The following is a 57,236-nucleotide window of genomic DNA, read 5'->3' on the forward strand; positions in this document are numbered from 1 at the left end:
CCAATCAAGAATTACTGAGAACTTCTCAACAATTTGTTCAGAGGATGTGTCTGATTTAATGCTATACGCATAAATTCCAATGGCGTCTCCATTATTGGAATCTTTGTATATATTTATCATGTTTTGAATACATTCTCTTGCCGCTGTGACATTACCTTCGATAAGTTTTCTGATCTTATCGTGCACATTGCTGAATGAACCAACGTAAACTCTTATTGCTCTTACTAAATCTGTTTTTTCTTCTATTTCTTTAAAGACAGACTTTTTAAATTTTTCATTTTCTTTAAGCTTATCTTTCAAAGAAAATAATCTTATGGTATTAATCATTTGCTTTCCATCACCCTCACCGATCCACCGACTAGGCAATGATAAAGAATGTACAGCGAGCCCATAGTGTTGAACATGATTTCTTAAAGCCTCCATGAAACGATATTCTTGGTGATTATCATACTCTTCACTCAAGTAATACTTAGCCAGGTTTCCCGATGACTCGCAGCCATGCTGACAGGTACGAACATGCTTTTCAATTTGATCGTAATACAGCTTTGTAGATGTGAGAAGGTTAATTACTCTTCGGTTAAAAATACTGATGATATCGTGGCTTTCATTATATGAGTTTTGAGAGAAAACCATCTGCTGAGCAACTTGAGTCAATAATTCTTTCTCTAGCTCTAGAAAATTGGAGACCAATAAATCATATTTTTCTTCTATTGCCATTGCAGAGGAAAGAATGTTTTGTGATATTTTTAGTGTTTCAAATTGAACCTCATCAAGAGGCAGAGCAATTGTCTTACCAAGAATCATTTGCTTTATAAAATACTTCATAAATATTCCTATACAGTATTGTTCATTCAGCTCAGCTCAATTCAACCTATCAGTTCAATATCCCGTCATCTCCAGATAGCCGACCCCCTTGGCATCTCCCTCCACCGTTACTGCACCCTCCCAGTAGTCAAAGCGACCTGTCATGGCCTGATTAGGCTGACGGGCTTTGATGGTGAGGCTCATACCGGCGGCGTTTAGCTGCCACTCGACGGGGTAATTCTGCCCCTTGGGGCCGCGCCAGGTGTTGCCCGGCGTAAGGCGAATCGCGTCGGGGGCGAGCACCCGGCTGCTGCCGTTCCGCTCAATCAACATGCCGTAGCGGTTCTCAGGCTCGGCGCGGCCCGGCTTGGTGCGCAGGCGAAACAGCATCAGTTCGCGGCCATCGGCCAGTTGCAGCGAAAACCAGTCCCAGCCCGATTGCCACTCGGCCAATACCGAGCTGCTCCACTCGTGATCAAACCAGCCTTGTCCGCTGACGGTGCGGGTCTCGCCATCGCGAGTCATGGTGCCGCTCAAATGAAGGCGTGGGTAGGAGTAGTAAAAGGAGGCGTTGCCCGGGCTCTTCTCGCTGTAACCGGCCTTGCCTTGCAGCACCAGCGGCTTGGCGGCAGTGACGGTGAGGTTCAGCTCGCCAATCTTGCTCTGCACCTTGAGGGTGGCGGGGAAGAGCGCCGCCCCTTGCGAGGCAAGCCGCCACTCCCTGAGCCAATATTGGCCGCCGTTGGCCCCCGCCAGCCCCGGCCCCTGCCGACTGGCCCGTTCATCTTGCTGGTGAGTGCCACGGTCGAGATCCGTGATGGCAAACTGGGCCAGCCAGAGCTGGGGGGTAAGCCAGGGGTTGCTGGTGCGAAGTGCTTGCTCGATACCCTGACGAAACAGAGTCCACTGCATGCCATATTCGCGCCCCTGCTCATCCTTGAGATTGCCGGTGAGATACCACCACTCGGAGCGGTAATCGGGGTGGGCGGCGTGATCCTCGGGCAGTTTGATGGTTTGCCCCGGCAGCACCTTTTTGAAGCTGTCGTTGCCGCCGCCGAGCAGGACGCCCAGATCGCTGGCCTGCGCGCTGCCAATCATGGCAATCAGCGGGAGCAAGAGGGTGGCGAGCCACAGGGGCCGTAAGGAGGACAAGATCCCCCTCACCCTGGCCCTCTCCCGAAGGGAGAGGGGATGGTTCAATGCCGCACTGTGCTCTTCTTTACGCTGAAGAAGGGGCGGAGAGAGGGAAGTGGTCGATGGGAGCTTCAAGCCATGGCTGAGCCAGTGCGCTAACCGATATTTCATACCACTCTCCTTGCTGCATACCAGGAGGCCAATGCGCCACAGACCGGTGCCAGCAACAGGGCGGTGACCGCATGAAGGGGGGCGGCCTCGAAGGCGAGGCGCCAGCCAAAGGCGCGGGGGTTGACCACCTCGATCAGCACCCAGGCGAGGCCATATCCCACCGGCAGGGCCAGCAGGGCGGTGAGCAGCCCCAATCCAGCCCCTTGCCACACCAGCAGCTGGCGGCAGTGGCGGGGGCTCAAACCCAGACTCTGCAAGGTCTGCAGCTCGCCACGGCGCGCCAGCCCAAGCACCATAAAGGCCGAGCCGATCCCGACAAAGGCGATGCCGAGGATCAGCAGTTTCAATAACTCGGTCACTACAAAGGTCTGGTCAAACACCTTGAGGGCCGCGCTGTGAATGGCGGGGGCGGAGAGCAGATTGAGCTGCTCCCCAAAACGCTCGCGCAGGCGGTCGGCCAGCTGCTCGGGGTCGTTACTGAAGAGGGCGAGGGATTGCACCGCCCCTGCCTCGAAGGCGTGCAGAATTTGCCCCTTATCGCTGCCGTAGTCCTGATAGACGCCGGTGACGGTGAGCTGCCTTGGCCCCAGCTCGCCGCTGATCGCCAACCTCTGGCCCACCTTGACCCCGAGGCGCACCGTCAGCGGTTCGCTTGCCAGCACCTCATCGGGGCGGGTGGGCCAGCGCCCGGTCAGCAGCGGATAGGCCGCTTTGAGCTGGGGGATAAAGTCCATCTGCGCCCACTCGACGGGGTGCCCCTGCCAGCGGGTGGGGTGCACCGAGCGGCGCGAGGCGGCGCTCACCAGCGGATTGGCGAGCAGGGTTTCGAGGGTTGTGTCGCTCAAGGTGCCCTTGCTACCCGCCACCCCCTTGGGGGCGGTGACATAAAGATCGGCGGCCAGACGCTGGCCGAGCCAGATCTCCACGCTGGAGCGAAAACTCGACACCATGACCCCGATGCCGATGGCCGCCGCGATGGCCAGCTGCAACGCCATCACTGCGATGGCGGTGCGATCGAGGTGGTAGAGGGTCTCGGCCACCCCGAGCCGGGCGGTGAGGGGGCCGCCTGCGCGCCGTCGCAGCCAGCCAAGCAGGCCGCGCAGGGCATCGGGCAGCCAGAGCGCCATGGCCAGCAGCCAGCCGCCGGCGATAAACAGGGCGCCGGTCAGACCGGTTTGCGGCAGCCACAGGCACAGAGCGCACAGCAGCAAGATGGCGATGGCCAGCACGCGCCGTCGCCACGGGTGTGCGGGGGGGCAGCTGCTTCCGGCTCGCAGTTCGAGCGGGGATTGGCGCAGCAGTTGCCACCAGCCGGGCAGGTTGCCGGCCAGCGTGCCGAGCAGCCCGATCAGCAGCGCCTTGAGCAGGCTCACAGGGGAGAGGCGCAACAGGTCGATGGGGTTGGGGCCATAGAGATCGGCCAGCGCCTGGGTCAGTTGCCCCATCAGCGTCAGCGCCAACAGGCTGCCGAGCAGCACCCCGAGCAGGGTGCCGACGGTGGCGAGAATAACGAGCTCCAGGATGAGCCAGCGGAGCACCCGGCTTGGTCCCATCCCCAGAATGATCAGCTGGGCCAGCTGGGGGCGGCGCACGCTCTGGACAAATCGCTGGGCGTTGAACACCAAAAACAATCCCACCGCCATGGCGAGCAATGACAGCGCCGTCAGGTTGAGGGCCAGCGCATCGCCAAGCTGGCTGGCATCGAGCGCCGGGCTGATGGGCTCAAGCCATAAGGGCTGGTTCGGGTAATCGGTTTGCAGGGTGGCCTGCAGGGTGCGAGCCTCGGCTTCGCTTAGCTTGAAGACGATGCGATCGAGCCGACCCGCTTTGCCCAGCAGCGGCTGGGCAAGGCCAATATCGGTTATCAGCAGCCGTTCCATGGGCACGGCGCCGGGTTCAAAAGTGCCTGCCAGCGTCAGGGTCAGGGTTCGGGCGTTGGCGCCATCGCTGCCGCCCAATACAAAGCGGCGGCTCTGGCCCGCTTGCCAGTCAAGGCGCTCCGCTTCGGGGGCCGCCAGCCAGATACTGTCGGCACGGTTTAAGGAGAAGGCGGGTTCACTCGCGGGTCGGGCGCCAAACAGCTGGCGCAGGGGGCCGGGGTTGAAGAGATCCATCCCCAGCAGTTGAAAGCTGCGCCCCTCTTCATCCTTGAGCCAGCCATGGAGCTGGGGAATGGCATCGAGGGCGGGCTGGCTTCGTACCAGCTTCACATAGAGCTGTTCATCCAGCCCGCTAGCGGGGGCCAGCCGGTAGTTGGCTTCTCCTGCCAGCTGACTGCGGGCGGCGACAAAATTGGTGCGGGCACTGTGATTGAGCAGCTCAATGGCCACCACCAGCGACACCCCCAATACCAGCCCGGCTAGACTCATCAGCAGCAACCAGGGGTGGCTGCGATAGAGGCGCAGCAGCGCTTTGAGTGGCAGCATCAGCGTGCCTCCGGCAGGCGCAATCGCTGTTTAGTCATGACGGGGCCCCTTGAGTTCGATAAGTTGCCCCCCTTCGAGGCGCAGCACCCTGTCGGCCAAGGCGGCATAGGCGGGGTTGTGGCTCACCAGCAGCAAGCCTGCGCCGGTGCCCCGCACCGCCGCCACCATCAACGCCATCACCTGTTCAGCATTGTGCTCATCGAGGCTGCCGGTGGGTTCGTCGGCCAGCAGCCAACTGGGCTGATGGATGAGGGCGCGGGCCAGCGCCACCCGCTGTCGCTGACCGCCGGAGAGCTGCTCCGGCCAGGCATGGCGCTTGTGGCTCATATCGAGCCGTTGCAGCAACTGGTCAATTCTGCTTTCATCCGGTGGCAGCCCGTTGATGGCCAGCGGCAGGGCCAGATTCTCGGCCACGTTCAGGGTCGGCAGCAGGTTGAAATCCTGATAGACGATGCCGAAATGGCGACCCCGCAGGCGTGCACGCTCGTCGGGTGAGCGGGTGTCGATACGGGTCTCCCCCAGCCAGATCTCCCCTTCATCCGGTGCAATCAGCCCGGCGATCAGATTGAGCAGGGTGGACTTGCCGCAGCCGCTTTGGCCCAGCAGCAGGGTGATCTCGCCAGCGGGGAGGGCGAGATCGAGATGGTGGAACAGCGGCAGTCGTTCACTGCCGTTATCGAAGCTCTTGCAGAGGTTGCGCAGGGTCAGCATGGGATAACCGTTTGATGGTCAATGGCTTTCATCATGCTTGGTACGCTAGCACGGCCAACAATGATCAACACGCCTTACGGTTGATCAAGAGTGCCAGTTAGTGATCAAGTCGGCAAAAGAGCAGTGGATCCTCGCTGGATCCCGCTTGCCCGAGGTGGTTAGAATAGGGGCTTCCATGGGTCACAGGATGAGCAAGGATGTTACACAAGCAAGTCAGTTTTATCATCGATAGCAAGGGGAACAAGCAGGCGGCCGTCGTCCCCATCGAGATCTACAACGAGCTGATGACCCTGCAAAAGGCGCTCTCCGACAATCGGCCGGGGGAGCGCGAGCTCTACCACTTCAATGGCAAAGGGGCCGAAGCTCACGGTTATCCGGTGGGCAAGCGGCAAAATCCGGGCTTTATGGTGCTGGCCGGTTCCACTGCCAATGGCGAGGATGCCGCTTCCCTGCGCGAGGCGGTGATCGAGCTGCGGCTGGAGCTGCTGGAAAAGGGCATTCTGGTGCCCCGCAGCGAAGGGGGCTTTCTCTTTACCGCCGATCAGCTGTTCAACAGCCCGAGCCTGGCCGCGAGCCTGGTAGCAGGCAACAACCGAAGCGGTCTGGATGCCTGGCAAAACAGTGCGGGCTATACCCTGAAACAGTCCGGTTTTGGCAAGAAGTGACGCATATCGGAGGGGATTGAGGCGCACCTGTTGTGACATCTCTCCCAAAAAAAGAGCGCCCCCTGTCGCAAGAGAGGGGGCGCTCTTTTTATATCCAGCAGAGGGGTCAGTGTGCCTTGTGGCCGGTGAGCAGCCAGTAGCTGAGCGCTGAACCGACCCCGCAGCAGGCAATGGCAATGGCCATCGGCAGCGGCGAGTGGGGCGGATTGAGGTTGACCAGAATGCCGACCAGCGCGCCGATGCCAAAGCGCAGGGTGCCCGCCAGTGCCGAGGCGGTGCCCGCAGATTGCGGGAAGTGGCCCATCAGGCCGGTCATGGCGTTGGCGCCCACCAGACTGATATGACCGACAAACAGTACCACCGGAATGACGATGCCCCACAGGCCGCCGGTTTCGCTCCAGGCGTTGTAGACCAGCAGGGCGCCCGCGCAGGGCAGTACCAGCAGGCCGTATTGCAGCATCCGCTCGGCGCCCACCCCCTTCACCAGCCGGCTGTTGACGAAAGTGACCACCATCATCAGCAGGATATTGAGGCCAAACAGCCAGCCGTAGTGCTCGGTCGGCACCTTGAAATACTCGATATAGACGTAGGGTGAGCCGCTTAAGAAGGCGAACATGCCGGAGCTTGAGAGGGAGCCGCACAGCACATAACCCATGGCACCGCGATGGGAGAGCACACCCCAGTAGTTCTTGAGGATCTGGCCGATCTTGAGCGGCTGACGGTGCTCGGGTTTCAGGGTCTCCTCGATTTTCCACTGCATTACCAGACAGATCAGCAGGCTGATCCCCACCAGCAGCCAGAAGATCACCCGCCAGTCGGCGTGGGCACTGATATAGCCGCCCACCACGGGTGCCACCAGCGGTGCCAGGGTCATCACCAGAATGACGAACGACATGGCGCGGGAAAAGGCATCCTTCTCGAACAGGTCGCGCAGCAGAGCATTGACCACTACCGACCCCGCGGCGCCGCCCGCCGCCTGCAGCATCCGATAGGCCAGCAATTCGGGCAGGGAGTCCGCCATGGCACACCCCACAGAGGCGATGGCAAACATGATGAGCCCCGCGAGGATCACCGGTTTGCGGCCATAGCTGTCGGCGAGCGGGCCGTAGAAGAGCTGGCCGATGGCAAAGCCGCCCAGAAAGGCGCTGATGGTGAGCTGGGCACCGTCGATGCTGGTAGCCAGATCCCGGGCGATGGCCGGAATAGCCGGCAGATACATATCTACCGCGAGCGGGGTCAGGCCCGCCAGCGCACCCAGCAGGATAAAGAGAAAACGGGGGGAGAGGGCGGAGGCCCGGGTCGGAGCGGTTTGGGGCATAGGGTATCCAGTTGTGGGATGGATGGAAAAAAGGGCGAAAAGGCAGTCTATCAGTTTTGTGCCAGCGGGGGATCCGGTATGGCGAGCCAGAGGCCCGGTTCGGCGTGAAATCGGGGGGCAAACCAGATCTGTCTGCTACCAGCCTGCATTCCGGTCGGCTCAATGGCCCGGCGACTCAGGCGGCAGGCTCCCTGAGAGAGCGCCAGCGCCGCATCCCCCTGGTACCAGCCGTCCGTTACCGGCAGTGCCGTGGTCTCCCGCAGCAGCCGCACTCCCCATTGGGTCACCAGCGCCGGGCACGTTTTTTCTGCCAGCCTGGCTGCCTGCACCATGGCGGGAGGACGGGGCAGGGTAAAGGTTGCGCCGAGCAGCAGCAATCCGGCCACCGTTACCAGCTTCTCGCCCCGACGCGGCAGCCAGCCTGCCAGCAGCACGATACCGAGCAGGGTGATGGGGGCCAGATGGCGAGGATTGTCGGGATTCTGGCCAAAAAGGGTCCAGAGCAGCAGGACGAGCCAGTAGAGCGTCCAGAGCGGGGAGAGGGCGGCAGTGTGGCCTTTTGAGCGCTGCCAGAGCGGCAACACCAGCAGCCCTCCGACAGCCAAGGGCCAAAGCGGAGTGAGCTGATCGTTGAAGGTGCGCGCCCAGCTTAGCAGCCGATCGCCGTGGGCCGCCGCCGTGTTGCCCCAGAGGGTAAAGTGGCCGTCGGTAAAGCGCCGCCCCTCGCTGAAATAGGCCCAGCCATCGGCTTGCCAGACAAACAGCAGGCTGATAAGCCCCACCAGCACGATGGGGAGCACAAACCTGACGCGCGTGCCCTGCTGCGCCATCCCAAGCCAGAGCGGCAGCAGCGCCAGCACAAAATAGGAGGGGCGAAGCGCCAGCAGCAAGCCCAGCATGAGGCCAGCCAGCGCAATTCTGCGTTGCTGCAAGGCTAGCAGTGTCCCCAGCCAGGCGGCGAGCGCGGGCCCGTCCGAAAGGCCGGAGAGCGCCAGCGTCGGGGTGAGCGGTAGGGCCTGCACCAGCAGCCAGACCGGCGCCAGCAGGATTGGCCGTTGCCATAGTTTCACCGCCAGCAAGGCGGCGAGTGGCGCCAGCAAACTGCTCCCCAACAGGCTTGCCCACTGCACCGCGCGGGCCGGATCGTCCACCACCAGATTGATCAGCCGCGCCAGCCAGATAAAGGCGGGATAGCCCGGAAAGTGGGGGGAGAACTCCAGCACGCTAAAGCGCATCACCCCGTGGGCGAAATTGAGGGCATCATCGGAATCGAGGGCCACCGGGAAGGTCAGTAGCCAGCCAAGCCAGGCCAGTTGCAGCATGATCAGCAAGTAGGGTCGATTAGCGAAACGTAATCGGCCGTGGTGACGCCCCCCTTCTCCCCTTGCGGGAGAAGGGTTGGGGATGAGGGGGGCTGTCATCATCGATGAGAGGTCATCACAGCGGCGCCAGCACGGCCATCAGCGCTTTTTCCGCTGCGGCAAAGGCGGCGGCATCGGCGGGTTTGGCACCCACTCCGAATACCCCAGGGTTGCCGATGGCATCGAGCACCTTGGCCAGCGCCTGCTCGGCGGCCTTGCGATCCCCTTCACTGAGGGAGGGGAGGATCAAATCGAGGAAGCGCTTGCTCTTGACCACCAGCACCTTGGCGGTCTGGTAGTCGCCAAGATTCTGGCTGGCCCCTTCGAGGCGGCGCTCGATCTCCGCCTTGTAGGCGCGGTTGAGCAGGGCGGCGGTGGCGGCGGCATCTTGGGCCTTGATGGCGGCGGCCAGCGGCGCTTGCAGTTCGACCTTGTGGTGCTGTTCCAGATAGGTCAGCTCGTCGGCAATCTCGCTCAAGGTGGCGCTGGCATCCTTGCCGTCAGTGGCGGCGCCCAGCAGTGCCTCGCGGGCATCGATCAGTGGCTCCTTGCCGGCGGCGGCGTAGGAGTAAGCCTGCGCCTGCCCGCTCAGGGTCAGCAGCAGGGTGAGGGCAAGTAAACCCGGGCGGATGGTCATCCTGTTCTCCTTACTTATGCCAAGAGGTTATGCCAATAGCGCGGCACTCAGGCCACGCTCTGGGTTTCAATCACGGTATTTTCGTTGCGATGGTTAAAGATGGCGTGACGTCTGTCCACCCCGTCGATCACCATGTCGGCAGCCATCATCCCCATCTCCATGGCGGTGTCGGTGAAGATGTAGCGGAATGTCCCCTGACGGCCGGTCATGATGAGGTTGTTGATCGGCATCAGCGCCTTGATGGCTTCGTTGCGGCGGGCCTGATAGCCAAGATCCATCAGCGGATAGGCGTACTCGCTGCGGGCCTCGAAGGTTTCATCGCCAAGCTTGGCGGTATCGACGCCGAGGCTCGCCAGATCAGCGGTGACCCGACCACGCAGATCGGCCAGCGGTGCCTGCCAGGTGGCATCTCCCGGGTTGCAGGGGATCTCCAGCATCACCGAGGTCTGGCCTTGGGGTGCCATAAAGGGGCTGCGGCGGCGCGGCTCCTGCAGACGGGTGGCCAGAATATGGGGGTCGGAGAGGTACTGCCAGGTGTTGTCCGACAGGTTCTCCTGTTTGAGCGGCATATTGACGAAGCGAAGCGACCGGTAGTGCAGATCGCACGGCAAGCCCAGATGCTGGCAGGTGAGCGGTAGCGGCAGGGTGGAGATCACCTGATCAAAGCGCTCGCTCTGCTCAACGTCATCTTGTTTCCAATATACCCGTTCAATACGGCCATCAGCCTGCTCGAGACGGGTGATGGTGGCGCCGGTTTTCAGCTCAACCCCTTCGGCAACCAACCGCTCGCCCAGGGTGGTGAAGATCTGGCCGAATCCGTACTTGGGGTAGCGATACTTGCGGGCATAGGTGCGCACCGAGATACTCCCGTTGCGTCTTGGCAGCAGGCGGCGCGCCACGTCTTTGAGATCGATGAGGCTGATGCGCTGGCCTGCCCAGTCGGCGGAGAGCTTGTCCGGGTTGATGCCCCAGAGCTTACCGGTGTAGCCCTCGAAGAACTGGCGATAGAGGGTGCGGCCGAAGTGACTCTGGATCCACTCGGCAAAGCTCGCCTTGGCAAAATCATCCGGCTTCTTGCTAAAGGGCAACAGCAGCAAGTCTTTCACCGCACCGGCCATCAGGGCCAGCGGCGCCGTCTTGAGCAGATTGGGCAGGTTCAAGGGATAGTCATAGGTGCGCCCACCAAAGCGGATCACGCTCTTGCGCTCGGCGTGGAGCAGGTCGTCCCCCATCAGCTCGTCGATAAAGGCCAGCAGCTCGGGGTTCTTGGTGATAAAGCGGTGACCGCCGTAGTCGAAGCGATACTCCCCATCGCGCCCCTTGAAGGTCTGGGTGGCGCACATGCCGCCGACCACCGGCTCCTGCTCGAACAGGGTGACTGCAAATCCGGCGCGGCGCAGGCGCCAGGCAGCCATCAAACCGGCTGGGCCGGCGCCCAGCACTGCAATGCTTTTCTTGTTGTTATCGCTCATGACGTTTTCCGAAACTGCTTGATAGATAAGGGAGCCGCGCCAGGGCACGGCTCCCGAATGGTGTTGTTACCCCGTGGCCTTGTTGCCACAGGGCGTGCGGGCTCAGCCCTTGCCAGTCGCGGCGCTCACCTGAGGGCGATAGCTGCGCTGCCAGAGGGTAACGAAGATCGCCAGATAGAGGGCCCAGGTCAGCAACTGCAAGCCAGCGGGTGAGGCATTGTAGCCAAACAGGGCGCGCAGGAAGGTGCCAAATACCCCCTGATCGTCGAGAATGTGGCTGATATCGAACACCGGCGTGGTCCAGAAGGTGATGATGTTTGCCGCTTGCAACATGTTGACGGCGGACGACAGCAGACCTGCGGCGATGATGATGATAAGCAGACCGGTCCAGCGGAAGAAGGGGGCCAGCGCCACCTTGTGGGTGGAGCGCAGCAGCCCCCACACCAGCGCGATGGAGACCAGCAGCCCCGCCAACGCGCCCATCAGGCCGGATTGCAGATCCACCCCTTGCCCGGAGTAGAGCAGGGCGGAGAAGAAGAGCACGGTTTCAAACCCTTCGCGCATCACCGCGAGGAAGGCGAGCAGCACCAGCCCAAACAGGTTGCCGCCGTCGATGGCCGCATCGATGCGCGCTGTCATGGCCCCCACCTGGGATTTGGCCTGCTTTTGCATCCAGATCGCCATATAGGTGAGCACCAAGGTGGCGAAGATCAGGATCCCCGCCATCAAAAGGTGGTTGTAGCGCTCGCTCTCGAACTGGCTTACCACCACCTGGAACAGGAAGGCGACGACAAGAGAGGCCACAAGGCCGAGCCCCACCCCCAGATAGATGAACTTGTTGTAGCGGCTCGCCCCCAGCTTGGCGAGGTAGGAGAGGCAGATGCCGACCAGCAGGAAGGCTTCCAGCCCCTCGCGCAGGGTAATGAGAAAACTTGCAAACATCAGGATTGAGGCTCCGTAGCGGGCGTGATGGAGAGAGGCTGCAGGGTCAGCTGCAGCCGATTGAGTAGCACTATGGGTGGCTCCGGCAAGCTGGGCTCGGCGGCGCGCACCGCATCATTGACCCACTTGGGGTAGGTGCGGAAATTGAGTTTGATATCGGCCTTGAAGGGCCCCCGGGCTTCTGCGGGCAGCGGCCAGGCTTCATCGCGCCAGCCATCGGCCGGAATGCGGGTATCTTCCAGCAGTTTGGCGTAGCGCCAGAACTTGAGCCCCACCGGCTTGCCCTCGGCATCACCGAATACTTTTCTGAACAGTCGCGCATCGTCGGGCACTGCGCCATCCACCGGCTGGCCGCTGGCAAGCACTACCTTGCCGCTGGCGTCGGTGACGGTCAGCTCCAGCCAGAGTTCACGGAAATCGGCCACTCCGGTGGGCAGGGCATGGCCTGCACCGGTATTGGCGACCCGCACCACCAGCTGCTGACTATCGGCTGCTTGGTCGATACGGGCCAAAAGGGGTTCGATCCGGGCAGAGAGAGTAGCGCTGGAGCGCAAGAGCGCCAGACTCTCCTGTTCAAGGTCGGGGTTGCGCAGCCCCACCAGCTGGTGCTGGGCGCCGGTAAAGTTGTGGCGATAGAGCCGCGCTTTCATGGTGCCGTTTTCGGTGGACTGGCCCGCCACCGGTGCGCCGCCATTGCCTGGCTCCGGGTTCATATGGCAGTCGATGCAGGTGCGCCGCTTGGCAGGATCCTCCGCGTTCGCAAAGCTGGATTTTTCCCACTCGTCCCAGGTGTTGACGATATTGGCGCCGGTGCCCGGGGCAAACTCGTTGTGGCACGACTTGCACAGGGCCGCGTCGCGGTAGAAATCCTTCTGATAGGAGGCTTTGTGGGCCGCCGGACGGGCGTTGATCTGCCGCTCGGCCAGCCAGTGCTGGAGGCTGCCGCCCGCGGCATCCTCGAACACATAGCTCTCGCGGTCTTTCAAATTCACGGTAAAGGCGCTGTTGCCGCCCGCATCTTCCACTTTGGTGATGCGATGGCAGAGCACGCAGCCGGTCCCTTCTTCAACGACCGGTTCGCCAGCCTTGTGGGCGGCAATCAGCGAGGCGCCGCCCTGCTCGAACATGTGGGAGCCCTTGGGCAGATCCATCTGGCCTGTCATCACCTGCTGGGGCATGTGGCAGCCCTGGCACCACTGACCGAACGCTTCCCCTTCGGTTTCGCGGGCCAGCGCCTGCACCACCTTGTAGTAGGGGTGGGAGTTGCCCATCAGCCGGTGGTTGCTCTCGCTCCAGTCCTTGAACGCTTGGCTGTGGCAGTTCTGGCAGGAGGCGGAGTTGAGCCACTCTTTCGGGTGGGTTGTAGGCGCCTTGGCGGGATCCGTGCGCGGGGCATCGAGTCGCAGCCAGTTGGCAAGATAGGGGAGGTTGCCATCGGCGGTGACGAAGGCGTGTAAGTCCTCCATCATCGCTTTCACTTCCGGTTGGGGCCTCGCGGGGTCAACTGCCTCGGCCCCATCGCGGGTGTCGTGGCCCATGCCGCCCTGGGTCTGCTGGGTCATGCGCAGGTATTCGCCGACAAAATCCCCCGCCACCATGTTGGTGAGGTTGGCGTGGCCGTTGATGGTGTTGTCGCCGCTCTTCTGGCGATGGGCTGCCATCAGATAGCGATTGGTGAAGTTGAACCCGTCCAGATGGCAGGAGTTGCAGCTCATCCAGTTGTCTCCCGCCATGGGGAAGCGTGAGTTGGACGCTGTGTTACCAAGGTTGAACAGCCGCTCGCCGCGCTGAAGCGATTTGGGACGGGGATCTGTCTCTACCAGTTTGGCAAAGTGGGGCACATCGACGGTGACCCGGGCAAACGGGCCGCTGCCGCCGCTATTGAGGCGGGTGAGATCCTGCCCCATGGCGTTGTGCACCAGAATGTGGTCGCCATCGATCAGCAGATCCCGCGGATTCTGGCCCGGCAGGTGACGCAAGAGCTGAGTCGCCTTGGCGCCCCCCTGAAACTTCTTGCGGCGGTGACGGTTGCTGTTCTGCTTGCCGCTGCGCGACAGGTCAAACACCAACAAGTCTTCCGAGCCCGCCAGGGTCAGGTAGATCCGTTTGCCATCGGCGGCGAAGCGCGCCGCAAAAGGATTGGAGACGATCTGGCTGCGGTTGCCGACGCTTGGCAGATTGATCTGTAAAAAGAGCTGCTTTCTTTCATCTACACGCTCTTTCTCCTCATCGAGATCGATGATGGAGACCGCCGGAAAGACGGTGCTCTGAAACTGGAAGGGGTGATCGAAGCTCCACAGCACATGTGGCAACCAGGCCTCGCTGCCATCGGGGGAGAGGGTGATGCCATCGAGCAGGCGCGGTAATCCCTGCGAGTCGCTCGGCGTGTCGCTGTGGGTCTCGGCCAGGGTGATGAGCTTGGGCTTGGGAAGCGAAGCTCCCTTGGCGCCATGGCCAAGCTTGGCAAGATCATAGATGGCGAGCTGGCCCGTCATGGCGTGGGTCAGCAGCAGGCGATCATCGTTGGTCAATGCCAGTCCACGCGGAGTCTCGGCGGTTTCTGCATCCAGCTGGAGGTTGCCGGCGCTGTCGTAAGCCTGCAGACGAGCTGATTCGAACAGCGTGACCCAGAACCACTGCCGCTTGGCATCGAAGATGACCCCATAGGGTCTATGACCGGTGGGGATCGCCTTTTCCAGGGTGAGATCATCACCCAGCAGCAGCAGGCGATCGCCGCTGTAGTCAGTGACCAGCAGGGTGCCGTCATCGGCGCGGGCAAGCTGGCGCAGATCGCCCCCCAATTGCACCTCTTTCAGCCGCTTGCCGCTATCGCGCTCAAGCAGGGTGACCGAGCCTGCGTTTAGGTTGGCGGTGACGAGGCGTGGGCTTTGCCCCTCCTCATAGGCGATCATCCCGGCACCCATCTGCTGGGCAGTGGCAAAAGGGCTGGCCAGCAGCAGGATGAGGGCCAGCAGGGGTGACAAATATGCAGAGAACGATGACTTCAACATGGGATCAGGAGCGCCATTTCAAGATGGTCCAGCGCCAGGCATGGCGCAGCACCAGAGGAGTTAACGCCAACGCGCTCAGCCAGTGGGCCCAGCTGGCGAGGCTGCCCATGCTATCGCCCGGCGTGCCGTGCAGCACCAGCAGCAGGCCGCTGGCCAGACAGACCAGCAGCAGGGCTTCGATAATCCGCCCCGTGGTGCGCAAAAAGGGTTTGTTGCTGCGGTTCAACAAGCTGCGATGGGAGAGCCAGAAGGCGCCAAACAGCAGCGGAAACAGGGTGAGCGAGAGCATCACATGGAAAAACAGATTCCAGCGTGCCAGCGACCAGAGCGGGGTCAGCGGTTCCCACAGCAGCAGGCCGGAGAAGAACATCAGATAGAGGGTGCCCTCGGCGGCCTGATGGTGATAGGCCAGCCACTGCCAGAATTGTCGGGGGGCGAGGGAAAGGGTTGTCATAACTGCTCCAACACCCGGGCAATCGGCCCGGGGGGAGCAAGTCTATAACGCAGTAAGGGTAATGAAAAGAGTTATCAATTGTATTGCTGATGAATATAAGCTGAATCGCGCCAGTTAAGATCCACCGCTATTTGTGTTCGGCCATGCGCTCGGTGATCGCATAAATCAGCGCCGCCATCGAGAAGGCGAGAAACACCACCACGGACCACTTCATCTCCACTTCGTTGGTAATGCCATCTTCGAGGAAGGCTTTGAGAACCTCCACCCCGGCAATGGTGACCAGCGAGTTGATGACAATGAGCTTGAGAGAGGCAAAGTTGATCTTGCTGAGCCAGTTGTTGCCCAGCGCCTCGCGCTGCTCCTGGGTCTGGATGAACTGCACGTAGCCGCAGACCGCCACCAGGATCAGCATCTGGGCCACCAGCACAAAGTCGACCAGCGTCAGCACGCCGGTGATGAGGTCCATGTAGGGGATCTCGATGATATTGACGCAGAGCGCATAGAGCTGCATGAAGAACTTGACCATCAGCAGGGCAACGCAGAGCAGGATGCAGACGTAGAAGGGGTACATCATCATCTTGCTGCCATTGAGCATGAGATTGAACTGGCGCATAAAAACTCCAAGATAAGGAAACAGGGTGATTATGACGTGAACTTCATCCGAAGACAGCGCTCTGTGTTGATGACGGCTGCTTTTATCTGCTTGATTCGATAATGACAGTGTTGAGGGCAGCGCAGCTTGTCATGCTCTCCTCTCTATAAAAGAGGCAGAAAGGATTTCCGAGATCCACGCATATAGTTCGGAAAAAGCAGCTTTGCTGACAAAGCCAAAGTCTGCAAGAGAGATACGAAAAAGCCCAGCCATAAGGCTGGGCTTTAGAATGCTTTTTCACCGGTTGGCCTCTGGCTATCACTCTGTCGCCTTACTCAGGATCCAGCTCCTGCGGGATCACCTCGCGCTTTTTCAGGGTGGAGAGATAGACCAGCAGGGCAATGGCGGCCAATAAGGCTGCCGAGGCGGAGTATCTGCTGAGCTCCAGTCCGCCTTTGCCAAGCGGCTTGTCGAGAAAATCCCCCACCACAGCACCTAGCGGGCGAGTGATGATGAAAGCCGCCCAGAAGAGCAGGGTGCGTGAGACCCGGGTCAGCAGGTAGGTGGCGACAATGGCCAGCAAGATACCGCCAAAGAGCACCATGCTGCCGGTATAGCCAAAGCCGCCATCATCGGCCACCCAGTCACCGAGCGCGGTACCCAGCGTCTGGGAGAACATGATGGTGATCCAGTAGAACATCTCGGTTCTGGATGAACTGATGTCACTGGTCGCTATGTTGCCCTGAAATTTGTACCACACCAGAAAAGAGCCCATCAGCAGCAGGAACAGCAGGGTTGACCCGCCTGCATAGCCCATCCCCAGTGAACGATCGGCAAAGTCTGCCAACGTGGTGCCCACTGTGGTGGTGGCAATAATGGTTGTCCAGTAGAGCGCCGGGTTATAGCGCTTGGCAGAAATCTGGGCGCCGACGGCAATAAAGAAGATCACGGCAAAGATGCCGGTACTGACCAGATAGCCGAGATCCATCGACATGGATACCGCATCTCCTCCGGTTTCTCCCAGAGTCGTTGCCAATATTTTGGTGAACCAGAATGCCAGAGTGATCTCCGGCACCTTGCTGACTGAGTGAGCGACGCTGTTATGCATAATGCACCATCCTGTGGTTTGACGAAGAGCCGTCAGCAATGAGCATGTCGGGGATCTCTTAAGAGAGGCTTAAGGTCACAGAGGGGATGGCAAGAAAAGATCATTTTTGACCAGATGCAAACTTTGCGGGTATCAGCGGGATCTTAATTATTCCTTAAGGTTCAAGTTTTATTGTCCGCCAGCAATTCAATAGTTGATAAAGCTCACATTGTAACAAGGTGTTACTGATTAATTGAGAGGACTATCAACTGGCGCTGTTAGTATCCCGATGCAGCCTTGGTTCAGGCTGCGTTCAATTTTCCGGCATTTGGTTCAAGAGGTGGTGTTTCGGTGGTAAAAATCAGAGTTGTACCCTTTATCTTCCTGTTGGCACTGATATTTGCCTTTCTGCTTAACTGGCCCGTGTTGCTCCACTTCTACGATATCCTCAGCAATCTGGAGCACTTCAAGATCGGATTCGCCATCTCGATCCCGGTGTTGCTGGTGGCGGCGCTCAACTTCGTTTTCATGCCCTTCTCCCAGCGCTACTTCCTGAAACCCTTCTTTGCGTTTCTCTTTGTGACCGGCGCCATCGTCAGTTACACCATGCTGAAGTATCGGGTCATGTTCGATCAGGAGATGATCCAGAACATCTTCGAGACCAACCAGAGCGAGGCCTACTCCTATATCAGTCTGCCCATCGTGGTCTGGGTGGTGCTGGCCGGTGTATTGCCCGCCGTGCTGCTCTTCTTTGTTAGAATCGAGTACCCGAAAAAATGGTATCAGGGGCTGTTCCAGCGCGGCCTCTCCATGGCTGCATCCCTGGCGGTCGTGGGCATCATAGCGGCATTTTACTATCAGGATTACGTCTCGGTCGGGCGCAACAACCAGACTCTCAATCGTGAGATCGTGCCGGCCAACTATGTCTACAGCACCACCAAGTATCTCTACAAACGTTACGTTGCCGAGCCCATTCCGTTCACCACCCTGGGTGATGATGCCAAGCTAGTCGCGAAAGAGGATAAACCGACTCTGATGTTCCTGGTGGTGGGGGAGACAGCCCGCGGCAAGAACTTCTCGATGAACGGCTACGAGAAAGAGACCAACCCCTTTACCAGTCAGGCCGGGGGCGTTATCTCCTTCAAGGACGTGCGCTCTTGCGGCACGGCTACGGCGGTGTCGGTACCCTGCATGTTCTCCAATATGGGGCGCAAGGAGTTTGACGATAACCGGGCCCGCAACAGCGAAGGCCTGCTCGATGTACTGCAAAGAAGCGGGGTCTCCATCTTCTGGAAGGAGAACGACGGCGGCTGCAAAGGGGTGTGCGATCGGGTGCCCAACATCGAGATCAAGCCAAAAGATCACCCGCAGTTCTGCGACAAGAACACCTGCTATGACGAGGTTGTACTGCAGAACCTCGACGACGAGGTGGCGCAGATGAAGGGGGACAAGCTGGTCGGTTTCCATCTTATCGGCAGCCACGGCCCGACTTACTACAAGCGTTATCCGGATAACCATCGCCAGTTCGTACCGGACTGCCCGCGCAGCGACATCGAGAACTGCAGCGATGAAGAGCTGGTCAACACCTATGACAACACCATCCGCTACACCGATTTTGTCATTGCAGAGATGATTACCAAGCTGAAAAAGTATGAAGATAAGTACAACACGGCGTTGATCTACCTCTCTGATCACGGCGAGTCGCTGGGGGCGATGGGGCTCTACCTGCACGGCACGCCCTACAAGTTTGCACCTGACGACCAGACCCGGGTGCCGATGCAGGTCTGGATGTCGCCGGGCTTTGCCAAAGAGAAGGGGATGGATCTGAACTGCCTGCAGCAAAAAGCGGCAGACAATCGCTACTCCCATGACAACCTCTTCTCCTCTGTGCTCGGGATCTGGGATGTCAGCACGGCGGTGTACGACAAGCAGCTCGATATTTTCAGCCAGTGCCGCACCGTGCAGTAAGGTGAGGGCCGACTCGGGGCGCCAGTGCGCCCCTTTTTTATCACCAAAATTGTTCAGTTTTCATATATGACTTTCTCCATTTGTTTAGATGCTATGTACGAAATGGAGCGGGTTGCCATCAAAAGAGGAAACAAAAAATGGCCAAACCTGGCGCTACAGGGATCACCCGGATTATCCATGCCACCCGTTACAGCATGAAGGGGCTTTCGTCCGCCTGGCTGCATGAGGCTGCCTTTCGTCAGGAGCTGCTGCTGATCATACTGCTGATGCCGCTGGCCTTTCTGGTGGGGGATGGTCTGACCCAGATCCTGCTGCTGATGGTCATCAGCTGGCTGGTGGTGATTGTGGAGATCCTCAACTCCGCCGTCGAGGCGGTGGTGGACAGAATTGGCTCCGAACATCACGAGCTTTCCGGTCGGGCCAAGGACATGGGCTCTGCCGCCGTCTTTATTGCGCTGGCGCTCAACGTGCTGGTGTGGGGGGCGCTGACCGGTCGCAATCTGCTGGGCTGGTGGTGATCAGCCGTAGTTGGCGAGATCCCGAATACAAAAAGAGAGGGCGACCCTGTGGTCGCCCTCTCTGTTTTCATCGCCGCTCAGGGTGTGGTGAGGGTCATGTGTTTGGTGATGGCCTGATAGAGCACCGGGTAATCATCCTCAAAGTGGTGGCCGCCCGGCAGGGTGACGGTCGTGACGTTGGGCTGGTTGAGGCGGGGGCAGAGGCGGTTGTCGTCATCGTCATCGGCACCTTGCAGGCAGACCATCGGCAGATCCCGGATGGTTTTCACCTGCGGCTCGGTCGGGTAGCTGCGGGCCTTGTGGGTCAGCATGTCGCTGACGTGGATCTCGAAGTCCGAGCTGGTGGAGGGGGAGAGCATCACGGCCCCGACCAGCCCCTGACGATAGTGCTCCGGCAACCGGTTGATGACGAAGGGGACAATCTCGGCACCAAACGAGAAGCCTACCAGCAGCCAGCGGGGGCGCTGCCAGCGAGTCTGGTAATCATCGAGGATCCGCTCCAGATCGGCGGTCACCTGCTCCGGGGTTTTCTTCTTCCAGTAGTAGGTGAGGGAGCTCCAGCCCACGACCGGCATACCGTGCAGCTGAAACTGGGCGCTCAACCCCTTGTCGAGGGCCGCCCAGCCACCATCGCCGCTGAGAAAGATCACCATGGGGGCGTCGGATGGCTGCTTGACCGGCAGCTCAATCAGGCTCAGGTCATCCTTGACCGGGGCGGCTTGCGCCGCAAAAGACGAAACGGGCAGTACGAGACTGAGTAACAGCAAAATCAAGGCTCTCATTGGCCATGCTCCTATTTCTTGATCAGCCCCAGCGGGCCGCGGCTAATCAGGGTGATCAGGTGAGTCAGGGTTCTGGGCAGTACCAGCTTGCTGCTGCAGAGCAGGTAGCGGGGTTCCCAGCGGGGCGAAAATTTTTCCTTGTAGCGTCTGAGCCCCTGGAAGTTGTAAAAACGGCTGCCACGTACAAACAGGGTATTGCCAAGACGGGCCCAGTAGCTGTTGAGCGGGTGATCGTTGAAGCCGGACATGGGGGCCATCCCCAGATTGAAGCTGGCGTACCCTTGCGCCTTGCCCCACAGCAGCAGCTCGACAAAGAGAAAATCCATGATGGGGGCAGTACCGGTATCCAGGCTGTAGCGCATCAGATCGATGGAGAGCATCTCCTTGTTATCGCTCACCCAGAGGTTGGCAAAGCCGACGATCTGCCCCTCGTGCCATACCAGCGCAGCCGGGCTCAAGGTCAGGTAGTCAGGCTCGAAGCGGCCGACCGAGAAGCCCTTCTCCTTGCCCATCTTGCTCTGCAGCCAGGTATCGGAGACGGTCTGCAATCTGGGCAGCAGGGGGGCCACGGCACTTGCCTCGACCACCTCGAAGGTCAAGCCTTCCCGTTTGCCCTTAGCGTGGCTCTGGCGCAGGTTGCGCAGCCGGCTGCCCGCCAGATCGAAGGTAGCCAGATCGACCATCGCCTCTTCACCAAGCTTGAAGGGGATCAGCCCCAGCTCCAGATAGAGCGGAAGATAGCGGGCCGAGACCTGATAAAAGACCGGATTGGCGTCGTGCTCGTCGCACCGCTCGCGAAATTGCCAGAGCAGCTCTTCGATCTGCTCGGGGCGACCGACGGGATCCCCCATCACAATCCAGCTGTTGCCCTCGATGCCATACATCAGGAAGGCGTCACCGGCGGGGTGGAACAACAGGGGCTTGTCCTGCAACTGGGCCAGATAGCCGTGGATCCCCCCTTCACGCACTACCAGCTCGTGGGCGCGCGCCAGTGTCTCCTTGTCCGGCTTTTCACCGACTACGCGCAGCGGCGCAAGCAGCTGGGCAACCCCGGCCACGGCCAGCACGGCCACCACGCTCCCCATGGCGCGCAGGCCGCGGGCAGCCCCGCCATGGGGCGAGAAGTGGAACCAGAGGGCGTGGTCATACTCCACCTGACGGTAGGAGAAGAGCAGCAGCCACAGCGCTCCCAGCAGCACGGCGCCGACTGAAATGAGCCAGCCCGGGGTGTACTGGGGATAGAGCAGCGACCCCTTGCGATAGAAGAGGGAACGGCAGGGGGTCATGATGAGCAGGAAGCTGCCGAGCAGCAGGGCTGACTCCCAGTCCCCCCCTTTGAGCAGGGAGAAGGCGATGCCCAGTGCCAGCAGCAGCTGGGTGATGCGAAACGCGGCGTCATGACGGCGATAGAGGCTGCGCGCCAGCAGGATCAGGAGAATACCGCTCACGCTGCCGAGCACGTGGGAGAGCTCGAGCAGATGGAGTGGCAACACCTGCAACCACACTTCGATGTGGCTGCGCATGGTCGGGATCATGCCCGAGCAGAGCAGCAGGCTACCGGCGGCGAAGGTGCCGACGCTGATCAGGGCGGGCAGAAACTCCTGAATGGCGCTCATGATCCCCTGCAACCGCTGCCAGCGAACCTTCTGCTGCAACATCTCCTGACTGGTAAAGAGCAGCAGGGCGCAGAGGAAAGGCAGTACGTAATAGATGCAGCGGTAGAGCAGCAGCGAGGCGAGCAGCTTGTCGGCCGGCAGGTAGTGGACCAGCAGCAGGCTCATGCTCGCTTCGAATACCCCGATCCCGCCCGGCACGTGGGCCAGCACCCCGAGGAAGCTGGCCAGCACGAAGGCACTGAGCAGCACAGGGTAGGGGACGCTATCTGCGGGTAACAGCACAAACAGCACGGCAGCAGCAGCCATCCAGTCAGCCAGCGCGACCAGCAGTTGCAGCAGGCGTACCTTTATCCCGGGCAGGATCAGGCTGTGTTCGCGCCAAGAGAAACTGGGGTAGGGCCAGAGCAGATAGCCCAGCACCAGCAGCAGGGCGCCGGCGCCGGCCAGATGGAGCAGGCTGTAGATCCAGCTTGGCCAGTCGGGTAGCAACTGTGCCGCCGTAGTGCCGAACAGCAAGGCACTGCCACCCCAGCCGAGCAGCCCGAGGAAGAAGGTGATGGAGCAGAAGAGCACCACCCGTGCTACCTCACCGGTCGCCAGCCCGAGGGCTGAGTAGATCCGGTAGCGCACCGAGGTGCCCGTCAGCAGGGCGAAGCCCAGGGTGTTGGAGAAGGTGTAGGCGATAAAGGAGGTGACTCCCACCTGCTGCCAGGGGAGGCGTTTGCCCAGTGCGTGCAGTGCCAGCATGTCATAGCCGCAGAGCAGGCCATAACTGAGCAGGGTCAGCAGCAGGGCTCCAGCCAGACTGGGCAGCGGTTGTGACCAGATGGCGACGCGAATATCGTGCCAGTGCCATGAATGGGTCAGATGATAGAGTACGGTCAGGGCTGCGCCCAGCAGCAGCAAGCTGCAGAGCGGGCCTAGCCATTTAATGAGATGACGCCACATTCCATGTTCCTATTGTCAGTTCAAACGATGAGCGTTGATGAGGTTACGATAATGGGTTGGATGATGCGCGATAGCCTGAATAATGTGCGGCAGTATCATGAGGTTATTACGATAGTCGGCATGATGGAACAGCAATGATCTTGTCATGTGGAACCTGCTTGGTAGTGGCAGTTTTCATCATGACCAGATGAAAAGGGAGGCAACCGGCCTCCCTTTGTGATCTCTCCGCTTTACTCTTGTTCTGTTATGCACAGATTGACGGTCTGGTCGTCACTCAAGGGTCAGAGGCGATTACTTGGTTTTCGGCGCGACTTTGACGGACGGCGCTTTGTGAGCGGTTTTATGGTGCTTTTTCACAACCTTGGTCTGGGTCGCTTGCGGAGCGGCAGTTTTGGTCGGGGTAGCAGCCATGGTGAAACCGGAAGTCAGGGCGAAAACGGCGGCCAGAGTCAGGGGGATGATTTTTTTCATGGTCAATTTCCTTATTCGGATTGGTGGTATGGAGCATTTCTCCATGGCTTCATCCTATGACGCTGACCGCGGTACTTCAGTGAGCACTTGGTGACGGTTTGTATCCAAATGTACAGGGAGGGTGAGGCAGAAGCGGGCTCCCTTGCCGGCGGGAAGCAACGCCACATCACCGCCATGGTGGAGCGCTATGCTGCGCACAATGGCAAGCCCCAGCCCGGTGCCGCCGGTACGGCGATCCCGACTCTGATCAAGGCGCACGAACGGCTCGAAGATCTGGTGTGCCAGTGCGGGGTCGATACCCGGCCCGTCGTCGCTCACCTCCAGCAGATAGTTCTCCTGCAAGCGCGAGATGGAGAGGGTAACCTCGCTCTCGGCGTAGCGCAGGGCATTGCCGATGAGGTTCTCGACGGCGCGTGTCAGCAGGCGATGATCGCCGCACCAGGGCATCTTGATGGGAGGCAGCGCGAGGGTCAGGTGTTTCTCCGGCCGCAACGCCTGCCAGTCGCCGAGGTGATGCTCTGCCCAGCTGCCCAGCTCCAGCTCGTCCCGCTGCAGCGGCAGCTCCGGTCGATCCAGCTTGGCGTAGGTCAGCATCTCTTCGATAAGGGAGTCCAGTGCCCCCAGATCCCGCTCCAGCGCCAGCTGCTCTTCTGCGGCAGGGGCAGGATCGAGCATGGCAAGCCGATAGCGCAATCTGACCAGCGGGGTACGCAGCTCGTGGGCGATGGCATCGGTCAGCTGCTTGCGGCTGGTGAGCATGGCTTGCAGCTGGGCGGTCATCTGATCGAAGGTACGTCCCACCCGGGCCAGACTGCTGCCCGGTGGCAGGTTGGTGCGGCAGGAGAGATCGCCATCGCCTACCCGGCGCGCCGTTTGTTCCAGTTGCAGCAAACCGCGCCAGTGGGGTCGCAGCCAGAGCAAGATGGGCAGCCCGAGAGAGAGACCAATGATCAGCAGCAGCCCCACATCGACCCAGTGCAGTTCGTGCAGGTAGGAGAGATAGGGCACCGGGCCGACAATCAGCACCTGATCGGTATCGGGGATCCGTTGCAGGAAGGTGTCATCCTCCTCGACGATGACGATGTTGCCGGCGGCAAGAAATGCCTGATCCTCGCTGGCAAGGGGCTGATGGGCGAGCTTGCCGACCTTGAGGGGGAGGGTGAACTGGCTGCTCTGCTCGGCCAGCCGATCTGGCCAGCGCTCGGGCGGAATTCTGGCCAGCTCGTCGGTCAGCAGGCCAAGGGATCCCTGCATCATCCGCTCAAGATAGCGGTCGCCAGCTCGCTCGGCGGTGACCTGATAGACCACGCCAACCAGCAGGATGGCCAGGGTGAAACAGCCGATCAGCAACAGGTAGAACTGGATAAAGAGACGGCGCATGGTGGTGCTCCCTGATTAAGGCTATTCCCAGGCGTGGGGGACGAAGAGGTAGCCCTTCTGGCGCACCGTTTTGATCCGCGTCGGGTTGTCAGGGTTATCGCCCAGTTTGCGGCGCAGGCGGGAGATGGCCACATCCATGCTGCGATCCTGACCGTCATACTCTCGCCCGCGCAGGCTGCGGAACAGGGCTTCCCGCCCCAGGATCTGGCCGGCGTGGCTGGCAAGCTCCCACAACAGATCAAAATCGGCAGTCGAGAGGGCAATGCTCTCGCCATCGAGACGCACATCTCGCCCCGGTCCGTCGACCAGCAGACGGCCAAATTGCAACTGCTGCGGCACACTGCCGGCGGCGGCGACCGGCTGCGCTGCGACTTGCTGATGCTGGCGGAACTGCACCCGCAATCTGGCCAGCAGAACGGGGGGGGGGGTGGTCTTGAGGATGTAGTCGTTGGCACCCAGCTCCAGGCTCAGGATCTGGTTCATGTCGCTATCGAGCGAAGTGAGCATCACGATGGGGCCATCAAAGCGTGGCCGCAGATCCCGACAGAGGGACATACCATCCTGTCCCGGCAGCATGATATCGAGCAGTACCAGATCCGGTTGTTCGGCCTCGACCCGGGCCAGTGCCATATCGCCTCTGGGTTCGAGGATCACTTCTATATCGTGACGGCCAAGCCAGCTGCTGATGAGCTGGCCAATCTCGGGATCATCTTCAACAAAAAGAATGCGTTGCATAGAAAAGCTCCAACCGGAAGCAGGAGAAAAGAGGAGCTGTCAGCATATCAATGCCGCCTGGGAAATACAGAAAAAGAACGAGGGAGGGTTATATGGGGAGCGCGAGGATAAGAGCGATAGCCGGGTGGCGGAGCAATGATGAGGCACTGGGCCATTAGCATTTCAGCCACTCAGGGCGCAGTGCGATAAGAAATGCGCGGATATAAACGTAGAAAATGGCGGTGCAGAAACAAAAAAACCGGCTTGGGCCGGTTTCTTGACAAGCCAGAAGGCTTGTATCTTGCCGTATTGGCCGCTTTGTGCCAAACGACGGAATAATGGGGTGGCTGATGGGGCTCGAACCCACGACAACCGGAATCACAATCCGGGACTCTACCAACTGAGCTACAGCCACCACTGAAAACTGCATTGATCCTTCAACATACTTGAGAATCAATGGCGCGCCCTGCAGGATTCGAACCTGCGACCCACGGCTTAGAAGGCCGTTGCTCTATCCGACTGAGCTAAGGGCGCTTTTCTCGACCCGCCTGAGTGGCAAATCGATAAACTTGGTCGGTGATAAAGGATTCGAACCTTTGACCCTCTGGTCCCAAACCAGATGCGCTACCGGACTGCGCTAATCACCGAAATTGTTGCTTTCGACGTGCCAGCATAACGACATGAGCCGTACTGGGCAACGGGGCGGCATCATAACCAAGCAAAAGAGCCAGCGTCAACGTATTTTTCCCCCAGTAAATTCAAGTGCCTACTTATTGCCCGTTGCAGGCCAGACCTCTCTTGGACGCTAACATCCCGGCTAAAAAAATGCGACAATGCGCGGCAGTTGAACACATGGTGAGTGGAGAACGATGTCTGCCAAAATCATAGATGGAAAACAGGTTGCGCAAACGATTCGCAGCCAGGTCGCGGCACAGGTCCAACAGCGGTTGGCAGCAGGGAAACGGGCTCCAGGGCTGGCAGTCATTCTGGTGGGGGCGGATCCTGCCTCTCAGGTTTATGTCGGCAGCAAACGCCGGGCTTGTGAAGAAGTCGGTTTTCACTCTCGCTCATATGACTTGAGTGCAACGGCAAGTCAGGCTGAGTTGCTGGCGTTGATCGATCAGCTGAATGATGATCCGACCGTAGACGGGATCCTCGTTCAGTTGCCGTTGCCGGACCACTTCGATACCACTCTGGTGCTGGAGCGGATCCTTCCTGACAAGGACGTGGACGGTTTTCATCCGTACAACGTGGGCCGTCTTGCACAGCGCATTCCTGCGCTGCGCCCCTGCACCCCGAAAGGGATCATGACGCTGATTGAAACCACGGGTGTCAAGACTCACGGCTTGCATGCGGTCGTAGTGGGGGCTTCCAACATAGTGGGGCGTCCCATGACCCTCGAATTGTTGCTGGCGGGCTGCACGACCACGACTTGTCACCGCTTTACCCGGGATCTGGAAGATCAGGTACGCCGTGCCGATCTGCTGGTTGTCGCAGTCGGCAAGCCCAACTTCATACCTGGCGAGTGGATCAAACCGGGGGCACTGGTAATTGATGTGGGCATCAATCGCCTGGCTGATGGCTCGCTGGTTGGGGACGTGGAGTTTGAGACGGCGCGCAGTCATGCCTCTTTCATCACCCCGGTTCCCGGTGGTGTTGGCCCTATGACGGTTGCCAGTCTGATGGAAAATACCCTGATAGCCTGCAACGAGTACCATGACTAAAGCGTGACAATAGTGTGTTCGTAGCTAATGCCAGGCGAGTCACATAAATGAAAATAAAAAACCGGTTGCTCAGAGAGGAACCGGTTTTTTATTTATCCAACGGGTTTTCGTTTATATATTTTGTGCTTCGTTCGGCACAATGACGGAGGCGTGATTTCCTTTCGGCCCCTGTTGCAACTCAAAGTGGACTGCCTGACCCGCTTTCAGGGTCTTGTAGCCCTCCATTTGAATGGTGGAGTAGTGAGCAAAGATATCTTCACCACCCCCTTCCGGACAGATAAACCCAAATCCTTTTGCGTTGTTAAACCACTTAACTGTGCCGGTTGCCATACTTCTACATCCTTTTATTGATTACCCAGAAGTCGTTGAGTAACCTGCGCCAGCCCATTATAACTAGGGACATGAGCCCATAGCAGACGGGCACAGATTAGCAAGTAACCAATCTAGTCTAACTTTTGAGCGAGTCAAGAAGTTGTTAACAACTGATGTGATCTGGTTAACAAGTCTATTGACAAGCTTGTGTGAGACGGTAGTAATCTAGAGGTACCAAAGCGCGATTATGAGCAAGCAGAAAGAACTCTTTGCTAATGAAGAGATTGCAGAAGCAGAGAAAACAAAGCTGCAGCCACCACCCATGTATAAAGTTGTGCTGAACAACGATGACTACACCCCGATGGAGTTCGTGGTGGAGGTGCTGCAAAAGTTCTTTGGTATGGATTTGGACAAGGCGACTCAGGTCATGCTGAGTGTGCATTATAGTGGTAAGGGTGTCTGCGGCATGTTTACCGCAGAGATCGCCGAAACCAAGGTTGTCCAAGTCAACACCTATGCACGTAACAACGAACATCCACTGCTATGCACTATGGAAAAGGCTTGAATCTGATGACTTGATGGCGAGTGTGACACCACATTGTAGCTGTACTAGGGGAGGTGCCTATGTTGAATAAAGATCTGGAAAAGACGCTGAACGAGGCTTTCAAACTGGCTCGTGACGAGCGCCATGAGTTCATGACTGTCGAGCACCTGTTGTTAGCCCTTCTGGATAACAGCTCAGCCCATGAGGCGCTGAGCTCCTGTGGTGCCGATGTCGAGCAGATGCGCAAGGAGATCCGCGCATTCATCACTCAAACAACCCCGCTTATTCCGCGCGATGACGAAGATCGGGAAACCCAGCCGACCTTGGGCTTCCAGCGCGTACTGCAACGTGCCGTCTTCCATGTGCAATCCTCTGGCAATACCGAAGTCAGTGGTGCCAATGTACTGGTCGCCATTTTCAGCGAGCAGGAGTCTCAGGCCGCTTACTTCCTGAAAAAGGCCGAGATCAGCCGCCTCGATGTGGTGAACTTCCTCTCCCATGGGGTGCGCAAGGACAGCAAACCGGATGTCAGCAATAACAATCCGGAATCTGACGACGATGTCTCCGCCGCCCAGATCGAGAGCTTTGCAACCAACCTGAACCAGCTGGTGTTGGAAGGGCGCATCGATCCGCTGATCGGTCGTGACCAGGAGCTTAATCGTACAATTCAAGTGCTCTGCCGCCGTCGCAAGAACAATCCGCTGCTGGTGGGGGAGGCGGGTGTGGGCAAGACTGCCATTGCGGAAGGTCTGGCTTACCGTATCGTCAAGGGCGATGTGCCCGAGGTGATTGCCGGTAGCACCATCTACTCGCTGGATATGGGCTCTCTGCTGGCAGGAACCAAATACCGCGGCGATTTCGAGAAACGCCTCAAGGTATTGCTCAAGCAGATTGAGCGTCAGGAAGGGGCCATCCTCTTTATCGACGAGATCCACACTATCATTGGTGCCGGTGCGGCATCCGGTGGTCAGCTGGATGCGGCAAACCTTATCAAACCGCTGCTCTCTAATGGTTTGCTCCGTTGTGTCGGCTCCACTACCTATCAGGAATATGCCCAGATCTTCGAAAAAGACCGCGCTTTAGCTCGTCGTTTCCAGAAGATCGATATTACCGAGCCGACCGTGGATGACACAACTCGTATTCTGATGGGCCTCAAGAGCCGTTATGAGGCTCACCATGGGGTGCGTTATACCGCCAAGGCTATTCGCGCTGCGGCAGAGCTGTCCGCCAAGTACATCAACGATCGTCACTTGCCGGACAAGGCAATCGACGTGATCGATGAGGCAGGGGCTGGCCAGCGGTTGCTGCCGGCGAGCAAGCGCAAGAAAGTGATCAACGTGCAGGAGATTGAAGCAATCGTCGCCAAGATCGCCCGCATTCCGGAAAAATCAGTCTCCTCTTCAGATAAAGAGGTACTGAAGAACCTGGAGCGCAATCTGAAGATGGTGGTCTTTGGTCAGGACAAGGCCATTGAGGTGCTGACAGATGCTATTCGCCTCTCGCGCTCAGGTTTGGGTAACGAGCGTCGCCCGGTGGGTTGCTTCCTCTTCGCCGGCCCGACCGGGGTGGGTAAGACCGAGGTCACCCAACAGCTTGGCAAGGCGCTGGGCGTGGAGATGCTGCGCTTTGACATGTCCGAGTATATGGAGCGTCACACCGTCTCACGTCTGATTGGTGCGCCTCCCGGATATGTTGGTTTTGAGCAGGGGGGTCTGCTGACTGATGCGGTGATCAAACATCCTCATTCCGTCGTGTTGCTTGACGAGATAGAGAAAGCACACCCGGACGTATTCAACCTGCTGTTGCAGGTGATGGACAACGGTACGTTGACTGACAATAACGGGCGCAAGGCGGATTTCCGTAATGTGATCCTGGTAATGACTACCAACGCCGGTGTACAGGAGACCCAGCGCAAGTCGATTGGTTTCCAGCAGCAGGATCTGAGCCACGATGCCATGGCTGTGATCAACAAGACCTTCAGTCCGGAGTTCCGTAACCGGCTTGATCACACCATCTGGTTCAACCATCTCGACATGACAGTGATCCACCAGGTGGTCGACAAGTTCATCGTTGAGTTGCAGGTGCAGCTGGATGCAAAAGGAGTGTCTTTGGAAGTATCCGAGCGTGCCCGTCACTGGTTGGCCGAGAAGGGGTATGACAGGGCCATGGGGGCCAGACCTATGGGTCGGGTCATTCAGGAGCACCTCAAGAAACCGTTGGCTAACGAGATCCTGTTCGGCTCACTGGTTGATGGGGGAATTGTGAAGGTTGAGCTGGTAAATGACAGCCTCAGCTTTGATTTTCAGGTCAATGTTGAAGCTGTTTCCCACTAAGTAACCGTAATTAGAAAACGACAAAAAACCCCAACCGACAGGTTGGGGTTTTTTGCTGAATTCCTGGCTTAGCGAGAGCGGAAAACAATACGTCCCTTGGAGAGATCGTAGGGAGTCAGTGCTACCGTTACTTTGTCTCCAGTCAGGATACGAATGTAGTTTTTGCGCATCTTGCCGGAAATATGAGCGATAACCACGTGACCATTCTCCAGTTCCACACGGAACATGGTATTGGGCAGGGTTTCGAGAATAGTGCCCTGCATCTCAATACTGTCTTCTTTAGCCATTGAATCCTCTTGATAAGCCACAACAAAAAACCGCTGGATCATGCCGGATTTAAGGCTATGTGTAAAGTTTACTCGGGCTTGCCGTCGATATTTTTCCATTCTCCATGAATGAGCACCTCGTGAGGGAGGTAATTGCGCTTGTAATTCATCTTGCGGCACGCCTCAACCAGATAGCCGAGATAAAGCCAGCTTCGTCCGGTACGCCTGGCCAGATCAAGCTGACTCAGAATGGCAAAGGTGCCGAGCGAGCGGTCGGCATAATCGGGGTCGAAGAAGGTATACATGGCGCTGAGTGAGTGGGGCAGCAGATCCGTAGTGGCTACGCCAATAAGGCGACCCTCCTTTCTCATTTCCAGATAGAGGGGCGGCATCCAGTCGCAATGGAGAAAACCGCGGTACTGTTTGCGGTTGGGGGGATACATGCTGCCATCCTGATGGCGCTCGCTGATGTAGCGTTCATAAAGCTGGTAATACTCGGGTTTGTCATCGTAGCTCAGGACGATGTCGATATCCCTGTTGAGCTGGCGGATGCGCTTTTGTCCCCGGCTGGGCCTGAAGTGCTCGCTGTGAATGCGCAAGGATTGGCAGGCATGACAGGCGGGGCAGTGGGGACGATAGATGTCGTTGCCACTGCGGCGAAATCCGGCGGTCAGCAGGCGTTCGTAACCGTGGGCGTTGAGCAGGTTGTGATCCATCAGAACGAGCAACTGCTCCTGCTCATGATCCAGATAACTGCAGGGATGCTTGGGGGTTAGCCCAACCTTGAGGATCACTTCTTCGGTCATAAGCGGATCTCTCCCTCTTGCCAGCATGAATCCAATAGCGATTGGCGGCTAAGTTGCGCCAGCTCGGCCAGAAAGCGTGCTCTTGGCCACTCCTCAATGCCCAGCGTGGCCAGAAACGGATTCTGCATCTGGCAGTCGACAAGGGCGCCTCCGTGCCGGGCAAAGTGGCGACAGAGTGCCACCATGGCCAGTTTGGCTCCGTTATCGATATGGCTGAACATGGACTCACCACAGAACAACCGGCCAATCGACAGGCCGTAAAGGCCTGCCTGCAGTTTTCCCTCTTGCCAGATCTCGACCGAATGGGCATGACCCAGACGGTGCAGCCGCTGGTAGGCCTCGATCATGGGTTGGCTGATCCAGGTGCCATCGGCAGTGCGACGAGGCGCGGCGCAGGCATTGATTACCTCATTAAAGGCGCGATTGACGGAAATATCGAATGGGGTTCGGCGGATAATCTTCTGCAAGGTGCGTCCCACATGCAGCTGATCAGGGCGGATCACGCCGCGCGGATCCGGTGACCACCACAGGGTCGGCTGGTGGGGTTCGTTCCACGGGAAGATCCCCTTGTGGTAAGCTGCCAGCAATCTGGCAGGGGAGAGATCCCCGCCGATCGCCAGCAGACCGTTGGGCTCTTCCAGGGCATGCGAGGGGTCGGGAAACCAGCAGAGCTCATCATCCAATTGAGTGAGATAGCGAGACATAAGGCAACGAGGTTCATAGATGAAGGCCATTATCCTGATAGTATCCAGCTTGCTCTGCTTTGTCACTGCGCCCGCCGGGGCCGAGGTGTACCAGCGCAACACGGCCCGCCCGGTCAATCAGGTGGTGTTTGGCCAGGTCGAAACGGTGCGTAATATTACCCAGCGCCAGATCCTGGAGTCGGAGCGTTCCGGCTGGAAAACCCTGGGTGGGGCAGTACTGGGCGGCTTGCTTGGCAATCAGTTTGGTGGCGGCCATGGCCGTGAAATAGCCACCGCTGTCGGGGCACTGGCTGGGGCCGCTGCGGCGCAGCAGTATCAATCGGGCGACACGGTAGTGGAGACCAAACTGGTCGAGCTGCTTATTCGCAACGAGCAGAACGGGCTGGTCAATGTGATCCAGGATTATGATCCCGCCATGGTCTTCAGCAGCGGTGATAAAGTGCGCATTCTCTATTTTGATGACGGCGTGCGAGTCGACAAGACGTTTTAAGCCGACTGCTGGAAGAGATGCAGAGAGGGGAGATAACCCGCAGACTTTCCGGTTGGCAGAAAGTCTTGCGGGCGGTAATACACGGGACTGCGCAGGGAATTAGATGGCGCTCTCTTGCGAGACTATCTTGTCACGGCCGGTGTTCTTGGCCTGATACAGGAGCCGATCCGCTTCGCTCAGCGCCTCGTCCATGGATACCCGCCCGACACTGACCACACCATAGCTGGCGCGAACAAAGAGCGGAACATCCGGTGACAAGGGGTGCTGGCGCAGTTGCTGGCGTAACCCTTCCAGCCGTTTGAGCAGCACGGGTACGGTGCAGTGGGGCACCATCAGGGCAAACTCCTCGCCGCCAAAGCGTGCGATCATGGCATCGGGGAAGAACTGGGTCAGCTGGCGGGTCAGATGGCAGAGCAGCTGATCGCCGATGGCATGGCCCCAGTGATCGTTGACCTGCTTGAAGTGATCCACATCGAGCACACAGAGTGAAAGCGTACTCTGCAGCCGCTGCTGCTCCTCGAACCATTTCTGCCCTTCATTGAACCAGTAGCGCCGGTTGTAAAGACCGGTCAGGTAGTCGCGATTGGCCGACTCCTGAATGCTGTTGAACTGCTCGAGCGCCTCCAGATTGTGGCTGACCCGACACTGCAGCTCTTCCGGCTCGAACGGCTGGTTGAGAAAGTCGTTGGCCCCCTGTTTGAGGTAGCGAGCGGAGAGGCCGCGTTTGTCCGAGACCGAGATCCCGATAATCGCCAGCTGCTGCTTGCTGTAACGCTCTCTCAGCATTCGCACCAGACTGATGCCATCGATCTCCGGCATATAGTAGTCGACTAGTGCCAGCCGGATGCCGGGGTATTGCTCCAGCATCGCCATCGCTTCGCGCGCGTGACTCGCCTCGTGCACCTGCAGCAGTTGCTTGCGCAACTGGGCCATGGTGCGGTGGCGGGAAGTGCGCGAATCATCGACGACCAGCACTTCGATGGACTGGTTGAGATAGAGGCGGTGCACCAGGCTGACCGCATATTGCAGCGAGTGACGCGAATCCTTCATTACATAGTCCAGTACACCAGTTTCCAGCCAGGCGGCACGTTTATCCTCGCTGATATCGGCGGTGAGGATCACCACTGGCAAGCCGCGCTCCAGCAATACGCTGACCGCTTCTCCGCGAGGTGCGTCTGGCAAGGTAAGGTCCACCAGGGCGACCACATACTCCTCTCCCCGACAGTGACGGGCGCCTTCGAGGGTATCAAAGGCGTCGATCTCCAGACTGGTCTGCTGGGCAATCGCCTGGGTCAGCATACGGCGGATCGTCAGGCTATCTTCGACAATCAATATCTTCTGTTTCATTAGACTCCTTCAAATAAAAAAGGCATACCGACTGGTATGCCTTATATCACATATGCGCTTATTTATTGCGCATCGAGATAGCGTTCTGCATCGAGGGCAGCCATGCAGCCGGTACCGGCAGAGGTGATGGCCTGACGGTAGTTGTGGTCAGCCACATCGCCAGCAGCAAAGACACCTTCAATGCTGGTCTGGGTAGCAAAACCGTCGAGGCCGCCACGTACTTTCAAATAGCCGTTTTGCATCTCCAGCTGGCCATCGAAGATCTGGGTGTTGGGCTGGTGACCGATGGCGATGAAGACGCCCATCAGCGGCAGCTCGCTGGTACTGTTGTCCTGGGTGTTGCGCAGGCGCACACCGGTAACCCCCATCTGATCGCCCAGCACTTCATCCAGGGTCTGGTGAGTGTGCAGTACGATGTTGCCGCTCTCGACCTTGTCGTGCAGACGCTTGATCAGGATCTTCTCGGCGCGGAACTCGTCGCGACGGTGAATGAGGTGCACCTTTTTGGCGATGTTGGCCAGATAGAGCGCCTCTTCCACGGCAGTGTTGCCGCCGCCGATCACGGCCACTTCCTGATTGCGGTAGAAGAAACCGTCGCAGGTGGCGCAGGCGGAGACGCCGCGACCCTTGAAGGCCTCTTCAGAGGGAAGACCCAGATATTTGGCGGAGGCGCCGGTCGCGATGATCAGGGCATCGCAGGTGTATTCGCCGTTGTCGCCCTTGAGGCGGAACGGGCGCTGGGTCAGTTCGACGCTGTTGATGTGATCAAACAGAATGCGCGTATCGAACTTCTCTGCGTGGGCTTTCATGCGCTCCATCAGGGCCGGGCCGGTCAGGCCTTCCGGATCGCCGGGCCAGTTCTCTACCTCGGTGGTGGTGGTCAGCTGGCCACCTTGCTGCATACCGGTAATGAGCAGGGGATTGAGGTTGGCGCGGGCGGCGTAGACGGCAGCGGTGTAACCGGCCGGGCCGGAGCCCAGGATCAGCAATTTGCTGTGAGTGACTTGGCTCATGATGTGATTTCCGAGACGTGATGAGTTTGCGCGATTGTAGGTAATTCGTGATCCGGGGTCAAAGGCCAGTGAGTCGATTGTTTCAATCGCCTTCCCGCATCAACGATCGGTTTTGCCGAGCACTATAAAAGAGATAAAAAAACCGCCCATCGCGGGCGGATTTTCACTCATCTCCAACTGGCGCAGGCCAGTGCAGATCAGTTCAGCAGGGTCAGGGGATCCGTGTAGGCAAGGCCATGAGCCACGGCGACCTCCTTGCAGGTGAGCTTGCCCTCCATCACGTTGAGGCCGTGCAGCAGGTTGGGATCGCTCAGCAGCGCCTGACGATACCCTTGCTGGGCCAGCTTGATAATGAAGGGGAGGGTGGCGTTATTGAGTGCCACGGTCGAGGTACGCGCCACAGCCCCCGGCATGTTGGCCACGCAGTAGTGCACCACGTCATCGACGATGAAGGTGGGATCTTCGTGGGTGGTGGGGTGCGAGGTTGCCACACAGCCACCCTGATCGATCGCCACATCGACGATAGCCGAGCCCGGCTTCATGCGCGCAATGTGGTCACGGCTGACAAGTTTTGGCGCAGTGGCGCCCGGTACCAGCACGCCGCCGATGACCAGATCGGCCGCCAGCAGATGGCGCTCCAGGCTTTCGCTGTTGGAGTAGACCACTTTGGCCGCCCCCTGAAACTCGTTGTCGAGACGGCGCAGGGTATCGACGTTGTTGTCGAGGATGGTCACGTCGGCGCGCATGCCGATGGCCATGCGAGCTGCGTTGGAGCCAACCACGCCACCACCGATGATCACCACCTTGGCCGGTTCGACACCGGGTACGCCGCCCAGCAGCACACCGCTACCGCCGCGGGATTTCTCCAGCGCCTGTGCGCCCGCCTGAATGGACATGCGACCCGCGACTTCCGACATGGGCGCCAGCAGGGGCAGACCGCCACGGCCGTCGGTGACGGTCTCATAGGCGATACAGATGGCACCACTTTTCAGCAAGGCCTCGGTTTGTGGCAGATCCGGTGCCAGATGGAGGTAGGTAAATAGGGTCTGACCCGGTCGCAACATGGCACACTCGACAGGCTGGGGCTCCTTGACCTTGACGATCATCTCCGCCTTGGCGAAAACCTCGGCGGCAGAGGCCAAAATTTCGGCACCAGCAGCCGTATAATCTGCGTCGCTAAAGCCAATCCCGTTTCCGGCACCGCTTTGGACGAAAACAGTATGGTTTCGTGCTGTCAGTTCACGTACACTGGCCGGAACCATGCCTACGCGATATTCATGGTTTTTTATCTCTTTAGGTACACCGATAATCATGCTATCCCTCGTCTATCGATTGGTGTTTCATGTTGCCAAAATGTTAACCAACATTTGCGCCTAGTATATTCAGGTATTGACAGGATTTGTGACCATAATTATAAAATGAATGGTGATTCTTACCAAAAAATAGCCAAAGGATGGAATAAAATGATGGAAGCTAAGAGTCGGCTAAAGGATTTGGACAGGATTGACCGCAACATTCTCAATGAACTGCAAAAGGATGGCAGGATCTCGAATGTTGAGTTGTCCAAACGAGTTGGCCTGAGTCCTACACCGTGTCTGGAACGGGTTCGTCGCCTCGAGCGACAAGGTTATATCGAAGGGTATGCCGCGATTCTAAACCCTCATTATCTGGATGCGTCTCTGCTGGTCTTTGTGGAAATTACCCTCAACCGTGGTGCCCCCGATGTGTTTGAACAGTTCAACAAGGCTGTTCAGGTGCTCGAGGAGATCCAGGAGTGCCATCTGGTCTCGGGTGATTTCGACTACCTGCTCAAGACCCGGGTAAGCGACATGTCGGCTTATCGCCGCCTGCTGGGTGAGACCCTGCTGCGCTTGCCGGGGGTCAATGACACCCGTACCTACGTGGTGATGGAGGAGGTCAAGCAGAGCAGCCGTCTGGTGATCAGCACCCGATAAAGCAGATTATGCCGTGGTATCTTTTCCATATGAGACACCATGACAGTCAGAAACGAGCGGCCGGTCCGCTCGTTTCTTCTTGTAAAGATGATTGCAAATATGGCCCCGTCCCATCAGGCACAGGCTGACAATCGATGGGCTTTTCGGGGATACTAGGCCCCCTTATTTCCTGCATTACATGTTTTCAGAAAGGAGCCGGAGTTTGGCCGATAAAAAGCTGTTTACTCCTTTGTCAGGTACACAACGGATCTTCGAAGCCGTCTTGATCGCCATCACCCTGATGGCCGCTTATCTTCTGCTTGCCCTGTTGTCCTATCATCCCGCCGATCCCGGTTGGTCCCAGACCTCGTGGGAAGGTGAGGTCAAGAACCTCGCCGGCAGCGCAGGCGCCTGGCTTGCCGATATCACCATGTTTACCTTTGGTGCCTTCTCCTATCTGGTTCCGCCGCTGGTGGTGCTGTTGGGCTGGAGTCTGTTCTGGCGGCCAAGCCGCCTGCTCGATGTGGATTACCTCACCCTCGGGGTGCGGATCATCGGCTTTATCCTGACCGTGCTCGGCATGTCGGCCATCGCCAGCATGAACTTCAACGATCTGCAGAACTTCTCCGCCGGTGGTCTGGTGGGGGATGTCATCGCCTCCGCCGTGGTACCGCTGTTTGGCGGGGTGGGTGCCAACCTGATGCTGCTCTGCTTCGTGGCGACCGGCATCACCCTGTTTACCGGCTGGTCCTGGCTCACCATCGTCGAGCGCATCGGTGCCGCCTGTACCGGTTCTGTTAGCGCCATCTATCACTTCCCGGGCACTCTGGGTCGTTGGTTGACCGGCGGCTGGCGTCAGCCTCGCGTTGAGGGACCGGATCCCCTGCTTGAGGGGGGCGTGGGCGCCATCGAACTCGATGAAGAGGATGAGGACGATCCCCACAGCAACTGGGGTCGCCGCGCCAAATGCAAAAACCAGAAAGGCTCCAAGGAGGAGTGGTTGCCTGAACTGGACGACGACACCTTCGAGTTTGACCCGCAGTTTGATGATGAGGATGACGAACCTGCGCCGGTGGTCAAGGCCAAACGGCCAGCCCCTGCCAGCACGCGTCGCCAGAGCGCCCTTGCCGTCGCCGATGACGAGGACGATGAAGATCTCGACCTGCCGTGGGCCGAGGGCGAGGATGCACCGGTTGCCCCTGTCGTCGCCATGCCGACCAAGCCCAAGCGCCGCGTGCAGGCCAATCTGCCACCGCTGCCGAGCCTCGAGCTGCTGGATCGTCCGCCTGCCAAGACCCAGATGATGAGCAAGGATGAGCTGGATCGCATGGGCCGTCTGGTGGAGGCCAAGCTTGCCGATTACAACGTGCAGGCCAAGGTGGTCGGCGTCTATCCGGGTCCGGTCATTACCCGTTTTGAACTGGATCTGGCGCCAGGCATGAAGGCGAGCAAGATCACCAACCTGTCCCGCGATCTGGCCCGCTCTCTGTCGGCGAGCAGTGTGCGGGTAGTCGAGGTGATCCCGGGCAAAACCTATGTCGGGATCGAGTTGCCCAACCGGGTGCGCCAGACCGTCTACCTGCGCGAGACCCTCGACTGCGATGCGTTCCGCGATAGCCGCAACCCGCTCACCATGGGGCTGGGTCAGGACATCGCCGGTGAGCCGGTGGTGGTGAACCTCGCCAAGATGCCTCACCTGCTGGTGGCTGGTACCACGGGTTCCGGTAAGTCGGTGGGGGTGAACACCATGATCATCTCCATGCTCTACAAATCTTCGCCGGACGATCTGCGCTTTATCATGATCGACCCCAAGATGCTGGAATTGTCTGTCTATGAAGGGATCCCGCACCTCCTGACCGAGGTGGTGACCGACATGAAGGATGCCGCCAACGCCTTGCGCTGGTGTGTGGGCGAGATGGAGCGTCGCTACAAGCTGATGTCTGCAGTCGGGGTGCGCAACCTCAAGGGCTACAACGACAAGGTACTGGCGGCCATTGAGGAGGGGGACCCCCTGCTGGATCCGCTGTGGCGTCCGGGCGACTCCATGGATCAGACGCCGCCGGAGCTGGAGAAGCTGCCCCATATCGTGGTGGTAGTGGACGAGTTCGCCGACATGATGATGATCGTCGGCAAGAAGGTGGAAGAGCTCATCGCCCGTATCGCCCAGAAAGCGCGGGCGGCCGGTATTCACCTTATCCTTGCGACCCAGCGTCCGTCGGTGGATGTCATCACCGGTCTTATCAAGGCCAACATCCCGACCCGTATCTCGTTCCAGGTGTCGAGCAAGATCGACTCCCGTACCATCATCGATCAGGGCGGTGCTGAATCTCTGCTCGGCATGGGCGACATGCTCTACATGCCGGCCGGTACTTCCAACCCGACCCGGGTGCACGGCGCTTTTGTCGATGACCACGAGGTACACAAGGTGGTGGCGGACTGGAAACTGCGCGGTGAGCCGAACTACATCGACGAGATCCTCTCCGGCGAATCTGGCGGTGAAGGTGGCAGCGGCGAATATGGCGGTAGTGACGACGAAGAGCTCGACCCCCTGTTTGACGAAGCGGTCGCCTTCGTGGTGGAGTCCCGCCGTGGCTCGACCTCCAGCGTGCAGCGCAAGTTCAAGATTGGTTACAACCGGGCGGCTCGTCTCATCGAGCAGATGGAAAATCAGGGCATTGTGAGCGCCCCGGGTGGCAACGGTCAGCGCGATGTGCTGGCACCGCCGCCGGTGCGGGACTAAGGCCCACCCTTTTACTGTTATCCTGGCCATGCCCCTCACGGGCGTGGCCTTTTATCGAGATGGTCGTTATGAAAAGCATGATGAAAAAACAGCTGTTGATCGGATCCATGCTGCTGGTTGCCAGCAGCCAGGTGTGGGCCGACGCGGCCAGCGATCTCAAGCAGAAGCTGGCCAGTGTCAGCCTCTTCTCCGCCAAGTTCTCCCAGACTGTCTACGACAGCAAGGGCAAGGAGCTGCAGCGCGCCAGCGGCGATCTGGTGGTGCAGCGCCCCAACCATTTCAACTGGCATACCACGGCGCCGGACGAGAGCCTGATCGTCGCCGATGGCAAGGATGTCTGGGTATATGACCCCTTCGTCGAGCAGGTGACCGCCCTTAAATTGAAGGATGCGGTGCTCAACACTCCCTTCGTGCTCATCACCGGCAATGACGACAAGCTGTGGAAGAACTACGACGTGACCCAGCAGGGAGATGTCTACACAGTCACCAGCCGTGATCCGAGCGAACTCATCGCCTCCTTCCGTGTCACCTTCGATCGCGACAACAACATCAGCCGCTTCGATGTGAAAGAGGCACAGGGACAGTGGACCGAATTTACCCTCAATAACTTCAACCGCAAGCCGGTGCTCAAGGGCAATGAATTTGTCTTCAAGATCCCGAAGGGGGTCGAGCTGGATGATCAGCGCTGATGAGCAATCTCTCGCTGGATTTCTCGTCGGACTTTCGTCCGCTTGCGGCCCGGATGCGGCCGCAAAACCTCGACCAGTACATAGGTCAGCAGCATATCCTGGGGCCTGACAAGCCCCTGCGCAAAGCGATCCTGGCGGGTCACTGCCACTCGATGATCCTGTGGGGGCCACCGGGTACCGGCAAGACCACTTTGGCGGAGCTGATGGCTCACTACTGTCAGGCGGAAGTGGAGCGACTCTCGGCGGTCACCTCCGGCATCAAGGAGATCCGCGCCGCCATCGACAAGGCCAAAGAGAACAGCTGGCGCGGAGTGCGTACCATCCTCTTCGTGGACGAGGTTCACCGCTTCAACAAGAGCCAGCAGGATGTGTTCCTGCCCCACATCGAAGATGGCACCATCACCTTCATCGGCGCCACCACCGAGAACCCCTCGTTCGAACTCAACAACGCGCTGCTCTCCCGGGCCCGGGTCTATCTGCTCAAGCGACTGGAGGAGGAGGACATCCTCGCCATGATCGATCAGGCGATGCAGGATCCCCGCGGCCTCAATGATCCGGCCCTTGCCTTTGCCCCCGGCGTTAAAGAGGCACTGGCCAAGGCGGTGGATGGTGACGGGCGAAAATCCCTCAACTATCTGGAGCTGCTGGCTGACATGGCCGAGCTTGATGGCAGCGGCCACAAGCTTATCGACAGCGCGCTGCTCGCCGCCGTTGCGGGGGAACATGTGGCCCGCTTCGACAAGGGGGGGGATCACTTCTACGACCTCATCTCGGCGGTACACAAATCCATTCGCGGCTCGGCGCCGGATGCGGCGCTCTACTGGTATGCCCGTATGGTGAGTGCCGGCTGCGATCCGCTCTATATTGCCCGCCGCTTGCTGGCGATTGCCTCGGAAGATGTGGGCAATGCCGATCCCCGTGCCATGCAGGTGGCGCTATCTGCCTGGGATTGTTTCCACCGCATCGGACCGGCGGAAGGGGAGCGGGCCATCGCCCAAGCGATCGTCTACCTCGCCTGTGCGCCCAAGAGCAATGCGGTCTACACCGCCTGGAAGGCGGCGCTCAATGATGCCAAAAACCTGCCCGACTTCGAGGTTCCGGTGCACCTGCGCAATGCGCCGACCCGGCTGATGAGCGATCTGGGCTATGGTGCCGAGTATCGTTACGCCCACGACGAACCGGGCGCTTACGCCGCAGGCGAGGAGTATTTCCCGCCCGAGCTTGCCGGCAAGCAGTACTATCAGCCGACCGATCGTGGTCTTGAAAAACAGATCGGCCAGAAGCTCGATTATCTCCATGAGCTGGATCGACAGAGCCCGCAAAAACGGGGCCGATAGCCACCCATTTTTGTCAGCAGAATGAAAATTGGTCAGACACCGTAATAATTGGGGTGTTTGACCCCACAAGTTGGCAAAAACGAGCCAAATAGTCCCTGTTCGGGCAGGGGGGCGGTCTGCTACACTGCCCCTCTGACCCCGTTGGTTTCGGCCTGATACCATCTTCTTGATTTCGAAGGCCTGACTCTCAAAACGACGGGGGCGCCAACCGATGTTAACTTCCGGATCTGTTTTCCCGCCCGTCATGATGACTCAGGCCCAGATCCCTTTTACAAAAAGTAGGTAACCCATGCTGGATCCCAAATATCTGCGCAGCGACATCGACGAAGCTGCCGCTCGTCTGGCGACACGTGGCTACGCTCTTGACGTAGCGGCTGTCAATGCTCTGGAAGAGAAGCGCAAGGATCTGCAGTCCCGTACTCAGGAGCTGCAGGCCGAGCGCAACGCCCGCTCCAAGTCCATCGGTGAGGCTGCCCGTCGCGGTGAAGATGTTGCCCCGCTCAAGGCTGAAGTGACCAAGATCAACGACGAGCTGGAGACCAGCAAGGTTGAGCTGGATGCCCTGCTGGCCGAGCTGAAAACCATTGCCGACGCCATCCCCAACCTGCCGAGCGAAACCACCCCGGTTGGTCGTGACGAAAACGACAACGTGGAAGTGCGCCGCTGGGGTACCCCGCGTCACTTCGACTTCCCGGTACGCGATCACATCGATCTCGGTGAAGCGGCCAAGGGCGTTGATTTCAAGAACGGCGTCAAGCTTTCCGGTTCCCGTTTCGTGGTAATGAAGGGCCAGATTGCCCGTCTGCACCGCGCTCTGGCCCAGTTCATGCTGGATCTGCACACCCTGCAGCACGGTTACACCGAGTGCTACGTGCCTTATCTGGTCAATCCGGACAGCCTGTACGGTACCGGCCAGCTGCCGAAGTTCTCCCAGGATCTGTTCAATACCGGTATTGACGGGGAAGGGGAAGAAGAGGGCAAGGTGCGCAAGTTCTCCCTGATCCCGACTTCCGAAGTGCCGCTCACCAACATGGGGCGCGACGAGATCTTTGAAGAGCAGGAACTGCCGATCAAGATGACCGCTCACAGCCCGTGCTTCCGTTCCGAAGCAGGCTCTTACGGTCGTGATACCCGTGGCCTCATCCGTATGCACCAGTTCGACAAGGTCGAAATGGTACAGCTGGTTCACCCGGAGAAATCCTGGGAAGCGCTGGAAGAGATGGTGGGTCACGCCGAGAAGGTGCTGCAACTGCTGGAGCTGCCGTATCGCGTGATGGCGCTCTCTACCGGTGACATGGGCTTCTGCGCTGCCAAGACCTACGATCTGGAAGTGTGGTTGCCGGCCCAGAACACCTACCGCGAGATCTCCTCTGTCTCCAACTGCACCGACTTCCAGGCGCGCCGTATGCAGGCTCGCGTACGTGTCGATGGCAAGCCGCAGCTCATTCACACCCTGAATGGCTCCGGTCTGGCTGTAGGCCGTACTCTGGTCGCCGTGATCGAGAACTACCAGCAGGCAGATGGCCGCATCGCCATCCCGGCTGCACTGCAATCCTACATGGGCGGCCTGACCCACATCGGGTAAGTTCACGCTGCTGACCACAACGCCATGGCATCGCCATGGCGTTGTGCATTCTGGTGCCGGGCAACCGTTTTAGTGCTGAAAAAAAGCGGCTTTTCGGCGCTGCTTTGAACAGTTAACACATTTTTATCAAGCAATGCGCAATCGTTTTTGTTAGACTGCGCCGCAATTTCGCAGGACATCTTTTTCTATGGTCTGGATTGATTACGCCATCATCGGCATCGTCGGTTTTTCTGCTCTCATCAGCCTGGTGCGCGGCTTCGTCAAAGAGGCCATGTCTCTCGTCACCTGGTTCGTTGCCTTCTTTATTGCCAGCCACTTCTATCCTGATCTCGCCGCCTATTTTACCTCTTTCTCCGATGCGCTGGTGCGCAATGGTCTGGCCATCGCGGCCCTGTTCGTGGCAACCCTGATCCTGGGCAGCGTGGTGAACTATGTGGTGGGTCTGCTGGTGGACAAGACGGGGCTCTCCGGTACCGATCGGGTGCTAGGGGTCTGCTTCGGCGCAATTCGCGGGGTACTGATCGTCAGTGCCCTGCTTTTCTTCATGGATACCTTCACCAGCCTCTCCCAGAGTGACTGGTGGGCGGCATCCAAGCTGGTGCCGGAGTTCAAGCCGGTGATCCAGTGGTTTTTCGGGTTCATGCTGAACTCTTCGAGTTTTCTTAAACAGGTATAGCGACTTCGAGGTAGCAAATACATGTGTGGTATTGTCGGTATAGTAGGCACCACTCCCGTCAATCAGGCCCTCTACGACGCCTTGACGGTGTTGCAGCACAGGGGACAGGATGCCGCCGGGATTGTGACCATTGACAGTGGGAACTTCCGGCAACGCAAGGCCAATGGTCTGGTCAAGGACGTGTTTGAAGTGCGCCACATGCAGCGCCTGCAAGGGAACATCGGCATCGGTCATGTCAGATATCCCACCGCAGGCAGCTCCAGTGCCGCAGAAGCCCAACCTTTTTATGTCAACTCTCCTTACGGGATCGTGCTTGCCCACAACGGCAACCTGACCAACGCCAAGGAGCTCAAGGAGCAGCAGTTCCGTGTCGCGCGCCGTCACATCAACACCACTTCGGATTCCGAAGTGCTGTTGAACGTGCTGGCTCACGAGCTGGACCGCTGTGACAAGATGGCGCTGGCGCCCGCGGATATCTTCGCTGCAGTGCGCAAGACCCATCAGCAGATCCGCGGTGCCTATGCCGTGGTGGCGCTGGTCATTGGCCACGGCCTCATCGGGTTCCGTGATCCCAACGGCATTCGCCCGCTGGTGCTTGGTCGTCGTCAGGATGAGCAGGGGCAGGTGGAGTACATGCTCGCCTCCGAGAGCGTGGCGCTCGATGCCATCGGTTTCGAGACGGTGCGTGACATCGCGCCGGGCGAGGCCATCTACATCACCGAGCAGGGCCAGCTCTTCTCCGAGCAGTGTGCGGAGAACCCGCAGATGAGCTCGTGCATCTTCGAATATGTCTATTTTGCCCGTCCCGATTCGTGCATCGACAAGGTGTCGGTCTACGCCGCCCGTCTCAATATGGGTCGCAAGCTGGGTCAGAAGATTGCCCGCGAGTGGGAAGATCTCGATGTGGACGTGGTCATCCCCATCCCCGAGACCTCCTGCGACGTGGCGCTGGAGATCGCCCACACCCTGGATCTGCCGTACCGTCAGGGCTTCGTGAAAAACCGCTATATCGGCCGCACCTTCATCATGCCGGGCCAGACCCAGCGCAAGAAGTCGGTACGCCGCAAGCTCAACGCCATCAGCTCCGAGTTCAAGGGCAAGAAGGTGTTGCTGGTGGATGACTCCATCGTACGGGGTACCACCTCGGAACAGATTATCCAGATGGCCCGTGAAGCAGGGGCTGCCAAGGTCTACTTCGCTTCGGCAGCGCCGGAAATTCGCTTCCCCAACGTCTACGGTATCGACATGCCCACCGCCAACGAGCTGATCGCCCACGGTCGCGAAGTGGAAGAGGTGTGCAAGCTTATTGGCGCTGATGGCCTCATCTTCCAGGATCTGGAAGATCTGGAAGCGGCGGTGCGGGAGATCAACCCCGAGCTGCGCCACTTCGAGACCTCGGTGTTCAACGGCCACTATGTCACTTCCGATGTGGATCAATCCTACCTTGACCACCTCAATGCCCTGCGCAGCGACGACAGCAAGGCTGTGCGCGAGTGGCAGGAAGGGACCAGCAATCTGGAAATTTTTAACGAAGGTAGTTAAACGTTTTCCTTCTGGCTGGTGTGCATAACGCAATGGGAGCCTTGGCTCCCATTGTTGTTTTTGCTGGGAGATGACGAAAGGGGAGAGATGGCATCTGTTTGAAAAAACAGCGCTTATCTTGCCAGATATGGGCATGCAACGGCTGATCCGCTAGCATAGGGCCACTTTTCTCATACGCCTTTAACGAGAGTTCAGATGGATGATCTGCTAGCCCCCGTGCGCCAGTTCTTGCAGTGTGAAACCCCTGACGAGTGGGTAGAGATGGCGCGGGATCCGGCCCGTTTGCCAACCCTGCTTATCGATCACGCCAACTGTGAAACCAAGGCTGCACTTACCGCTCACAGCCTGGTACGCCGCTACTGTCTGCCCAAGGGCAAGCGTCATCTGCTGCCCAAACTGGAGTTTTATCGCGAGCTGGACGCCATTCCGGAGAAGGCCGAGATCTTGGGCAAGCGCACCATGGGCGAGTCTGATCGCTCGGTCTTTGCCGAGCTGGAGCGCAATCCGCTGCTATTTCCCATGGTGCGACTCATTCAGGAGGAGTTGCACCACTTCGAGCAGGTGCTGGAGATCATGCAGGCTCGCGGCATCGAGTACGGTCCGGTCACCGCTTCTCGCTATGCCCGGGAACTGATGCAGCATGTGCGCACCCATGAGCCCGCCACCATTGTCGACAAGATGATCATCGGTGCCTATATCGAGGCGCGCTCCTGCGAGCGTTTTGCCAAGCTTGCCCCCCATCTGGATGAGGAGCTGGGCCGCTTCTACGTCTCCCTGCTGCGCTCCGAGGCGCGTCACTATCAGGATTACCTCGCGCTGGCCGCGCAGTATGCGGGGGAGGACATCAGCGAACGGGTCGCCTACTTTGGCAAGCTGGAAGCCGAGCTTATCTCGTCGCCAGATCCCCAGTTCCGGTTTCATAGCGGCCTCCCTGTCACATCTGACAGTTGTTGACGTACAGGGGGCCAACTACTATTGCCCTGTTCCTACTACGAGCGACAAGTAGTTACTTTTGAGCGCAATTCCCGGCCTTGAGCCGGGATTTTTTTATCCTCCGCTTTAGTTCATTGTCAGCACCTCTGTTGAATTTTCACTCATTTTTCCCGTGCGCCCGCCAATTTATGTGGCGCCGTGCCTCCGTTTTTTATGGCGATAAAGTGGCCATTCAGGCGGCGCGAGCTTGTAGAAACGGGCGAAACCGTGTACTTTTTTGCCTTCGCAAGATTTGAATAACCAATCAATAGGAGCGTGTATGCGCATTGTTCTGTTGGGGGCTCCGGGCGCCGGCAAAGGTACCCAGGCTCAGTTCATCATGGAAAAACACGGTATTCCCCAGATCTCCACCGGCGACATGCTGCGTGCGGCGATCAAAGCGGGCACCGAGCTCGGTCTGAAGGCCAAAGCCGTGATGGACGCAGGTCAGCTGGTCTCTGACGACATCATCATCGGTCTGGTCAAGGAGCGCATTGCTCAGCCGGATTGTGCCAAAGGCTTCCTGTTGGACGGTTTCCCGCGCACTATTCCTCAGGCGCAAGCCATGAAGGATGCCGGCGTCAACGTTGATTTCGTGCTGGAGTTCGATGTGCCGGACGAAGAGATCGTCAAGCGCATGAGCGGCCGTCGTGTTCACTCCGGCTCCGGTCGTACCTACCACGTGGTGTTCAACCCGCCGAAAGTGGAAGGCAAAGATGACGTGACTGGCGAAGATCTGGTGATCCGTGCCGACGACGAAGAGACCACAGTGCGCAAGCGTCTGGATGTGTACCATCAGCAGACTGCTCCGCTCATCGGCTTCTATGGCAAAGAGGCGGAAGCGGGCAATACCCGTTACGTCAAGATCGATGGCACCCAGCCGGTTGATCTGGTCAGCAAGCAGCTTGCCGCCATTCTGGGCTGAGCGTTACTGCCGGCACAGTCCCCTGGGCCATCAGGCAAATGATAAAAAGGGCCCAGCGGGCCCTTTTTTGCATCATGACAGATAGACAGGAAGCCAATGTGACCACGAAAACCGGAATCTTGCTGGTCAATCTGGGTACCCCAGCCGCCCCCACCACCACCGCCGTCAAAGCGTTTCTCAGCCAGTTCCTGCACGATCCCCGGGTCGTCGATCTGCCACGCTACCTCTGGTGCCCGTTGCTCCACTTCATCATTCTGCCAACCCGCTCGCCCAAGGTGGCAAAGCTCTATCAGCAGGTGTGGACCGAGCAGGGTTCGCCACTGATGGTGATCAGCAAACAGCAGCGGGCAGCGCTGGAGCAGGAGCTCAAGCGTGAAGGGGTCGATGTACCGGTCGAGCTCGCCATGACCTATGGTTCCCCTTCTCTGGAGGAGGGGTGGCAGGCACTCAAGGCCAAGGGGGTCAACCGGGTGATCCTGTTGCCGCTCTATCCGCAATATTCGGTCAGTACCACGGCATCCGTGTTCGATGCCTGGGGCCGGGCGATGAAGCATGAGCGCAACCTGCCTGTGGTGCGGCTCATTCGCGATTACCATGCCCACCCCGAGTACATTCAGGCGCTGGCGATGAGCGTGCGTCGCCACTGGGAGCAGCATGGCAGGGGCGAACATCTGCTGATGTCGTTTCACGGTATTCCCGAGCGCTATGAGAACGAAGGGGATCCCTATGGCCACCAGTGTCGCCATACTGCCACGCTGCTGGCCGAGGCGCTCGGGCTGGAGGCAGGGCAGTGGACGGCCAGCTTCCAGTCCCGCTTTGGCAAGGAGGAGTGGCTGAAGCCCTACACCGACGTGACCATTGCGGGCCTGCCGGCTACCGGGATTAAGCGGCTCGATGTGATTTGCCCCGCCTTTGCCGCCGACTGCCTTGAAACCCTTGAGGAAATTCAGGTACAGAACCGAGAGATCTTCATGGAGGCCGGTGGCGAGCGGTTTGAATATATTCCGGCCCTCAACAGCGATCAGGCCCACATCAGGATGATGGTCTCGCTCATTTGCCGCGAATTGGCATGAGTGGCCGGCAGCCAGTCAAACAAGGAGTCGTCTTATGGTGCATATCACGCTGATTTACGCAGGCCTGCTGGGGCTGCTGTTTTTGGGGCTCTCCTTCTGGGTGGTCAGACGCCGTGCCCAGTTCGGGGTGATGATAGGGCAGGGGGAAGCCCCTGAGTTGTTGGCGGCGATCCGGGCTCACGGCAACTTTGCCGAGTATGTACCGCTGACCCTGTTGCTGATGGCCTTGAGTGAAATGGCCGGTGACAGCGCACTCTTGCTGCATGCCGGCGGCATCATGCTGCTGGCCGGTCGCGTACTGCATGCCATTGGCATCCAGATCCCGCGAGCTCCCAATGTGCCCCGTTTCGTTGGCACCTTGCTGTTCTGGCTATCCCTCGCACTGTTCTCAGGGTTGACCCTTTTTCACGGCTTGCTCAACGGGTGAATTATCCCTCTGAATCGCGTGTCAAAAACCACCCGCTTTCGGGTGGTTTTTTTGTGGTTAAAGAGCAAACGTTTTTCCTCGCAACCCTTGTCTATACTGACTCCATTATTTAAACAGAGCGACTTTTCGGTGCGACAGATTGTGTTAAAATCCCGCCCCTCTTTCCCCCAGAGCACAAGAACATTGCCATGAAATTTCCCGGTCAGCGCAAGTCCAAACACTACTTTCCTGTGGATCGTCGTGATCCCCTCATCTCCCAGAGTGCGGTGCTTTCGGAGCGGGGCAAGGCCTATGTGGTCGGGATTGACCAGACGCTGGTCGACATCGAAGCCCATGTCGATCTGGCGTTTCTCGAGCGTTATGGCTTGAGCCGTGGCCACTCCATGCTCATCTCCGATGAAGTGGCCGAGCAGATCTACGACGAGCTCAAGAGCAACAACATGGTAGTGAGCGAATTTGCCGGTGGCACCATCGGCAACACCATGCACAACTACTCGGTGCTGGCTGATTCCCACTCCATCCTGCTTGGCGTCATGAGCCAGGATATCCGCATCGGCAGCTACGCCTATCGTTACCTCTGCAATACCTCCTCTCGCGTCAACCTCGACTACCTGCAGCCGGTAGACGGCCCTGTCGGTCGCTGCTTTACCTTCATCACCGAAGGGGGCGAGCGCAGCTTTGGCATCAACGCCGGCAAGATGGATCATCTGGATGTAGAGCACATCCCCGAAGAGATCATCAAGGAGTCCTCCGCTCTGGTCATCACCGCCTATCTGGTGCGCGGTGAAGATGGCACCCCCATGAAAGATGCCGCCATGGCCGCGGTGCGTTATGCCCGCGAGGCCGGTGTGCCGGTGGTGCTGACCCTGGGTACCCGTTTCGTCATCGAGTCCGATCCCCAGTGGTGGCGTGACTTCATCAGCGAAAACGTCACCGTGCTCGCCATGAACGAGGAAGAGGGCGAGGCCCTGACCGGTTTCTCCGATCCGCTGGCCGCAGCCGACAAGGCGCTCGACTGGGCTGACATGGTGCTTTGTACCGCCGGTCCGGTGGGGCTTTATATGGCGGCCTACACCGAAGATGACTTCAAGCGCGAGACCACCTTGCCGCTGCTGCCCGGGGTTATCCCCGAGTTCAACATGTACGAGTTCAGCCGCCCCATGGCGCGGGCCAAGTGCCGCAAGCCGGTGCGGATCTACTCCCATATCTCTCCCTACATGGGCGGGCCGGAGAAGATCAAGAACACCAACGGGGCAGGGGATGGCGCGCTTTCCGCCGTGCTGCACGACATGGTGGCCAACTCCTATCACCGGATGAATGTACCCAACTCTGCCAAGCACATCTCCGAGTTCCTGACCTACTCTTCGCTCTCCCAGGTGTGCAAGTACGCCAACCGGGTGAGTTACGAGGTGCTGGCCCAGAGCAGCCCACGTCTCTCTCGCGGTCTGCCGGAGAAAGAGGACAGTCTGGAAGAGGTTTACTGGGAGCGTTGATCCCGAATTGTTGCAAAACACCGCCATTGGCAGACGTTTTGACGTGAAAAGGGGCCTTTAGGCCCCTTTTTTCCATCAATAACCCCAATATGCTTGAGTCCATGTCGCTTTTGCGACACCATTTGGCCACCGCATTGCCGGCCGGCAATGCCGCCGCACCTGAGAAAATGAGAGAGCCCCATGAGCATGCTTACCGAGAACCTTGACGCCAATTTCCAACTTTTTATCGAACAAGTCCGCGAGTCGGGTCAGGTGTGGGGCCTGCGCTATGGTGAGGACTGGGTGGTCTGCCGCTCTGCCGAGTTTGAAGATGCCGACGTCATGCCGCTCTGGTCTGCCGAAGAAGATGCCCGTTTGCACTGCGTGGACGAGTGGGCCGATTACGAGCCGGAAGTGATCGATCTGGAAGAGTTTCTCGATATCTGGATCAACGATCTGGACGAAGACGATGTGCTGGTCGGCCCGAACTGGAACGCTGATTTGGAAGGCCAGGAGCTCGAACCCATTGAGCTGGCCAAAGCGCTGGTTGAACTGGACGCTTGAAAGCGCCTCCATTGATGGTCTGAACGTACAGAGCATCAAGATAGAGACCGGTATCCTCACGGATGCCGGTCTTTTTTATGGTCGAATGGCCACGTTGATGAGTTAAATGCCAATTTGCCTTTGCACCTCGTCGGGGGATGGTCCATCATCAACCTTTTGCCATGGGGGGCGCCATGTTTCTATTCGATGTCGCAGGTGCGACGGGAGGACGGGCCAGCATCCGCATTCAGGCGCTGGACTGGGCACAATCCGGGCCGGTCATTTTCCAGTGTGACGATGATGCACTGGCGGTCGTGCTGCTGAGCGGCTGTCGCTGCGACTCGGTCGGTTTCTTCAATTTGCTGGCTGGCTGCAAACCGCTCTATGTCGAGCAGTGGCTTGCCTATCTGCAAGAGAGTGGCCGTATCGGCAAGTGGAGTTTCCAGACCGAAAGCCCGGCCGACAGCCACTATCTGGCAAGAGCCGGTCTGGATAATGAGGAGTTGAATACCCTGCTGGCACAGGTTTATCAGGTGGCGGGGTTCAATCGCCTGCAGATCAACCGCTACCTCAAGAACCGCCACAACCCCACCACCCTGGCTACCCGTTACGATCAGAAAGAGCTGGAGCGTTATCGCCAGCTCAACGAGATCATTCTGACTCTGTTGAAGTTGAAACATCCTCAGTAAAGAGACCAAGCTGGCTGATATCCGGTCGCAAAGGTTGCGGCCGGGCGATCAGGTAGCCTTGCAGTCCATCCACATACATTCCCTGCAGCAGCTGCTTTTGTCCCAGCTGCTCCACCCCCTCGGCAATCACCTGGCACCCCATCCGGTGCGATACATCGACAATCATCCGCACAAATTGCTGGTTGGTCTGATCCTGCTCCAGTCCGGTGATGAGTGCGGGATCGAGCTTGATGTAGTCAGGTTTCAGCTCGCGAAACAGGGTGAATGAGCCAATCCCCTTGCCGAAGCTGGCGATGGCCGAGCGGCTGCCATTGCGTCTGAGCAGTTCAAACACCCGCTTGGCACCAGTCAGGTTGCGTTCCAGATGCTCTTCATCCAGTTCGAACACCAGATTGGCGCTGGTGTTGGGATCCTTGAGCAGCTGCCTGTCCAGCCAGATCAAAAAGGCACTGTTTTGCAACAGGTTGGATGAGAGATTGATCCCCCAACGACTCTGGTTGGAGCCAAATGCTCGGTACTGGCGCATGATGTGGGTGATGACCAGCTGCTCCAGTCGCATCACCAGGTCCAGCCGCTGTGCCATGGCAAAGAGGGTATCGGTGGGCAGCGCGGTGCCATCGCTGCCGGTAAAGCGGGTATATATCTCGTTGTAGGCCAGCATGCTGCGATGCAGAGGCTGGATCGGCTGATAGGTAAAGCTGAGTCGCTCCTGTGCCAGTACCTCGGTCAGTACGTCACGCCAGTGTTGCTGGCCCTGCATATCGGAGACATTGTCATCCTGCTGAATGGCCCAGCCATTGATGGTTTCGGTCTGGGCACGGGCCAGTGCCAGATCGGCCCGGGCCAGCACGGCCTCGATTTTCTGGCCGCTGCTGAGCTTGGTCAGTCCGGAGTAACCGGTGCTCTCCAGCTCGTGTTGCTCCTGATAGTGATCGAAGGCGACTTTCAGATCCTGCCCCAGCAGGTGAGGGGGGATATTGGCAGCCGGTTGCACCAGCACCGCGAAGTCAGCCCCCGAAATGCGATAGACCTGATTGCCGGGAAACCGGCTGACCACCCGCTTGATGAGCGCAGCCATGTCCTTGATATAGGCATCCCCCGATTGAAAACCACGCTGGGCGTTGATCTTGCCAAGCTCGGTGGCGCGCACCAGCACCAGCGTCGCGGTCTGGGTATCTTGATCCCGCTGCAACAGCTCAGTCATGTCGCGGCGAAAGGCGTAGCGATTGAGCAGCTGGGTCAGCTCGTCGGTGGTGGCCAGATTGCTCAGCTCGGTGAGTTGGCGATGGACGTGCTGTTCGGCGCTTTCAAACTGCTCCAGCAACTGTTGCAGCGCTTCTTGCGACCGGGGCTCTGCCAGTAGCTCCGGATCCCGGCTGCGCAGTGCTTTTATCCAGACCTGTTCCTGATGTTGCTGAATGCCGCCCAGGTTGCGCAGAGCCAGCATCAGCAATAGGGCCATGCCGATAAGCGTGGTGCCCAGAATCAGAACGAGCGTCAACGGAGTGCTCTGCATAGCCAGCCAAACCCCTTGCAGAAGCAATAGAGGTATGGCCACTATGATGGCGATTAAAACGAGAGGGCGTCCGAGCTTGTGAACCATCTTGTCATCCTTGAAGTGGCTGCTTTGTGAGGAAATTTTAACCAAGCTTACCAAGCAAAACATGTTATGACTCGCAACTCGGATAAAAGGGCCAATTGAGATCGGTTAAATGTGAGTGAAACCACTTTCAGTGCTACTGAAACAGGCGAAGATGGGTTGAAAATAGATCAAACAAGGCAGAGGTAAATCATGTTGTTAGAGCCCGAAAATAGTGCCAAAGCACGTCAGTTGTTGAACCAGAGTATGGCACTGGTGTTGGCGGGAGGACGTGGCAGTCGCCTGAAGCAGTTGACCGACAACCGCGCCAAACCGGCCGTCCATTTCGGCGGCAAGTTCCGCATCATCGATTTTGTACTCTCCAACTGTATCAACTCGGGGATCCGCCGCGTGGGGGTGGTGACTCAGTACAAATCCCACAGCCTGCTGCGCCATCTGCAATCAGGCTGGTCTTTCCTGCGCTACCAGATGAACGAGTTCATCGATCTGCTACCTGCCCAGCAACGGGTGGACGAGGTGCACTGGTATCGCGGTACTGCCGATGCCATCTATCAGAACGTTGACATCATTCGCGACTACGGCCCCAAATACATAGTGGTGCTGGCGGGGGATCACATCTACAAGATGGACTATGCCGCCATGCTGCTCGATCACGTGCGTCTCGGCGCCAAGGTCACGGTAGCCTGCATCGAGGTGCCGCGCGCCGAGGCGTCCGCCTTCGGCATCATGGATATCGACGAGCAGCGCAAGATCCGCGCCTTCGTGGAAAAACCGGCCAACCCGCCCGCCATGCCGGGGTGCGATGATCGCTCCCTTGCTTCCATGGGGATCTACATCTTCGAGGCGGAGTACCTCTACCAGCTGCTGGAGGAAGACATTCTCAATCAGGACTCCAAACACGACTTCGGAATGGATGTGATCCCCCGCATCGTGGAAGAAGGGCTGGCCTTTGCTCACCCCTTCAACATGTCCTGTGTCGGGGCTCGCGAGGGGCAAAAGCCCTACTGGCGTGATGTAGGTACCCTGGATTCATTCTGGGAAGCGAACATGGACCTCGCCTCCGTGTTGCCCGAGCTCGATATTTACGATCAAAACTGGCCCATCTGGACCAGCCAGACCCTGACGCCACCCGCCAAGTTCGTGCAGGACAGAAATGGCCAGCACGGCATGACCATCAACTCCATGTTTGCCGGCGGAACCATCGTCAGCGGTTCGTTCGTGCTTAACTCGGTGCTCTTTACCAACGTGCGGGTGCACTCCTTCTGTACTCTCGATCAGGCAGTCATTTTCCCGGGGGTCGAGATCGGCTCTGGCTGCCGTCTGCGCCGGGTGGTGGTGGACAAGGGCTGCAAGGTACCCGACGGGTTGGTGGTTGGCGAGAATGCCGATGAGGATGCACGCCGCTTCTATCGCTCCGAGCAGGGCATTGTGCTGGTGACCAAGGAGATGTTGGACAAGCTGGGTTAACACCGGGTGAATTAATTGAAGTGCCCTGAAATGAAGAGTCAGACGCTGTAATGCAAAGGGAGCCATCAAGGCTCCCTTTTTCATCCGGGTGAATGGTGCGGATTACTCGCTAACCACCGCTTTGGCTGCCATCACCATGGCTGTGCCGTGCTTGCCTCCGGCGGCGGTTACTTGCGGGACGCCATCTTCATCGGTGTCACCACCGGCGCCCTCTATGACGTTCTCGCCGGAGTCGCCGACCCACTCGGCCATCTGCATGCCGCCGTTGACGGTGCCGCGGAACCAGCTGACGTACTGACCGGTCAGCTTGGCCAACTCCAGCTCGGGTGCTTTTTCTGCCCCTTCATTGCGCAGGTTTAGCATGGCAGAACGCAGCGCGCCCGAGATGGCAGCCTGGGTCCAGGGGGTGTATTCACCCTGTTTGCCAGCCAGCCAGGTGCCCGCTTTGGCACTGAAATAGGCCTTGTCAGCAGCGATAAACAGCTCGCGCGCAGCGGTGCGGTACTTGGCATCGGAAGTCGCGAGGAACGCAGCGGTCAGGCCGCGGATAGCGGCAAACTGGGCATCAACGGATTGCGCCTTGTCTACCTTGCCACCCAGTGTCAGACCATCGTGTACCAGCCCGTTGTTTCCCTTGAGATTGGCAAGGATGAAATCGGCCTGCTTGCGGATAAGCTCGAGTGCCTGCTGACCCTGCTTGGTCTTTAGGTTCAGCTCGCCATTGTCGCCAGCGGCGTAACCGACCGGCAGCGCATCCTGAGCGCGCTGGAAGATCTGCAGGGCGACCAGGGCGTAAGCGGCGTCAAAGGTGGTGACGTGCTTGCCCTGTTTGCCTGCCTGCCAGCTGTCGACCAAGGTGCCAGCCTTGCCATCAAAGTGCAGGGCGGTCAGGTTTTTGAAGGTGAAGCTGGAGAGATTGAGCGCCAGCGAGAAGGCGTCGCTGCCTGCAACAGCCTTGCCCAGATCATTGGCCTGGTTGGCCTTGGGTGTTGCGGCAAACGGCTCGCCGTCAAACACGGCGTGGAAGGCCGGATTCTGGTTGGTGTTGGCCGAGCGCTGGTCGCTGAAGGCGTAAAACTCTGAGAGCGGCCACAGCATCATCCAGGCATCGCGCAGCTGGGCTGAGCCATCCACCACGTCGAGTTTGCCGATGGCACCCGCATCGTTGTTGCGGGTCTCGGTCACTTTCACCTGATGGGGGAAATAGATGATGCCCTTGGCCGGATCGTACTGCGGGGTGATCTTGGTACCCAGCCGCTTGCCATCGAAGCCGAGCTGGTTCTGCATGATGGTCAGCTTGTCGATGGATTGTTCGGTCAGCATCATGCCGTTGAAGCCGTCGGCGGCAGAGACGCCGAGCTTGTGCTTGCCATCCTGATCCATGGTGGTTGAAGCGGCTTCAACCTCTTCATCGCTCTCGGCCACATGCATGCCGCCGAGGAAGTCCTGGGACCACATCACCTCTTTGAGCAGAATGCCGCCCACAGCTGCCGGTACTAGCAGGTTGTCGCTGCCGCTCCAGCGCAGGGTGCTGTAGTCGCGGAAGTAGGCCGGAACCTGGGTCTTGACGGTTTTCTCGACCCCTTTGGCGGTCTTGATGGTGATCTGGTCACCATTGACCGGTGTGGTATTCACTGCCTCGGCAAACTCCGGGTTGGCGGAGGCGTAGGGCAGGGAGAGGGGATACATGCCTTGCGGGATCTCGTCAGCTGGGAAGCCAACTGCGTCCGCCATGGCCATGACCCGTTTGCCGAGAGCTGCCATGGTGCCGCCACGGGCCAGGTTTTGCGGCCCGTTCACCAGATGGGGGCCCATGCCGGACTGATAGTTGAGGGCGTACATCGCCTCTTCGGAGTATTCATAGGATTCGATGCCGGCGGCGAAGTCGAACGGGGTCGGCTCATCGGCGCGATTGGCATCCAGCACGTCCAGATCCAGCCCCAGCGCTTCAGCCAGCGGCTCGCCGGAGAGTTCGAATTCGGTATAGGCCAGCATGTTGGCGGCGGTGTTGAAAGTCTTGTCTTCAACCTTGACGGCTGCGTGTGCGATGCCACTCACCAGAGCACAGGCAACGGCCTGTACCAGAACGGTTTTTCTCATGTCCCTTTTCACCATTGGTTTTATTATTGACGCTTCTCATGACGAATCTAAATGAGAATGGTGTGCATTATGCTCTGTTCGCGCCGGGTTGAGAAGCAAAAAACCGCCCGGCACCTTGTCTGGGAAACAGGACAAGAGGCCGGGCGGTTTGAACAACAAAGGTGAGGGGGGAGAAATTGCCTGATCAGAGTACCTTGAAGGGGATCACCAGACGGCCCGGTTCTACCTTGAGATCTTCGACCTTCTCCTTGATCCTCGCTTCGTTTTTACGGCTGCTGTCGAGGCGATAGACCGGCGTCTGCGACAGGAAGAGGGAGAGTGACTGATTGAAGGTGGGCAGGATGGGGGTCAATGCGGCACCTATGTTGGCCGGATCGGTCTGCACCGAGACCAGTTCGAGATCACGCAGGTAGATAGCACCCTGTTCTGCGACATATTCCGGGCGGGCGCTCAGGGCGAAACGAACCTTCATCTGCTGGCTGCCAAGGGGGCTGCTTACCTGCAGGTCACCGGCTGCATCGAGTTCGATACGATCCGGCTGCTTGCGGCCGATACGGCTCTGCATCTCGTCCAGGCGGATCTTGCTCGACATGATGCCGGGGATCCCCAGCTGTTTTTCAAAAGAGACCTGCTTTTTGAGGTACTGGTTGATTTCGGCTTCGCTGACGTTGTACTGGGTCAGCGAGCAGGCCGCCAGCAGCAGGGCGAGGGGGAGTAACAACAGCTGTTTCAGCATGAGAGGTT

Annotated in this window: 51 protein-coding genes and 3 tRNA genes; 22 read left to right on the forward strand and 32 right to left on the reverse strand. The window is 58.7% G+C overall.

Features of this window, described 5'->3' with window-relative positions; all coding sequences use genetic code 11:
- The 4 genes from LG31_RS0114355 to LG31_RS0114370 all read right to left on the reverse strand — a co-directional run.
- Positions 1-825, reverse strand: an 825-nt coding sequence (locus LG31_RS0114355) for a hypothetical protein (RefSeq protein ID WP_033115143.1), incomplete at its 3' end; no start/stop codon positions are given.
- Between the two features lie 54 nt (positions 826-879).
- On the reverse strand, positions 880-1,920 hold the full coding sequence (locus LG31_RS0114360; RefSeq protein ID WP_033115212.1) for a carotenoid 1,2-hydratase: 1,041 nt from the start codon (positions 1,918-1,920) through the stop codon (positions 880-882).
- A 185-nt stretch (positions 1,921-2,105) separates the two neighbouring features.
- Positions 2,106-4,535, reverse strand: a complete 2,430-nt coding sequence (locus LG31_RS0114365; RefSeq protein ID WP_033115144.1) for an ABC transporter permease — start codon at positions 4,533-4,535, stop codon at positions 2,106-2,108.
- Between the two features lie 30 nt (positions 4,536-4,565).
- Positions 4,566-5,246: an ABC transporter ATP-binding protein gene (locus tag LG31_RS0114370; protein WP_033115145.1), complete on the reverse strand. Its 681-nt coding sequence runs from the start codon at positions 5,244-5,246 to the stop codon at positions 4,566-4,568.
- A 197-nt stretch (positions 5,247-5,443) separates the two neighbouring features.
- Here LG31_RS0114370 and LG31_RS0114375 point away from each other — a divergent pair, with 197 nt between their 5' ends.
- On the forward strand, positions 5,444-5,911 hold the full coding sequence (locus LG31_RS0114375) for a DUF4357 domain-containing protein (RefSeq protein WP_033115146.1): 468 nt from the start codon (positions 5,444-5,446) through the stop codon (positions 5,909-5,911).
- 106 nt (positions 5,912-6,017) lie between these two features.
- On the opposite strand, the gene LG31_RS0114380 is transcribed toward LG31_RS0114375, so the two are convergent.
- From LG31_RS0114380 to LG31_RS0114420, 9 genes are all read right to left on the reverse strand, one after another.
- A complete protein-coding gene (locus LG31_RS0114380) occupies positions 6,018-7,229 on the reverse strand; it encodes a Bcr/CflA family multidrug efflux MFS transporter (protein WP_033115147.1) in 1,212 nt (403 codons plus the stop codon).
- Positions 7,230-7,279: 50 nt separating this feature from the next.
- Positions 7,280-8,560, reverse strand: a complete 1,281-nt coding sequence (locus LG31_RS0114385; RefSeq protein WP_033115148.1) for a hypothetical protein — start codon at positions 8,558-8,560, stop codon at positions 7,280-7,282.
- Positions 8,561-8,666: 106 nt separating this feature from the next.
- A complete protein-coding gene (locus LG31_RS0114390) occupies positions 8,667-9,227 on the reverse strand; it encodes a hypothetical protein (protein ID WP_033115149.1) in 561 nt (186 codons plus the stop codon).
- Between the two features lie 47 nt (positions 9,228-9,274).
- Complete coding sequence (locus LG31_RS0114395) at positions 9,275-10,699, reverse strand: NAD(P)/FAD-dependent oxidoreductase (protein ID WP_033115150.1); 1,425 nt, start codon at positions 10,697-10,699, stop codon at positions 9,275-9,277.
- 102 nt (positions 10,700-10,801) lie between these two features.
- Positions 10,802-11,641, reverse strand: coding sequence for an FTR1 family iron permease (locus LG31_RS0114400; RefSeq protein ID WP_033115151.1), 840 nt, complete (start codon positions 11,639-11,641; stop codon positions 10,802-10,804).
- A complete protein-coding gene (locus LG31_RS0114405; RefSeq protein ID WP_033115152.1) occupies positions 11,641-14,652 on the reverse strand; it encodes a YncE family protein in 3,012 nt (1,003 codons plus the stop codon). The genes LG31_RS0114400 and LG31_RS0114405 overlap by 1 nt, the downstream gene beginning before the upstream one ends.
- 4 nt (positions 14,653-14,656) lie before the next feature.
- Positions 14,657-15,106: a hypothetical protein gene (locus LG31_RS0114410; protein ID WP_033115153.1), complete on the reverse strand. Its 450-nt coding sequence runs from the start codon at positions 15,104-15,106 to the stop codon at positions 14,657-14,659.
- A gap of 127 nt (positions 15,107-15,233) precedes the next feature.
- Positions 15,234-15,719 carry a YqhA family protein gene (locus LG31_RS0114415; protein WP_033115154.1) on the reverse strand — a complete coding sequence of 162 codons (486 nt, stop codon included), beginning with the start codon at positions 15,717-15,719 and terminating at the stop codon, positions 15,234-15,236.
- Between the two features lie 310 nt (positions 15,720-16,029).
- Positions 16,030-16,806 (reverse strand): COG4705 family protein, encoded by a 777-nt coding sequence (locus LG31_RS0114420; RefSeq protein ID WP_033115155.1) that lies wholly within the window; start codon positions 16,804-16,806, stop codon positions 16,030-16,032.
- A 330-nt stretch (positions 16,807-17,136) separates the two neighbouring features.
- On the opposite strand from LG31_RS0114420, the gene LG31_RS0114425 reads away from it, so the two are divergent.
- Together LG31_RS0114425 and LG31_RS0114430 are read left to right on the forward strand one after the other, a co-directional pair.
- A complete protein-coding gene (locus tag LG31_RS0114425; RefSeq protein ID WP_033115156.1) occupies positions 17,137-18,753 on the forward strand; it encodes an MCR-3-related phosphoethanolamine--lipid A transferase in 1,617 nt (538 codons plus the stop codon).
- Positions 18,754-18,890: 137 nt separating this feature from the next.
- Positions 18,891-19,271, forward strand: a complete 381-nt coding sequence (locus LG31_RS0114430; protein WP_033115157.1) for a diacylglycerol kinase — start codon at positions 18,891-18,893, stop codon at positions 19,269-19,271.
- A 77-nt stretch (positions 19,272-19,348) separates the two neighbouring features.
- On the opposite strand, the gene LG31_RS0114435 is transcribed toward LG31_RS0114430, so the two are convergent.
- The 8 genes from LG31_RS0114435 to LG31_RS0114470 all read right to left on the reverse strand — a co-directional run bounded on the left by LG31_RS0114435 (position 19,349) and on the right by LG31_RS0114470 (position 25,829).
- Positions 19,349-20,053: an AcvB/VirJ family lysyl-phosphatidylglycerol hydrolase gene (locus LG31_RS0114435; protein ID WP_033115158.1), complete on the reverse strand. Its 705-nt coding sequence runs from the start codon at positions 20,051-20,053 to the stop codon at positions 19,349-19,351.
- An 11-nt stretch (positions 20,054-20,064) separates the two neighbouring features.
- On the reverse strand, positions 20,065-22,617 hold the full coding sequence (gene mprF, locus LG31_RS0114440; RefSeq protein WP_033115159.1) for a bifunctional lysylphosphatidylglycerol flippase/synthetase MprF: 2,553 nt from the start codon (positions 22,615-22,617) through the stop codon (positions 20,065-20,067).
- A gap of 291 nt (positions 22,618-22,908) precedes the next feature.
- On the reverse strand, positions 22,909-23,088 hold the full coding sequence (locus tag LG31_RS0114445) for a hypothetical protein (RefSeq protein WP_033115160.1): 180 nt from the start codon (positions 23,086-23,088) through the stop codon (positions 22,909-22,911).
- Between the two features lie 54 nt (positions 23,089-23,142).
- Positions 23,143-24,468, reverse strand: a complete 1,326-nt coding sequence (rstB, locus tag LG31_RS0114450; RefSeq protein WP_033115161.1) for a two-component system sensor histidine kinase RstB — start codon at positions 24,466-24,468, stop codon at positions 23,143-23,145.
- 21 nt (positions 24,469-24,489) lie between these two features.
- Positions 24,490-25,203, reverse strand: a complete 714-nt coding sequence (gene rstA, locus LG31_RS0114455) for a two-component system response regulator RstA (RefSeq protein ID WP_033115162.1) — start codon at positions 25,201-25,203, stop codon at positions 24,490-24,492.
- Positions 25,204-25,521: 318 nt separating this feature from the next.
- Positions 25,522-25,597, reverse strand: a tRNA-His gene (locus tag LG31_RS0114460).
- A 42-nt stretch (positions 25,598-25,639) separates the two neighbouring features.
- Positions 25,640-25,716 (reverse strand) — tRNA-Arg (locus LG31_RS0114465).
- Between the two features lie 36 nt (positions 25,717-25,752).
- Positions 25,753-25,829, reverse strand: a tRNA-Pro gene (locus LG31_RS0114470).
- 222 nt (positions 25,830-26,051) lie between these two features.
- Between LG31_RS0114470 and folD the strand changes: the two genes are divergently transcribed.
- Positions 26,052-26,906 (forward strand): bifunctional methylenetetrahydrofolate dehydrogenase/methenyltetrahydrofolate cyclohydrolase FolD, encoded by an 855-nt coding sequence (gene folD, locus LG31_RS0114475; protein ID WP_033115163.1) that lies wholly within the window; start codon positions 26,052-26,054, stop codon positions 26,904-26,906.
- 111 nt (positions 26,907-27,017) lie between these two features.
- On the opposite strand, the gene cspD is transcribed toward folD, so the two are convergent.
- Complete coding sequence (gene cspD, locus LG31_RS0114480; protein WP_033115164.1) at positions 27,018-27,236, reverse strand: cold shock-like protein CspD; 219 nt, start codon at positions 27,234-27,236, stop codon at positions 27,018-27,020.
- A gap of 229 nt (positions 27,237-27,465) precedes the next feature.
- Between cspD and clpS the strand changes: the two genes are divergently transcribed.
- Together clpS and clpA are read left to right on the forward strand one after the other, a co-directional pair.
- Positions 27,466-27,783 carry an ATP-dependent Clp protease adapter ClpS gene (clpS, locus tag LG31_RS0114485; RefSeq protein ID WP_005337111.1) on the forward strand — a complete coding sequence of 106 codons (318 nt, stop codon included), beginning with the start codon at positions 27,466-27,468 and terminating at the stop codon, positions 27,781-27,783.
- 59 nt (positions 27,784-27,842) lie between these two features.
- Positions 27,843-30,095: an ATP-dependent Clp protease ATP-binding subunit ClpA gene (gene clpA, locus LG31_RS0114490; protein ID WP_033115165.1), complete on the forward strand. Its 2,253-nt coding sequence runs from the start codon at positions 27,843-27,845 to the stop codon at positions 30,093-30,095.
- A 68-nt stretch (positions 30,096-30,163) separates the two neighbouring features.
- On the opposite strand, the gene infA is transcribed toward clpA, so the two are convergent.
- The 3 genes from infA to aat all read right to left on the reverse strand — a co-directional run bounded on the left by infA (position 30,164) and on the right by aat (position 31,871).
- Positions 30,164-30,382 carry a translation initiation factor IF-1 gene (gene infA, locus LG31_RS0114495; RefSeq protein ID WP_005300033.1) on the reverse strand — a complete coding sequence of 73 codons (219 nt, stop codon included), beginning with the start codon at positions 30,380-30,382 and terminating at the stop codon, positions 30,164-30,166.
- Between the two features lie 68 nt (positions 30,383-30,450).
- A complete protein-coding gene (locus LG31_RS0114500) occupies positions 30,451-31,167 on the reverse strand; it encodes an arginyltransferase (protein ID WP_033115166.1) in 717 nt (238 codons plus the stop codon).
- A complete protein-coding gene (gene aat, locus LG31_RS0114505) occupies positions 31,164-31,871 on the reverse strand; it encodes a leucyl/phenylalanyl-tRNA--protein transferase (protein ID WP_033115167.1) in 708 nt (235 codons plus the stop codon). Before aat ends, LG31_RS0114500 begins: the two co-directional genes overlap by 4 nt.
- 19 nt (positions 31,872-31,890) lie before the next feature.
- On the opposite strand from aat, the gene LG31_RS0114510 reads away from it, so the two are divergent.
- Positions 31,891-32,361 carry an outer membrane lipoprotein gene (locus tag LG31_RS0114510; RefSeq protein WP_033115168.1) on the forward strand — a complete coding sequence of 157 codons (471 nt, stop codon included), beginning with the start codon at positions 31,891-31,893 and terminating at the stop codon, positions 32,359-32,361.
- A gap of 99 nt (positions 32,362-32,460) precedes the next feature.
- On the opposite strand, the gene LG31_RS0114515 is transcribed toward LG31_RS0114510, so the two are convergent.
- The 3 genes from LG31_RS0114515 to ald form a co-directional block, all read right to left on the reverse strand.
- Positions 32,461-33,708, reverse strand: a complete 1,248-nt coding sequence (locus LG31_RS0114515) for a diguanylate cyclase (RefSeq protein ID WP_033115169.1) — start codon at positions 33,706-33,708, stop codon at positions 32,461-32,463.
- 62 nt (positions 33,709-33,770) lie between these two features.
- The gene (gene trxB, locus LG31_RS0114520; protein ID WP_005346409.1) at positions 33,771-34,721 is read right to left on the reverse strand and encodes a thioredoxin-disulfide reductase; all 951 of its coding nucleotides are present in this window, start codon (positions 34,719-34,721) and stop codon (positions 33,771-33,773) included.
- A gap of 197 nt (positions 34,722-34,918) precedes the next feature.
- On the reverse strand, positions 34,919-36,034 hold the full coding sequence (gene ald / locus LG31_RS0114525; protein ID WP_033115170.1) for an alanine dehydrogenase: 1,116 nt from the start codon (positions 36,032-36,034) through the stop codon (positions 34,919-34,921).
- Positions 36,035-36,184: 150 nt separating this feature from the next.
- Here ald and lrp point away from each other — a divergent pair, with 150 nt between their 5' ends.
- The 5 genes from lrp to serS all read left to right on the forward strand — a co-directional run bounded on the left by lrp (position 36,185) and on the right by serS (position 43,006).
- Positions 36,185-36,676 (forward strand): leucine-responsive transcriptional regulator Lrp, encoded by a 492-nt coding sequence (gene lrp / locus LG31_RS0114530; protein WP_005300047.1) that lies wholly within the window; start codon positions 36,185-36,187, stop codon positions 36,674-36,676.
- A 202-nt stretch (positions 36,677-36,878) separates the two neighbouring features.
- Positions 36,879-39,395: a DNA translocase FtsK gene (locus tag LG31_RS0114535; protein WP_033115171.1), complete on the forward strand. Its 2,517-nt coding sequence runs from the start codon at positions 36,879-36,881 to the stop codon at positions 39,393-39,395.
- 80 nt (positions 39,396-39,475) lie between these two features.
- A complete protein-coding gene (gene lolA / locus LG31_RS0114540; RefSeq protein ID WP_033115213.1) occupies positions 39,476-40,084 on the forward strand; it encodes an outer membrane lipoprotein periplasmic chaperone LolA in 609 nt (202 codons plus the stop codon).
- Complete coding sequence (locus LG31_RS0114545) at positions 40,084-41,421, forward strand: replication-associated recombination protein A (RefSeq protein WP_033115172.1); 1,338 nt, start codon at positions 40,084-40,086, stop codon at positions 41,419-41,421. Before lolA ends, LG31_RS0114545 begins: the two co-directional genes overlap by 1 nt.
- A 289-nt stretch (positions 41,422-41,710) precedes the next feature.
- The gene (gene serS, locus LG31_RS0114550; RefSeq protein WP_033115173.1) at positions 41,711-43,006 is read left to right on the forward strand and encodes a serine--tRNA ligase; all 1,296 of its coding nucleotides are present in this window, start codon (positions 41,711-41,713) and stop codon (positions 43,004-43,006) included.
- A gap of 2 nt (positions 43,007-43,008) precedes the next feature.
- Here serS and LG31_RS21285 read toward each other — a convergent pair whose 3' ends face one another.
- Positions 43,009-43,185 carry a hypothetical protein gene (locus tag LG31_RS21285; protein WP_161785988.1) on the reverse strand — a complete coding sequence of 59 codons (177 nt, stop codon included), beginning with the start codon at positions 43,183-43,185 and terminating at the stop codon, positions 43,009-43,011.
- Between the two features lie 8 nt (positions 43,186-43,193).
- Between LG31_RS21285 and LG31_RS0114555 the strand changes: the two genes are divergently transcribed.
- From LG31_RS0114555 to LG31_RS0114595, 9 genes are all read left to right on the forward strand, one after another.
- Complete coding sequence (locus tag LG31_RS0114555) at positions 43,194-43,682, forward strand: CvpA family protein (RefSeq protein WP_033115174.1); 489 nt, start codon at positions 43,194-43,196, stop codon at positions 43,680-43,682.
- 21 nt (positions 43,683-43,703) lie between these two features.
- Complete coding sequence (gene purF / locus LG31_RS0114560; protein ID WP_033115175.1) at positions 43,704-45,224, forward strand: amidophosphoribosyltransferase; 1,521 nt, start codon at positions 43,704-43,706, stop codon at positions 45,222-45,224.
- A 195-nt stretch (positions 45,225-45,419) separates the two neighbouring features.
- Positions 45,420-46,178, forward strand: a complete 759-nt coding sequence (gene miaE / locus LG31_RS0114565) for a tRNA isopentenyl-2-thiomethyl-A-37 hydroxylase MiaE (protein WP_033115176.1) — start codon at positions 45,420-45,422, stop codon at positions 46,176-46,178.
- Positions 46,179-46,476: 298 nt separating this feature from the next.
- The gene (gene adk / locus LG31_RS0114570) at positions 46,477-47,121 is read left to right on the forward strand and encodes an adenylate kinase (RefSeq protein ID WP_033115177.1); all 645 of its coding nucleotides are present in this window, start codon (positions 46,477-46,479) and stop codon (positions 47,119-47,121) included.
- A gap of 98 nt (positions 47,122-47,219) precedes the next feature.
- On the forward strand, positions 47,220-48,194 hold the full coding sequence (hemH, locus tag LG31_RS0114575) for a ferrochelatase (RefSeq protein ID WP_033115178.1): 975 nt from the start codon (positions 47,220-47,222) through the stop codon (positions 48,192-48,194).
- Between the two features lie 34 nt (positions 48,195-48,228).
- Positions 48,229-48,621 (forward strand): MAPEG family protein, encoded by a 393-nt coding sequence (locus LG31_RS0114580; RefSeq protein ID WP_033115179.1) that lies wholly within the window; start codon positions 48,229-48,231, stop codon positions 48,619-48,621.
- Between the two features lie 188 nt (positions 48,622-48,809).
- Complete coding sequence (locus tag LG31_RS0114585) at positions 48,810-50,114, forward strand: inosine/guanosine kinase (protein WP_033115180.1); 1,305 nt, start codon at positions 48,810-48,812, stop codon at positions 50,112-50,114.
- 180 nt (positions 50,115-50,294) lie between these two features.
- Complete coding sequence (locus tag LG31_RS0114590) at positions 50,295-50,657, forward strand: DUF2750 domain-containing protein (RefSeq protein ID WP_033115181.1); 363 nt, start codon at positions 50,295-50,297, stop codon at positions 50,655-50,657.
- Between the two features lie 173 nt (positions 50,658-50,830).
- Positions 50,831-51,325 carry a hypothetical protein gene (locus tag LG31_RS0114595; RefSeq protein ID WP_033115182.1) on the forward strand — a complete coding sequence of 165 codons (495 nt, stop codon included), beginning with the start codon at positions 50,831-50,833 and terminating at the stop codon, positions 51,323-51,325.
- On the opposite strand, the gene LG31_RS0114600 is transcribed toward LG31_RS0114595, so the two are convergent.
- Positions 51,288-52,928, reverse strand: coding sequence for an EAL domain-containing protein (locus LG31_RS0114600; protein WP_033115183.1), 1,641 nt, complete (start codon positions 52,926-52,928; stop codon positions 51,288-51,290). The two genes, LG31_RS0114595 and LG31_RS0114600, sit on opposite strands and share 38 nt — an antisense overlap.
- A 189-nt stretch (positions 52,929-53,117) precedes the next feature.
- Here LG31_RS0114600 and glgC point away from each other — a divergent pair, with 189 nt between their 5' ends.
- Positions 53,118-54,392 carry a glucose-1-phosphate adenylyltransferase gene (gene glgC, locus LG31_RS0114605; RefSeq protein WP_033115184.1) on the forward strand — a complete coding sequence of 425 codons (1,275 nt, stop codon included), beginning with the start codon at positions 53,118-53,120 and terminating at the stop codon, positions 54,390-54,392.
- Positions 54,393-54,494: 102 nt separating this feature from the next.
- On the opposite strand, the gene LG31_RS0114610 is transcribed toward glgC, so the two are convergent.
- The gene (locus LG31_RS0114610; protein ID WP_033115185.1) at positions 54,495-56,492 is read right to left on the reverse strand and encodes a hypothetical protein; all 1,998 of its coding nucleotides are present in this window, start codon (positions 56,490-56,492) and stop codon (positions 54,495-54,497) included.
- A gap of 184 nt (positions 56,493-56,676) precedes the next feature.
- Positions 56,677-57,228, reverse strand: coding sequence for a lipoprotein (locus LG31_RS0114615; RefSeq protein ID WP_033115186.1), 552 nt, complete (start codon positions 57,226-57,228; stop codon positions 56,677-56,679).
- Between the last annotated feature and the right edge of the window lie 8 nt (positions 57,229-57,236).

This window comes from Aeromonas lacus (assembly GCF_000764665.1).
In the GTDB taxonomy this organism is placed as follows: Bacteria; Pseudomonadota; Gammaproteobacteria; order Enterobacterales; family Aeromonadaceae; genus Aeromonas; species Aeromonas lacus.

Bases quoted from the DNA above. Each gene is read 5' to 3' on its own strand.
- rstA (WP_033115162.1), bottom strand. From the start codon at position 25,203: ATGCAACGCATTCTTTTTGTTGAAGATGATCCCGAGATTGGCCAGCTC.
- LG31_RS0114600 (WP_033115183.1), bottom strand. From the start codon at position 52,928: ATGGTTCACAAGCTCGGACGCCCTCTCGTTTTAATCGCCATCATAGTG.
- LG31_RS0114585 (WP_033115180.1), top strand. From the start codon at position 48,810: ATGAAATTTCCCGGTCAGCGCAAGTCCAAACACTACTTTCCTGTGGAT.
- LG31_RS0114415 (WP_033115154.1), bottom strand. From the start codon at position 15,719: ATGCGCCAGTTCAATCTCATGCTCAATGGCAGCAAGATGATGATGTAC.
- LG31_RS0114590 (WP_033115181.1), top strand. From the start codon at position 50,295: ATGAGCATGCTTACCGAGAACCTTGACGCCAATTTCCAACTTTTTATC.
- clpA (WP_033115165.1), top strand. From the start codon at position 27,843: ATGTTGAATAAAGATCTGGAAAAGACGCTGAACGAGGCTTTCAAACTG.
- LG31_RS0114515 (WP_033115169.1), bottom strand. From the start codon at position 33,708: ATGAAACAGAAGATATTGATTGTCGAAGATAGCCTGACGATCCGCCGT.
- LG31_RS0114380 (WP_033115147.1), bottom strand. From the start codon at position 7,229: ATGCCCCAAACCGCTCCGACCCGGGCCTCCGCCCTCTCCCCCCGTTTT.
- ald (WP_033115170.1), bottom strand. From the start codon at position 36,034: ATGATTATCGGTGTACCTAAAGAGATAAAAAACCATGAATATCGCGTA.
- LG31_RS0114400 (WP_033115151.1), bottom strand. From the start codon at position 11,641: ATGTTTGCAAGTTTTCTCATTACCCTGCGCGAGGGGCTGGAAGCCTTC.
- LG31_RS0114370 (WP_033115145.1), bottom strand. From the start codon at position 5,246: ATGCTGACCCTGCGCAACCTCTGCAAGAGCTTCGATAACGGCAGTGAA.
- lolA (WP_033115213.1), top strand. From the start codon at position 39,476: ATGAAAAAACAGCTGTTGATCGGATCCATGCTGCTGGTTGCCAGCAGC.
- LG31_RS0114410 (WP_033115153.1), bottom strand. From the start codon at position 15,106: ATGACAACCCTTTCCCTCGCCCCCCGACAATTCTGGCAGTGGCTGGCC.
- infA (WP_005300033.1), bottom strand. From the start codon at position 30,382: ATGGCTAAAGAAGACAGTATTGAGATGCAGGGCACTATTCTCGAAACC.
- LG31_RS0114395 (WP_033115150.1), bottom strand. From the start codon at position 10,699: ATGAGCGATAACAACAAGAAAAGCATTGCAGTGCTGGGCGCCGGCCCA.
- LG31_RS0114610 (WP_033115185.1), bottom strand. From the start codon at position 56,492: ATGAGAAAAACCGTTCTGGTACAGGCCGTTGCCTGTGCTCTGGTGAGT.
- LG31_RS21285 (WP_161785988.1), bottom strand. From the start codon at position 43,185: ATGTCCTGCGAAATTGCGGCGCAGTCTAACAAAAACGATTGCGCATTG.
- LG31_RS0114365 (WP_033115144.1), bottom strand. From the start codon at position 4,535: ATGCTGCCACTCAAAGCGCTGCTGCGCCTCTATCGCAGCCACCCCTGG.
- LG31_RS0114420 (WP_033115155.1), bottom strand. From the start codon at position 16,806: ATGCATAACAGCGTCGCTCACTCAGTCAGCAAGGTGCCGGAGATCACT.
- glgC (WP_033115184.1), top strand. From the start codon at position 53,118: ATGTTGTTAGAGCCCGAAAATAGTGCCAAAGCACGTCAGTTGTTGAAC.
- lrp (WP_005300047.1), top strand. From the start codon at position 36,185: ATGATGGAAGCTAAGAGTCGGCTAAAGGATTTGGACAGGATTGACCGC.
- clpS (WP_005337111.1), top strand. From the start codon at position 27,466: ATGAGCAAGCAGAAAGAACTCTTTGCTAATGAAGAGATTGCAGAAGCA.
- LG31_RS0114500 (WP_033115166.1), bottom strand. From the start codon at position 31,167: ATGACCGAAGAAGTGATCCTCAAGGTTGGGCTAACCCCCAAGCATCCC.
- LG31_RS0114405 (WP_033115152.1), bottom strand. From the start codon at position 14,652: ATGTTGAAGTCATCGTTCTCTGCATATTTGTCACCCCTGCTGGCCCTC.
- LG31_RS0114555 (WP_033115174.1), top strand. From the start codon at position 43,194: ATGGTCTGGATTGATTACGCCATCATCGGCATCGTCGGTTTTTCTGCT.
- cspD (WP_033115164.1), bottom strand. From the start codon at position 27,236: ATGGCAACCGGCACAGTTAAGTGGTTTAACAACGCAAAAGGATTTGGG.
- serS (WP_033115173.1), top strand. From the start codon at position 41,711: ATGCTGGATCCCAAATATCTGCGCAGCGACATCGACGAAGCTGCCGCT.
- LG31_RS0114580 (WP_033115179.1), top strand. From the start codon at position 48,229: ATGGTGCATATCACGCTGATTTACGCAGGCCTGCTGGGGCTGCTGTTT.
- LG31_RS0114390 (WP_033115149.1), bottom strand. From the start codon at position 9,227: ATGACCATCCGCCCGGGTTTACTTGCCCTCACCCTGCTGCTGACCCTG.
- LG31_RS0114430 (WP_033115157.1), top strand. From the start codon at position 18,891: ATGGCCAAACCTGGCGCTACAGGGATCACCCGGATTATCCATGCCACC.
- rstB (WP_033115161.1), bottom strand. From the start codon at position 24,468: ATGCGCCGTCTCTTTATCCAGTTCTACCTGTTGCTGATCGGCTGTTTC.
- LG31_RS0114375 (WP_033115146.1), top strand. From the start codon at position 5,444: ATGTTACACAAGCAAGTCAGTTTTATCATCGATAGCAAGGGGAACAAG.
- LG31_RS0114545 (WP_033115172.1), top strand. From the start codon at position 40,084: ATGAGCAATCTCTCGCTGGATTTCTCGTCGGACTTTCGTCCGCTTGCG.
- LG31_RS0114445 (WP_033115160.1), bottom strand. From the start codon at position 23,088: ATGAAAAAAATCATCCCCCTGACTCTGGCCGCCGTTTTCGCCCTGACT.
- LG31_RS0114595 (WP_033115182.1), top strand. From the start codon at position 50,831: ATGTTTCTATTCGATGTCGCAGGTGCGACGGGAGGACGGGCCAGCATC.
- LG31_RS0114615 (WP_033115186.1), bottom strand. From the start codon at position 57,228: ATGCTGAAACAGCTGTTGTTACTCCCCCTCGCCCTGCTGCTGGCGGCC.
- folD (WP_033115163.1), top strand. From the start codon at position 26,052: ATGTCTGCCAAAATCATAGATGGAAAACAGGTTGCGCAAACGATTCGC.
- adk (WP_033115177.1), top strand. From the start codon at position 46,477: ATGCGCATTGTTCTGTTGGGGGCTCCGGGCGCCGGCAAAGGTACCCAG.
- LG31_RS0114510 (WP_033115168.1), top strand. From the start codon at position 31,891: ATGAAGGCCATTATCCTGATAGTATCCAGCTTGCTCTGCTTTGTCACT.
- mprF (WP_033115159.1), bottom strand. From the start codon at position 22,617: ATGTGGCGTCATCTCATTAAATGGCTAGGCCCGCTCTGCAGCTTGCTG.
- trxB (WP_005346409.1), bottom strand. From the start codon at position 34,721: ATGAGCCAAGTCACTCACAGCAAATTGCTGATCCTGGGCTCCGGCCCG.
- LG31_RS0114435 (WP_033115158.1), bottom strand. From the start codon at position 20,053: ATGAGAGCCTTGATTTTGCTGTTACTCAGTCTCGTACTGCCCGTTTCG.
- aat (WP_033115167.1), bottom strand. From the start codon at position 31,871: ATGTCTCGCTATCTCACTCAATTGGATGATGAGCTCTGCTGGTTTCCC.
- purF (WP_033115175.1), top strand. From the start codon at position 43,704: ATGTGTGGTATTGTCGGTATAGTAGGCACCACTCCCGTCAATCAGGCC.
- miaE (WP_033115176.1), top strand. From the start codon at position 45,420: ATGGATGATCTGCTAGCCCCCGTGCGCCAGTTCTTGCAGTGTGAAACC.